Origin of the sequence: Chryseobacterium sp. S0630, from assembly GCF_024158915.1 — a bacterium.
Classification (GTDB): Bacteria; Bacteroidota; Bacteroidia; order Flavobacteriales; family Weeksellaceae; genus Chryseobacterium.
Genome location: NZ_JAMZGF010000029.1, coordinates 1 through 57,671, shown reverse-complemented (window position 1 = coordinate 57,671; position 57,671 = coordinate 1). Strand labels below are relative to the sequence as shown.

41 protein-coding genes (1 of these 41 running past the window's edge) are annotated in these 57,671 nt (G+C 35.9%); 20 read left to right on the top strand and 21 right to left on the bottom strand.

Annotation, left to right across the window (positions count from 1 at the left end; genetic code table 11):
- Window positions 1-517, top strand: partial view of a decarboxylase gene (locus tag NK356_RS13845; protein WP_034699213.1) — the final stretch only. Its footprint begins 878 nt before the window's first position; only the last 517 of its 1,395 coding nucleotides appear in the window; its start codon lies beyond the left edge, outside the window; its stop codon occupies window positions 515-517.
- A gap of 195 nt (window positions 518-712) precedes the next feature.
- Here NK356_RS13845 and NK356_RS13840 read toward each other — a convergent pair whose 3' ends face one another.
- Complete coding sequence (locus tag NK356_RS13840) at window positions 713-1,372, bottom strand: HAD family phosphatase (RefSeq protein ID WP_034699215.1); 660 nt, start codon at window positions 1,370-1,372, stop codon at window positions 713-715.
- A gap of 50 nt (window positions 1,373-1,422) precedes the next feature.
- Window positions 1,423-1,545 (bottom strand): hypothetical protein, encoded by a 123-nt coding sequence (locus NK356_RS24160; RefSeq protein ID WP_301287985.1) that lies wholly within the window; start codon window positions 1,543-1,545, stop codon window positions 1,423-1,425.
- Between the two features lie 38 nt (window positions 1,546-1,583).
- On the opposite strand from NK356_RS24160, the gene speB reads away from it, so the two are divergent.
- The 3 genes from speB (at window position 1,584) to NK356_RS13825 (ending at window position 4,755) form a co-directional block, all read left to right on the top strand.
- Window positions 1,584-2,441 carry an agmatinase gene (gene speB, locus NK356_RS13835; protein WP_034699217.1) on the top strand — a complete coding sequence of 286 codons (858 nt, stop codon included), beginning with the start codon at window positions 1,584-1,586 and terminating at the stop codon, window positions 2,439-2,441.
- Between the two features lie 70 nt (window positions 2,442-2,511).
- Complete coding sequence (locus NK356_RS13830) at window positions 2,512-3,354, top strand: methylated-DNA--[protein]-cysteine S-methyltransferase (protein WP_081906521.1); 843 nt, start codon at window positions 2,512-2,514, stop codon at window positions 3,352-3,354.
- A 792-nt stretch (window positions 3,355-4,146) separates the two neighbouring features.
- Window positions 4,147-4,755, top strand: a complete 609-nt coding sequence (locus NK356_RS13825; RefSeq protein ID WP_253317254.1) for an alpha-ketoglutarate-dependent dioxygenase AlkB — start codon at window positions 4,147-4,149, stop codon at window positions 4,753-4,755.
- Between the two features lie 229 nt (window positions 4,756-4,984).
- On the opposite strand, the gene NK356_RS13820 is transcribed toward NK356_RS13825, so the two are convergent.
- The 4 genes from NK356_RS13820 to NK356_RS13805 form a co-directional block, all read right to left on the bottom strand.
- A complete protein-coding gene (locus NK356_RS13820; RefSeq protein WP_034699224.1) occupies window positions 4,985-6,844 on the bottom strand; it encodes a CocE/NonD family hydrolase in 1,860 nt (619 codons plus the stop codon).
- A gap of 277 nt (window positions 6,845-7,121) precedes the next feature.
- A complete protein-coding gene (locus NK356_RS13815) occupies window positions 7,122-9,890 on the bottom strand; it encodes a TonB-dependent receptor (RefSeq protein ID WP_034699413.1) in 2,769 nt (922 codons plus the stop codon).
- Between the two features lie 96 nt (window positions 9,891-9,986).
- Complete coding sequence (locus tag NK356_RS13810) at window positions 9,987-10,406, bottom strand: SH3 domain-containing protein (protein ID WP_034699227.1); 420 nt, start codon at window positions 10,404-10,406, stop codon at window positions 9,987-9,989.
- A gap of 6 nt (window positions 10,407-10,412) precedes the next feature.
- A complete protein-coding gene (locus NK356_RS13805) occupies window positions 10,413-10,901 on the bottom strand; it encodes a BON domain-containing protein (RefSeq protein WP_034699230.1) in 489 nt (162 codons plus the stop codon).
- Window positions 10,902-11,121: 220 nt separating this feature from the next.
- Here NK356_RS13805 and NK356_RS13800 point away from each other — a divergent pair, with 220 nt between their 5' ends.
- Both NK356_RS13800 and NK356_RS13795 read left to right on the top strand, forming a co-directional pair.
- Window positions 11,122-12,372: a dicarboxylate/amino acid:cation symporter gene (locus tag NK356_RS13800; RefSeq protein WP_110367164.1), complete on the top strand. Its 1,251-nt coding sequence runs from the start codon at window positions 11,122-11,124 to the stop codon at window positions 12,370-12,372.
- Window positions 12,373-12,378: 6 nt separating this feature from the next.
- Window positions 12,379-13,101 (top strand): phytanoyl-CoA dioxygenase family protein, encoded by a 723-nt coding sequence (locus NK356_RS13795; protein WP_034699236.1) that lies wholly within the window; start codon window positions 12,379-12,381, stop codon window positions 13,099-13,101.
- A gap of 199 nt (window positions 13,102-13,300) precedes the next feature.
- Here NK356_RS13795 and NK356_RS13790 read toward each other — a convergent pair whose 3' ends face one another.
- Window positions 13,301-16,102 carry a GH92 family glycosyl hydrolase gene (locus tag NK356_RS13790; protein ID WP_253317252.1) on the bottom strand — a complete coding sequence of 934 codons (2,802 nt, stop codon included), beginning with the start codon at window positions 16,100-16,102 and terminating at the stop codon, window positions 13,301-13,303.
- 93 nt (window positions 16,103-16,195) lie between these two features.
- On the opposite strand from NK356_RS13790, the gene NK356_RS13785 reads away from it, so the two are divergent.
- Window positions 16,196-18,538: an outer membrane beta-barrel family protein gene (locus NK356_RS13785; protein ID WP_253317251.1), complete on the top strand. Its 2,343-nt coding sequence runs from the start codon at window positions 16,196-16,198 to the stop codon at window positions 18,536-18,538.
- Between the two features lie 122 nt (window positions 18,539-18,660).
- Here NK356_RS13785 and NK356_RS13780 read toward each other — a convergent pair whose 3' ends face one another.
- Complete coding sequence (locus tag NK356_RS13780; RefSeq protein WP_253317250.1) at window positions 18,661-19,116, bottom strand: hypothetical protein; 456 nt, start codon at window positions 19,114-19,116, stop codon at window positions 18,661-18,663.
- A gap of 151 nt (window positions 19,117-19,267) precedes the next feature.
- On the opposite strand from NK356_RS13780, the gene NK356_RS13775 reads away from it, so the two are divergent.
- Window positions 19,268-20,374 (top strand): Mrp/NBP35 family ATP-binding protein, encoded by a 1,107-nt coding sequence (locus tag NK356_RS13775; RefSeq protein ID WP_034699248.1) that lies wholly within the window; start codon window positions 19,268-19,270, stop codon window positions 20,372-20,374.
- A gap of 47 nt (window positions 20,375-20,421) precedes the next feature.
- A complete protein-coding gene (locus NK356_RS13770) occupies window positions 20,422-20,670 on the top strand; it encodes a NifU family protein (RefSeq protein ID WP_002977212.1) in 249 nt (82 codons plus the stop codon).
- A gap of 155 nt (window positions 20,671-20,825) precedes the next feature.
- Here NK356_RS13770 and NK356_RS13765 read toward each other — a convergent pair whose 3' ends face one another.
- The 13 genes from NK356_RS13765 to NK356_RS13705 all read right to left on the bottom strand — a co-directional run bounded on the left by NK356_RS13765 (window position 20,826) and on the right by NK356_RS13705 (window position 37,179).
- Complete coding sequence (locus NK356_RS13765) at window positions 20,826-21,260, bottom strand: hypothetical protein (RefSeq protein WP_034699251.1); 435 nt, start codon at window positions 21,258-21,260, stop codon at window positions 20,826-20,828.
- A gap of 7 nt (window positions 21,261-21,267) precedes the next feature.
- On the bottom strand, window positions 21,268-22,350 hold the full coding sequence (locus tag NK356_RS13760; RefSeq protein WP_034699253.1) for an efflux RND transporter periplasmic adaptor subunit: 1,083 nt from the start codon (window positions 22,348-22,350) through the stop codon (window positions 21,268-21,270).
- Between the two features lie 12 nt (window positions 22,351-22,362).
- Window positions 22,363-25,515 (bottom strand): efflux RND transporter permease subunit, encoded by a 3,153-nt coding sequence (locus NK356_RS13755; protein WP_253317249.1) that lies wholly within the window; start codon window positions 25,513-25,515, stop codon window positions 22,363-22,365.
- A 14-nt stretch (window positions 25,516-25,529) separates the two neighbouring features.
- Window positions 25,530-26,915 carry a TolC family protein gene (locus tag NK356_RS13750; protein ID WP_034699257.1) on the bottom strand — a complete coding sequence of 462 codons (1,386 nt, stop codon included), beginning with the start codon at window positions 26,913-26,915 and terminating at the stop codon, window positions 25,530-25,532.
- Between the two features lie 70 nt (window positions 26,916-26,985).
- Complete coding sequence (locus NK356_RS13745) at window positions 26,986-27,393, bottom strand: hypothetical protein (RefSeq protein ID WP_034699259.1); 408 nt, start codon at window positions 27,391-27,393, stop codon at window positions 26,986-26,988.
- A 94-nt stretch (window positions 27,394-27,487) separates the two neighbouring features.
- The gene (locus NK356_RS13740) at window positions 27,488-28,195 is read right to left on the bottom strand and encodes a barstar family protein (protein WP_253317248.1); all 708 of its coding nucleotides are present in this window, start codon (window positions 28,193-28,195) and stop codon (window positions 27,488-27,490) included.
- A gap of 24 nt (window positions 28,196-28,219) precedes the next feature.
- Window positions 28,220-28,612 (bottom strand): DUF3060 domain-containing protein, encoded by a 393-nt coding sequence (locus NK356_RS13735; protein WP_253317247.1) that lies wholly within the window; start codon window positions 28,610-28,612, stop codon window positions 28,220-28,222.
- A 142-nt stretch (window positions 28,613-28,754) separates the two neighbouring features.
- Window positions 28,755-31,793 (bottom strand): choice-of-anchor I family protein, encoded by a 3,039-nt coding sequence (locus NK356_RS13730; protein ID WP_253317246.1) that lies wholly within the window; start codon window positions 31,791-31,793, stop codon window positions 28,755-28,757.
- A gap of 141 nt (window positions 31,794-31,934) precedes the next feature.
- Window positions 31,935-32,084, bottom strand: a complete 150-nt coding sequence (locus NK356_RS13725; protein WP_156106575.1) for a hypothetical protein — start codon at window positions 32,082-32,084, stop codon at window positions 31,935-31,937.
- Window positions 32,081-32,734 carry an NAD-dependent epimerase/dehydratase family protein gene (locus NK356_RS13720; protein WP_253317245.1) on the bottom strand — a complete coding sequence of 218 codons (654 nt, stop codon included), beginning with the start codon at window positions 32,732-32,734 and terminating at the stop codon, window positions 32,081-32,083. Before NK356_RS13720 ends, NK356_RS13725 begins: the two co-directional genes overlap by 4 nt.
- Before the next feature lie 388 nt (window positions 32,735-33,122).
- On the bottom strand, window positions 33,123-34,007 hold the full coding sequence (locus NK356_RS13715; protein ID WP_034699268.1) for an exopolyphosphatase: 885 nt from the start codon (window positions 34,005-34,007) through the stop codon (window positions 33,123-33,125).
- Complete coding sequence (ppk1, locus tag NK356_RS13710; protein WP_034699272.1) at window positions 34,004-36,076, bottom strand: polyphosphate kinase 1; 2,073 nt, start codon at window positions 36,074-36,076, stop codon at window positions 34,004-34,006. The genes NK356_RS13715 and ppk1 overlap by 4 nt, the downstream gene beginning before the upstream one ends.
- Before the next feature lie 125 nt (window positions 36,077-36,201).
- On the bottom strand, window positions 36,202-37,179 hold the full coding sequence (locus NK356_RS13705; RefSeq protein WP_253317244.1) for a hypothetical protein: 978 nt from the start codon (window positions 37,177-37,179) through the stop codon (window positions 36,202-36,204).
- A 154-nt stretch (window positions 37,180-37,333) separates the two neighbouring features.
- Here NK356_RS13705 and NK356_RS13700 point away from each other — a divergent pair, with 154 nt between their 5' ends.
- The 11 genes from NK356_RS13700 (at window position 37,334) to NK356_RS13650 (ending at window position 57,564) form a co-directional block, all read left to right on the top strand.
- Entirely contained in the window at window positions 37,334-37,771 is a 438-nt protein-coding gene (locus NK356_RS13700; protein ID WP_253317243.1) for a T9SS type A sorting domain-containing protein, read from the top strand.
- Window positions 37,772-37,786: 15 nt separating this feature from the next.
- On the top strand, window positions 37,787-44,302 hold the full coding sequence (locus NK356_RS13695; protein WP_253317242.1) for a polymorphic toxin type 23 domain-containing protein: 6,516 nt from the start codon (window positions 37,787-37,789) through the stop codon (window positions 44,300-44,302).
- Window positions 44,296-44,763, top strand: coding sequence for a hypothetical protein (locus tag NK356_RS13690; protein WP_253317241.1), 468 nt, complete (start codon window positions 44,296-44,298; stop codon window positions 44,761-44,763). Before NK356_RS13695 ends, NK356_RS13690 begins: the two co-directional genes overlap by 7 nt.
- Before the next feature lie 39 nt (window positions 44,764-44,802).
- Window positions 44,803-45,447, top strand: coding sequence for a porin family protein (locus NK356_RS13685; protein WP_253317240.1), 645 nt, complete (start codon window positions 44,803-44,805; stop codon window positions 45,445-45,447).
- A gap of 191 nt (window positions 45,448-45,638) precedes the next feature.
- On the top strand, window positions 45,639-47,534 hold the full coding sequence (gene dnaK, locus NK356_RS13680; protein WP_034699275.1) for a molecular chaperone DnaK: 1,896 nt from the start codon (window positions 45,639-45,641) through the stop codon (window positions 47,532-47,534).
- 186 nt (window positions 47,535-47,720) lie between these two features.
- Window positions 47,721-48,950, top strand: coding sequence for an erythromycin esterase family protein (locus NK356_RS13675; RefSeq protein ID WP_253317239.1), 1,230 nt, complete (start codon window positions 47,721-47,723; stop codon window positions 48,948-48,950).
- 401 nt (window positions 48,951-49,351) lie between these two features.
- Complete coding sequence (locus tag NK356_RS13670; RefSeq protein ID WP_253317238.1) at window positions 49,352-52,072, top strand: TonB-dependent receptor; 2,721 nt, start codon at window positions 49,352-49,354, stop codon at window positions 52,070-52,072.
- A 27-nt stretch (window positions 52,073-52,099) separates the two neighbouring features.
- Entirely contained in the window at window positions 52,100-53,446 is a 1,347-nt protein-coding gene (locus NK356_RS13665) for a DUF4876 domain-containing protein (RefSeq protein WP_253317237.1), read from the top strand.
- Window positions 53,436-55,028: a DUF6850 family outer membrane beta-barrel protein gene (locus NK356_RS13660; RefSeq protein WP_253317236.1), complete on the top strand. Its 1,593-nt coding sequence runs from the start codon at window positions 53,436-53,438 to the stop codon at window positions 55,026-55,028. Before NK356_RS13665 ends, NK356_RS13660 begins: the two co-directional genes overlap by 11 nt.
- Before the next feature lie 5 nt (window positions 55,029-55,033).
- Window positions 55,034-56,176 carry a cytochrome-c peroxidase gene (locus tag NK356_RS13655; protein WP_034699287.1) on the top strand — a complete coding sequence of 381 codons (1,143 nt, stop codon included), beginning with the start codon at window positions 55,034-55,036 and terminating at the stop codon, window positions 56,174-56,176.
- Window positions 56,177-56,454: 278 nt separating this feature from the next.
- Entirely contained in the window at window positions 56,455-57,564 is a 1,110-nt protein-coding gene (locus NK356_RS13650) for a heparan-alpha-glucosaminide N-acetyltransferase domain-containing protein (RefSeq protein ID WP_051934603.1), read from the top strand.
- Window positions 57,565-57,671: the final 107 nt, after the last annotated feature.

Below are 57,671 nucleotides of genomic sequence, written 5' to 3'. Positions count from 1 at the left end.
AGAGGAAGGAGTAGAAGAACCTAATATCTATACTGAGTTCGGAAGCTTTACCGTAGGAGAAAGTGGAGCGAACCTTTACAAAATTATTTCTCAGAAACGTCAGAACGACAGAGAAAAATGGAATATGATTGATTCTTCTTTCATGACCACTCTTCCTGATACCTGGGCAATCTCAAGACACTTTATTATGCTTCCACTTAACCGTTGGGAAGATACGTATGAGAGAGTATTCCTTGGAGGACTGACTTGTGACTCGGATGATTATTATAATTCAGAACAGCATACCAACGCAATTTATTTACCGGTCTTCAGTGATACAAAACCTCTGTACATCGGATTTTTCCACACCGGAGCATATCAGGAAACTATCGGAGGATACGGTGGAGTACACCACTGTCTGATGCCTCAGCCGAGACACGTCCTGATTCAGAAAGATGAAAACGGTGAATTGCAATACGAAATTTTCCGTGAGAAACAGGAACCTGAAGATATCTTGAAACTTCTTGGTTATAAATAAGAGTCATTGCGAGGAACGAAAGTGACAAAGCAATCTCACCTTAATAATCTTAACCACTGAATGAATCTTAATGTTTTACAATTTAACCATTAAGTTTTTTGATTAAGAGTTAAGTCAAGTTAAGAATCTTCACTTCGTTCAGATGACAAAGTATATACAAAACAAAAGCTCTCAGATTCTGAGAGCTTTTCTATTTTAAAAATAGGTTGAAATTTTATCCAGTTCCAGATCTTCATAATCAGAAACCACAGTGTCTGCCAAAGTATAATCCTGATTTTTAGAATGTGGACTTCTGTATGCGGCACAGAAAATTTTTGCTCTGTGGGCTGCCAGAATTCCGTTGGTAGAATCCTCAATCACCATACAGTTTTCAACGGGTTCTCCTGACATTTCTGCCGCCAGTAAGAAAACTTCAGGATGAGGTTTTGATTCTTTTAAATCGGCGCCGCTGATTTTTCCACTGAAATATTGCTCCAGTCCGAATTTTTCAAAAACCATATTGATAGTTACCATTGTAGCAGAAGAAGCCAGAATCAGCTTGATTCCATTTTCGTGATAATGCTCGATCAGTTTTCTTACTCCGGGAATTAAGTCAAACTCATCATCATTATAAAAATAATCTTTGAAATGAGATCTTTTGATTCCTGCAATGTCTTCATAAGTCTGATTTAAATTAAATTCATTAATCAAAGTTTCAGAGACTCTTTTGGTTGATGCTCCGGTAAAAGAGGTGTACAGTTCTTCGGAAACGGCAATTTCCAATTCATCAAACGTTTTGAAATAAGCTTTTCTATGCAATGGTTCTGTATCTACAATTACACCATCCATATCGAAAAGAACAGCTTTTAAAGGCATATAATGAGTTTTGTACAAAAATAGCTATTTGAGTTGAGAGTGGAAAGGGATTAGATGATAGGTTGCAGGTGACAGGTAGCAGATAAAAGGTCGTAAAGAGAAAGTCTGATACCTATAAACTCTCCTACACTCTTACTCTCCAACTCATAAACTCTTCGTATCTTTGTGGTCAATATTTCAATTTTAAAACATTAAAATTTTTAAATAAAGCATGAGAACATACGCAGGAATTCCCGAGGAAAACGCAACGTTAGAGAATTCGAAAGTAATGTTGGTAACTGTTCCTTACGATGGAACTTCAACATGGGGTAAAGGAGCTGATAAAGGTCCGGAATTATTCTTAAACGCTTCTGAAAACATGGAGCTTTACGATATTGAAACTCAAACAGAACCTTATCTACAGGGAGTTTACTTAGCAGGAGAAGTTTCTGAAAATTCTTCACCGGAAGCAATGACAGAAGCAGTTTATCAGAAAACAAAAGAACTTTTGAATAATGATGGTAAATTATTTACTCTTTTTGGGGGAGAGCACTCTGTTTCTATCGGTTCTATCCGTGCGGTAGGAGAGAAGTTCGAAAACCTTACTGTTCTTCAGTTTGATGCTCACACAGACTTACGTCCTGAGTTCCACGGTTCTACTTCCAACCATGCATGTGCAGTTTTTGAGGCGAATCAGAAGCATAACTTAGTACAGGTGGGAATCCGTTCTATGGATGTTGAAGAAGTTGAATATTTACCGGAAGGAAGAGTATTTTTCGCTCACGAAATCGCAAACAATGAAAACTGGATCAATGATGTATTGGAAAAAGTATCAGGAAATGTGTATATCACAATTGATTTAGATGCTTTCGATCCTTCTATTGCACCATCTACAGGAACTCCTGAGCCAGGTGGGTTACAATGGTACCCAACGCTGGAATTACTAAGAAAAGTATTTGAAAAATGTAACGTAGTGGCATTTGATATTGTAGAATTAATGGATTCTCCAATGGCTAAGCCAACCGCTTTCTTATCTGCGAAGTTATATTACAAAATGCTTGCTTACTACGATATTTATAACAACAACTAATATTCCGCAAGAATCGGATTTTTTCTGCCGTATATTCTTTGGAAATTTGTGAGGTAAAAACAATAATATGATGTCCACACAAAGTCAGATAGATTATAACAGAATTGCCAAAGCGATAGAATATATCCAGAGCAATTTCAGGCTTCAGCCAAGTTTGGAGGAAGTGGCAGAGAATATTCACTTGAGCCCGGCTCATTTTCAGAAGATCTTTACAGATTGGGCAGGAACAAGTCCGAAAAAATTTTTACAGTTCATCAGTCTTGAACATGCTAAAAATTTATTGAAGGAAGAAAAAGCAAGTTTGTTTGATACTGCTTATGAGACAGGATTTTCCAGTACCAGCAGGCTTCATGACCTGTTTGTAAAGATTGAAGGAATGTCTCCGGCAGAATATAAAAACGGAGGAAAAAGCCTCAGTATTCATTACAGTTTTTCTGAAAGTCCTTTCGGAAATATCTTAGTAGCTTCTACAGAAAAAGGAATCTGCTATATGGCTTTTGAAGACGATAAAGAAAAAGCATTCGGGGAACTGAAACAAAAGTTCCCTAATGCTTCTTTTATTGAAAAACAAGATGCTCTTCAAAAGAATGCATTGTCTATATTCGATAAAGACTGGACAAAACTCAACACAATAAAATTACACTTAAAAGGTACCGATTTCCAGCTGAAAGTATGGGAAAGCCTATTGACTATTCCCATGGGAAAATTGTCTACTTATGGCAGCCTGGCAGAAAAAATTGGAAACCCTAAAGCATCCAGAGCTGTTGGAACGGCTATAGGAAGTAATCCGGTTGCATTTCTTATCCCATGTCACCGCGTGATTCAGTCTACAGGGCATCTCGGTGGCTATCGCTGGGGAAGTGATAGGAAACAGCTGATTGTTGGTTGGGAAGGATCGCATATTTACTCGTAAAATATTTTACCACAAAAGGATTCTACAATTATTAAGTTTTGGCTAAAGCCAATGGATTGTTGAAGCATTTTAATAAACGGACTAAAGTCCGTTCCTATTGATATAAAAATTCGTGTCATTAGTGAAAACATTGGTGCCATTTGTGTTTAATGAAAGTATCATTTGTGACTTTTGGAGTTGAAAAATATTAAATTTAAGTTTTTGACTAAAGTCCGTTTCTATTGATGGAGTTGTTTAAACTTATCAAAAAATATTGGATATTTCTTAAACCATTAAGAAGGATTTAAGCACTAAAGCATAATTAAGATAAATCATTCTGATTTTTAAGCTTAAAGCGAAGCTCATCTTAATACTCTAAACCCCTTAATGCAATCTTAATGTTTCAAAAAAGTTTAAACAAGTTCGATATAAAAATTTGTGTCAGTAGTGAAAAACATTGGTGCCATTTGTGTTTAATGAAAGTATCATTTGTGACTTTTGGGGTTGAAAAATATTAAATTTAAGTTTTTGACTAAAGTCCGTTTCTATTGATGGAGTTGTTTAAACTTATCAAAAAATATTGGATATTTCTTAAACCATTAAGAAGGATTTAAGCACTAAAGCATAATTAAGATAAATCATTCTGATTTTTAAGCTTAAAGCGAAGCTCATCTTAATACTCTAAACCCCTTAATGCAATCTTAATGTTTCAAAAAAGTTTAAACAAGTTCGATATAAAAATTTGTGTCAGTAGTGAAAAACATTGGTGTTATTTGTGTTTAAATATAAAAGCATTTAATTAAAAAAACTATGATGAGTCTCTTCGAAGAAATTTCCGATTATCCTCTCAATATCCTTCCTCACGGCGGAACCGTTCATTATTACGGAAAGGTTTTCTCAAAAGAAAAATCAGATTTTTACTATGACTATCTGCTCAACCAAATTCCGTGGGAAAATGATGAAGCACTGATCTTTGGAAAACTTATTTTAACCAAAAGGAAAGTAGCCTGGTTTGGAGAGAAAGCTTTTGAATATACCTATTCGAAACGAACAAAATATGCCAAATTCTGGACTCCGGAGCTATTGGAATTGAAGAAGAAATGTGAAGAAGTTTCGGGAGAAACCTACAATTCTTGTCTCCTCAATTTATACCACGACGGAAGTGAAGGAATGGCTTATCACAGCGATGGGGAAACGGATCTGAAGAAACACGGAGCTATTGCCTCTCTAACCTTTGGAGCGGAAAGAAAGTTTCTATTCAAACATAAAGCAACCAAAGAAAAGGCAGAAGTATTCCTCGAAAACGGAAGCTTATTAATTATGAAGGGAACCACTCAGGACAACTGGCTTCACAGGCTTCCGCCCACTACAAAAGTGAAAACACCAAGAGTAAATCTGACTTTCAGAACCATTGAAGAATAGAGAAATCTAGAACGTTAAGCCACTCATACTATCTTTACTCCAATCATCTGTGAAAATCTGTGTGATCAGTGGGAGATGAACTTTCTTTAACCAGATCATCTCCATCAATAGAAGTGGGCTTTAGTCCACTTAAAAAAGATAACAAAATCATCAGGCTTTAGCCAAAACCTAAAATAAACTTTAAGATCTCAAAAACAAAAAAGCTGTTCAAACGAACAGCTTTTTCAATTTATTTTAAAATTTCAGCTTCAATAGAGCTGTCATCATATACTTTGATAAATGCTTTGGTGTAATCCTCTTTATTGGCAAAATTCGGATTATCCATAAATTTCTGTGGGTTGATCGCAAAAAGCGGGAACCATGTACTGCTGATCTGAATCTGGATTTTGTGTCCTTTTTTGAACGTATGAACCACATCCTGAAGCCTGAAATTAACAGCTGTTTTCTGGTTAGGAACCAAAGCCTCACCCTTTTCTTTGGTATTTCTGAATCTTGCAGGCATGATCTCACTTCTTACCATCTGGTGGTAGTTGCCGTAGATTACTCCGTCTTTCTTTTCTGCAGGTTTGAAATCTTCAGGGTAAACATCAATTAATTTTACTGCAAAATCAGCATCTGTGGACGTGGATGCAATATTCAGTTTAGCCATGATCTCTCCGGCAAATGTAATATCATCAGTTAATACATCTGTCGTGAATGTTAAAACATCTGGTCTTCCTACTGCAAATCTCTGGTCTTCCGACATATAATTTTTTGGAGTGAAGCCATTGAAATCTTTTAAATGATCTGAGCTTAAAACAGGATTGTTTGGATCACTGTAGTATTCGGAATAGCCTTGTCCTGATGATTTTTTCAGGGTTTTATCAGCCAGATAGAAATTCACTTTCTGAGCATTTTTAGGTGGGTAAGAGGCGAATTCCTTCCATTCTTTAGCTCCGGTGTCATACATCAATGCTTCAGGAAGTCCTGCGTCTTCTTTGGTATTGCCTTTCAGATAATGATTAAAGAATCTGGTTTCAATATTTTTCTGGTAGTAAGTGGCAATACTATCTCCAAAATACGTTTCGCTGTGGAAATGTTTTCCCTGCTCCTGAGACCAGCCGCCATGGGAGAAAGGTCCCATTACGATGGTGTTTTTGGCTTTAGGGCTTGTCTTTTCAATGGTTTTATAAATGTTCAATGGTCCGGAAAGATCTTCTGCATCAAACCATCCACCCACTGTCATTACAGCATGGTTGATATTTTTTAAGTGAGGAAGAAGCCCTCTTTTCTGCCAGAATTCATCGTAGTTGGTATGATTCATAATTTCTGTCATGAAGAAATTATTTTTGTAATATTTTTCATATCCATCTTTCAGTGTTCCCATATCTCTGTAGAACTTCAGACCGTCTTCAGAAGTTTGCTTGATGAAAGAATCCATATACCATGCCTGTTTTTCCGGCTGTGTTTTTTGAACCCCAAAAACCGGAAATGTTCTGAAATAGCCCAGCATAAATCTTCCGTTGTGAAGGAAGTCGTCATTCCAGAAATCAGAAATAGGAGCCTGAGGTGAAGAAGCTACCAAAGCCGGATGCTGTGACAAAGTTCCTACAGCAGTATAAAATCCTGGGTATGATGTTCCGAATTGACCTACTTTACCATTGTTGTCTTTGATGTTTTTTAAAAGCCATTCGATGGTATCATAAGTATCCGTACTTTCATCCACATCTTTTTTGGTTTTGCGTTCTACCTGCGGAGTCATATTGGTAAAAGTACCTTCACTCATATATCTTCCGCGCACATCCTGATATACGAAAATATATTTGTCTTTCATAAGATAGGTATTGGGACCTACTTTAGTTTTATATTCATTTTCTCCGTAAGGAGCAATGCTGTAACAGGTTCTCTGCATCAGAAATGGATATTTGCTTTTGTTGGATATATCTTTCGGGATATATACAGCTGTGAAAAGCTTCACTCCATCACGCATGGGAATATAAAATTCTTTCTTGGTGAAATTGTCTTTAACGAAATTATCTTTCTGTTCCGTTTTCTGAGCTTTTCCAAGAATGAAAAAAAGAATACATAATACTGAAATATGGATTTTCATAAAAAAAATTTACCGCTAATTTAAAAATAAAAACAGGTTTATTAATAAATCTTGTTTAAAAGGTTGTTGTTGTCAGTATTTATCTGGATGAGTATGATAATATTTCGTTGTAAACCACCCCGTCAAAAATTCTTTGAATTTTCGCCACTCCTCCGGAGGAGGGGAATATTACGTCTTCAGTTGTAATGGAGTTCAGGGTTGAATCTCAGGTTACTCATAGAAATAGCCGGAAAGATCCGGCCATTATCAAAAATATATATAAAAGTATGGTGTTGCTTTATTGCATTTTTTTACCTGCAAACTTATTCAGTTTCATGCTGATGGAGAACATGATGTATCGTTTCAGGATAAGGTCTTCACGGTCTTCGAAGTAAGAATCTGTGATGGTTCTTCTCACACTTTGATTCTGATTTAAAACGTCATACACCTTTACTTTTGCTGTGAACTGTTTTTTGTAGAATGAATATCCAAGGCTGGTATTCCAGAAGTAGAAATCCTTTTTAAAGCCAGGAGCAATATTGGAATTGGTATTGTATTCAAAATCGTTTCCAAACACCAATCTGCCTTTAAGCATATAATTCGTCAGTTCAAGTTTTAATGACTGATTCGCTGTATTTACATTGGTAACATTGTAATTGGTATAATTGGAGAAGCTATATCCAAGTCTGTAAGAGGGCTTAATCGTCATTTTATCCTTAATTTCATAGGTAAGATTAAGACCTGGGTTTAGATTGTAAGAATTGCTGGTAAAAGATTGTCCATCAATGAAACCATTATTGTAAGCATAATTCATGGTTAATCTTGGATTGATAATAAGTTTATTGTTCTTCCATTTCAATACTTTACTGAAACCTCCGCCTGCATTGATGCTTTTATTTCCGCTTACGTTGTCATAAGTGATCACCTGTTTTCCTGCATTATCATAGGTGGAAAAATTGATGATATCATTATTTCTGTACGTAAAACCAATATTGAAATAGTAGCTTAACTCTTTCACTTTATTATAATTATTGAAATAGACATAAAAATTGTTGGTCCAGGTATTTTTCAAATTAGGATTTCCCTGATAGGTAATTAAAGGATTGGATTCATCTTTATAAGGAGTCAGTTGTTCTGCTGTCGGAATGGTGAAGTTGGAATAGTTGTAAAAGTTTAAAGTCTTTCCTTCTGACATTTGATAGTAAAGGTTCACATTATATTGGGGTAGTACAAAATTTTTCTGCAGGTCATATTGCTGACCGTTATAGATTGAATTTACTTTCATATCCGAAATGTCAAGATTCATGGAAGCCCAGAAATTCAGTTTCTTTTTGCTAAGCTGGTAAGTCAACTCAGGAGAGATCTGATTGATCCTTTGCTTCATATTGTTGGATAAAAGCTGATTGAATTTAGTATAATCTCCTGTCGTATTATCAAAATCATTTACATTTCTCAAATCTCTGGTAGATCGGGTTTCATATTTCACTTCAAAACTTACACTTGACGAATCTGAAATAGGTTCTGTATATCCGGCATTGAAATTGAAACTGCTGTTCTGATTTTTATTTTTGGCTAATTGATCCCTGTTGTCTGTTGTTGTTCCATTAGTTTGGTAGAACGTATTTTGAGACTGATTCAGATTATCTCTTCTGGATTCTGATATGGAACTGTTCATATTGGCGGAAACCGAACGGCCTTTTTTCTTGAATTTTCTTGAAAAATAGAGGTATGGATTAAATGAATTGCTTTCCGAATCATTACTTGAGTAAGCATTACTTTCATTTACAAGTTTACCATTATTTAAAGTAGATGAACGTGAATTATTAAAATTAAAACTGCTGTTTTTCGTAAACCTTGGAGAAAGGTAGATACTCGTCATAGAATCCAGTTTGATTTTAGCTGAAGTATCAAAGCTGTATTGTTTGGATTCATTTTCTCCATTGCTTTCAGAATTGGTCTGAAGCGTGTAAGTAGGGAGTAGAGTAGATCTTGAAACTTTAGACCTTGTCTCCATATTGGAATCAGAATGCATAAGACTGAAGGAATCCAGATCAGCATCTTTTCCCAGCTTGTCACTGTAGTTTAATCCAATTGTTGTAGACCTTTGAATTCCTTTCGTGCCACCTCCCTGGTTATAGTAAGTCACATTTCCTACTGTTGAGACAGATCCTCCCTGCATCATCCAGGCATTCCGGCCATTTCCCATACTATCAAAAACCTCATCTCTGGAAAATCCCTGTGAATTGATGTTATTCGAAGATGCCAATAAACTTATTTTCGTATCCCCTTTAAAATAACTCGCCAGTCCGCTTGCTTCATATCGCTTATCTGATCCATAGCCGACCGTAAGTCTGGTTAGCAAACCTTTATTTTTCTTTTCATCAATATTAAAGTTGATGGTGGTATTCTGAGATTTGGCTGTTTTTCCGCTAAGCTCTTCTTCTTTTGTTTTAGTGGTCGTAAACTGAATATTTTTGATAATATCTGCAGGTAAATTCTGAAGGGCAATTTTACCGTCTTTATCAAAGAAAGGTTTACCATTAATCATGATCTGGTCTACTTCTTTGCCATTCACGGTAATCTTTCCTTCATTGCTGATTTCTACACCAGGAATCTGCTTCAGAAGCTCTTCAATTTTACTGTCAGGTCGTACTTTGATAGCGGCTGCACTAAATTCAATAGTATCTTTTTTAATTTTTACCGGAGAAACGGTGATTTTTACTTCATCAATATTATTCACAATACCTTGTTTCTCAAGCTGGATATCTCCAAGAGACAGAGACTGATCTATTTTCTCAAATTTTTTCGAATAAGAAGTTAATTTATCAGCATCAATTTTCAGAAGGGAAGGTTCTTTCATATCATCAATCTTCAGCGAGAATTTCCCTTCTCTATTGGTTGCCGTATAATTGATAATGGATGAATCTTTTTGTTTCAAAAGATAGACGGTGGCATTTTCTATCGCTTTCTTTTCAGAATCGGATATTTTTCCGTCAATGTGTAGTTTTTGGGCGTGCAGAATAATGACTGTGAACATCAAAGTCAATAGCAACAGAGTTTTCTTCATTAGTTTTTTTTTCAGAGCCGTAAAAATATAAAAACATCCCAAAGTTGGGATGTTTCTATGCTTTTTTTGTGAAAATTTATTATTTTTTAATAAAAATTATGCTCTTAAATATCTTGAGTAAGCATATCCTTCCTGGCCGTCAGCATTTTTTACTTTCCACCAGTCATCAGAAGTTTGCTCAATAAGAGTTACAGAAGAACCTTTCGCAGCTTTACCTACAACGGCAGCTTCAGTAGATGGTTCCTGTCTGATGTTAAGATTAGATTCTTCAGTAGCCACTGTTAAAGAAGCACCTGAAGCCAGACCTGCAACCTGTACATCAATATTGATATCTGAAGCAGAATAAGTAGAATCAATAGCTCCTAAAGCATTCCATACAGCATCTTTAGCCGCAGTATTGGAAGCACTTCCGGAAACATAAAGAATTCCGTCCTGCTCCTGAACCTGAAGATTGGAGATCCCTGCAGACTGTGCCGCTGAAACTACGCTTGAATATTTATCTTGTAATTCGCTCATCTTAAATTATTTTACGATTAGGTTGTTGTTATACTTTCCGATTTTCAAAGCATCTACAGATTCTTTGATTTTTCTAGCCTGTAAGGCAGAAACATTTCCTGTAAGAGTAAGCTGTCCGTTTACAACTTCTACTTTTACAGAAGGGAAATCCTTCACCGCATCCTGAACTTTTTTCTGAACAGCAGGATCTACAGCAGAAGCCGTTTCCACTGGTGCTGCAGGTGCAGGAGCAGCTATAGTAGACATATCCATTACATCTTTTACTCCGCTGATTGCTTTTAATTTGGCAATCATTGCGTCTTTAGACTGTTGATCTGCGAAAGTACCGCTTAAGTGAGCTACACCTTCTTTTACTTCAACAGAAGCATTGGGATTAGAAGTTACTATAGTTGTAGCCTGAGTCTGAAGGTCGGCATCAGAAACTTTCTTTTTACAAGAAATAGCACCGAAAGATACAGCTACAGCTAATGCAGCCATTGCAATAGTTTTTTTCATATTGTATATTTATTAATGTTGTTATACACTCAAATGTAATAATAAAATTTGTACCAAAAGAATAAAAATTCAATAAATGTTTCTTAATTTTTTTACAATATTTTCTAAACCAGGGTTTTAATTTTTGGGGATTAAAAACTTAATGGAAAATTCATCTCTATAGAAGAAAATCTTCTGCCAATTGAAAAACCATTATATTTGCGCAAATTGAACTATATATATGAAAGGACAGAATAAACTTTTTATAGCAATTATCATTGCACTTCTTCTGGGAGTAGGAATTGGAGGTATTGTACACGTAAGCTATCCGGATAGTGCAGAACCATTTTCTAAAAACATAAAACTGTTGGGAACGGTTTTTATCAGATTGGTACAGATGATTATTGCTCCATTGGTTTTTACGACATTAGTAGTGGGAATTGCCAAAATGAGTGATATCAAAATGATCGGGAGAGTAGGAACAAAAGCAATGCTTTGGTTTATTTCCGCTTCTCTGATTTCCCTTTTTATCGGGTTGATCCTTGTTAACTGGCTGGAACCGGGACATGTTACAAAATTACCGATTCAGGACGTTGCTTCTGCTGATGAGCTTCTTAAAAGCAGCAAAAGTTTTTCCATGGAAGACTTCGTAAAGCATATGATTCCTAAAAGTTTATTTGAAGCCTTCGCTACCAATGAAGTATTGCAGATTGTTGTATTTGCGGTGATGTTTGGAGTTGCCTTGGCTAATCTGGGAGAAGAATATGCTAAACCAGTTGTGAAACTATTTGATATTATTGCTCATGCTATTCTTAAAATGGTAGGGTATATCATGTGGTTTGCTCCGCTGGGAGTACTGGGAGCTATTGCAGCGGTAGTGGCCACCAATGGTTTTGAAATCTTTAAAGTATATGCTATTTATTTGAGAGACTTCTTCTTTGCCATAGCAGTTCTTTGGCTGGTGCTTTTACTGGTAGGATATTTCATCTTAGGAAACCGTCTTTTTGATCTTTTAAAAAGAATTAAAGAACCTTTGCTGATCGCTTTCTCTACTACAAGTTCAGAAGCAGTATTCCCTAAATTGGTTGAAGAACTAGAAAAATTCGGGTGTAACAGCAGAGTAGTATCTTTTATTTTACCATTAGGATATTCATTCAACCTGGATGGAAGTATGATGTACATGACATTTGCTTCAATCTTTATTGCTCAGATCTACGGAATCGAAATGACTCTGGGGCAGCAGATCACCATGCTTTTGGTATTAATGCTTACTTCAAAAGGAATTGCAGGAGTTCCGAGAGCTTCTCTGGTAATTATTGTGGCAACATGTTCAATGTTTGGTATTCCGCCGGAAGGTATTGCTTTAATTTTACCAATTGACCATTTCTGTGATATGGGTAGAAGTATGACAAACGTACTTGGAAATACGCTGGCAACCACAGCAGTTTCAAAATGGGAAGGGCAGTTAACTGAACCATTAGACAAAATTTAAATATTGATGAGTTTACATAACTTAGAAAATCATAAAAGCCATATTGAAGAATATGGCTTTGCTGTTATCAATGATGTGTTTTCACAGAAAGAACTGGAAGACATCAACCTTGTTCTGCAAAATATAGACACTTCAAAAGAAAATTTTAGAAAGTCTGAAGACCTTTTTGCCATCAGACAGTTCTTAAAGGAAGTTCCGGAAATCAAAGATCTTGTGTTTAATGAAAACATCCGAAAAGTGGTGAAAGAGATCTTCGGAGAAAAATATTTTGTAGTTAAAAGTATCTATTTTGATAAGCCTGAAACCTCCAACTGGTATGTAGCATATCATCAGGATCTGACAATTTCTGTAGATAAAAAGCTGGAATTGGAAAATTTCGGACCGTGGACCACCAAACAAAATCAGTTCGCAGTTCAGCCTCCACTCAATGTTTTGGAAAATATTTATACCATCAGAATCCATCTGGATGATACCGATGAAAATAACGGAGCGCTGAAAGTAGTTCCCAAATCTCATGCAAAAGGTATCTACAGACCGGAAACCATCGACTGGACAGTGGAAACCGAAGAAATATGCAACGTTGAAAAAGGTGGAATTATGCTGATGAAACCTTTAACGCTTCACGGCTCCAACCGAACCACCAACGGAAAGAAAAGAAGAGTAATTCACATCGAATTTTCTGATATCGAACTTCCGGAAGTCCTGCAATGGTCTGAAAGAATGAATTGATAAAAAATGTGCCCTTCGAAATTTCGAAGGGCACATTTTTTATGGTTGAAAGCTGGGCGCTGGAGGAAGGATGTTTCTGAAAGTCCAAGGATTAATCTATGTTTATTTTATCGAATTTTTGAAAATTAAAATCACTAACAAACAGACTTCAGGAAGTAATTTGTCAAATAGAAACTTCCCTCTTCCAGCATCCCTCTTCTTACTTCACAGCAATCTCATCAATAAAGATATAAGCATCACCGCCCGCTCCCTGGTGCCATTCCGGAAGTTTTCCGAAGTAATAAGCTTTTACTTTAATATATCGGGCTTCGGTAGGAAGAATTTCTGTAGAAAAGTCTTTGATCTGTACTTTTTCGTCCTTAGGATCAATATCATTGTCAACGGTTTTCAGAAGGACAAAATCTTTTCCATTCATGGATGCATAATATTCTACTTTTTTAGGCATCAGAATCCAGGCTCTGCTGTCCTGAAGGTAAGTGGAAGATAATGATTTTATGTTCCGAGGGGATTTAAAATCAACGACAGCTTCAAAATTTTGTCCCTGATATCCATGCCATTCACCCTTTCTCCAATTCACATCTCCTCTGATTCCGTCGATAAGAGCCAGGTTTCCGGTAGCACTGTACTGTGGAGTAACTTTTGACAGAATATTAATATCCCAGTAATTAGGTCTTCTGTTGAAATGAGCGGTGGTTACAGAACTTTTTTCTCCGTTTCTTTCAGCGTAAGCCATTACCTGAGTGGTTTTGGTGATGGAGAATGGTCCTTTATAAGTTGAGAACGTTTTTCTTTTATTGTTGTCACTGTCATCCATTGTCATGTAGTACACTTTGTCATTGGCATTCAGTGGAGTGATTTCTACTTTGGTAGAAAAATCAAAAATTCTGTCAGCAGCAATTACAGGGGAAGCGGTTTGTTCAGAATATTTAAAATCTTTAACAGGTTTTACCTTTTCGAATCCCAGTTTTTTAAGTTCAGCTCTGCCGGTAGTTTTGGTAATCGTTCTTGTAGTACCGTCTTCAAGATGAATTTTAATTTCATCAAAATAAGGCGTTGTGGTTTCCCATTCCGGTAATCCCGGAGTTACAGAATAAATTCCCATGGAGCTTAAAACATACCATGCACTCATCTGGCCACAATCTTCATTTCCGATCAATCCGTCAGGAGTATTTTTATAGAAGTTATCAAGGATGTATTTGATTTTGACATCTGTTTTTTCTGGTTTATCAACAAAATTGTACAGATAGGCAATATGATGGCTTGGTTCATTTCCCTGGGCGTATTGTCCCATCAATCCTGTGATGTCCACTTGTTCTCTTCCTGTTGTTTTATCAGGAGCGGTAAAAATAGCATCAATGAACTGTTCAAATTTTTCTTTCCCTCCATGCGCTGCAATAAGCCCCGGAATGTCCTGCTGTACAGAATAAGAATAATGCCATGAGTTTCCTTCCGTATAATTGTTATTGACTTCTCTCGGATCAAAAGGTTCATACCAGTTTCCGTTTTTTCTCGGCTGCATAAACCCTGTTTTAGGATTGTACAGGTTTTTCCAGTTTTGAGAACGTTTCATGAAATACTGATACTCTTCTTTTTTGTCTAAAATTTTGGCCATTTGAGCAATGCACCAGTCGTCATAGGCATATTCTACAGTTTTGGAAACACTTTCATGCTCATCGTCTATACTGATGTAATTATTCTGTTTATAAGCATTCAATCCAAAAATATCCTGCATGGCAGAACCTTTTGCAGCCTGAAATGCCTTTTCATAATCAAACCCCTGGATTCCTTTCGCCATGGCATCTGCAATCACAGAAACAGAGTGGTAACCAATCATACATTCTGTTTCATTGGAAGCCAGTTCCCATACCGGAAGTTTTCCTCCCTGTTCGTATTGTTTGATGAAGGTATTGATAAAATCAGAAGTTCTTTTTCTGTCAATTAAAGTCATCAGCGGATGAGCTCCTCTGAAGGTGTCCCAAAGTGAGAATACGGTGTAATAATCAAAACCATTGGCAGTATACAGTTTATTGTCCCTGCCTCTATATTTTCCGTCAACATCCATATTGGTATTCGGTTGTGTGAAAACATGGTAGAGTGCAGTATAAAAAACCGCTAATTTATTTTTATCGTCAGATTTTACCTCAATTTTCGAAAGCTCTTTGTCCCAATCAGTTTCTGCCTGTTTTTTTACTGTTTCAAAATCCTTCAATTGGCCTTCTGCCAGCATATTCTTTCCTGCTCCTTCATAGCCAGTAGGAGAAATAGAAACCTTTACATTGATCTTTTCTCCTTTTTTAACGTTAGCTGAAAATGCCAGTGCAAGTTTTGTCCCCGTAAAAAGATTGTTTTCCTGTTTCCCGTTGACCTCTTTTTTTGAAATTTTCATAGGTTTTGAAAACTCAATTCTCGCGTAGATGTATTGGTTGGTTGCCCATGCTTCACTTCTTCTGAACACTTCAATGGTTTTATCATCAATAATTTTCACTTCACCCTCCAGAAGCTTATCTCTGTGGTTGAGGTCTAAAATGATATTGGCATTTCCTGCATTGTTGAAGGTGTATTCATGATAACCGACTCTTTTTGTCGTTGTAAGGCGAACATCAATATTATTTTTATCTAATTTGACAGCATAGAATCCTGCGGTTGCTTTTTCATTTTTATGCGAAAATTTTGAAGAATAGTCTTTGCTGTTCAGGCTTGGATTTCCCATGGTGGGCATCAGCATAATATCTCCATAATCAGAAACTCCTGTACCGTTTAAATGGGTATGAGAAAAACCGTAGATGACAGAATCCGAATAATGGTATCCGCTGCATCCGTCCCAGCTACCGTCAATTCTGGTATCGGGAGAAAGCTGTACCATTCCAAAAGGGACAATTGCTCCTGGAAAAGTGTGGCCATGGCCTCCGGTTCCTATCATTGGATTAACATATTGAGAGTAATTCTGTGCAGAAATGATCTGAGTAATATAGATGGAAAATGCAATAAGCCCTTTTTTCATGTTTTGATTTTAAAGGACGAAGATATTGAAAAACAGTAAAAGAGATGTAATAAAAGAACATTACGGCTTGTCTTATTAAAAACGATATAATTCATGAAGAAGATAGTTCTAGCCGTGATCATGCTGTTGCCCACTGTAGTATTGGCTCAAAGTATAGCAGGAAAGATCATTCAAACCGGAAATACAACTGCTTACGTTGAGGTGATCGCAGTAAAAGATCAGAAGAAGCACACTGCTATTTCAGATGAAAAAGGAAATTACTCACTGAAAGTTTCAGAAAATGGAAATTATACTATTACACTTATACAGGATGGTATTGAAATATCCAATAAAAATATGGCCATCAACGGCGATGTAAAACAGGATTTTTTTATTGAAAAAAAGAAAGAAAAACAAATTGAAGGAGTAACGCTCACTGCCAGAAAAAAACTGATTGAGAGAAAAGCAGACAGACTTGTGTTTAATGTTTCCAATTCTGTAGCCTCACAGGGAATGGATGGAGCGGATGCTCTTGCCACAACACCATTGGTAAAAGTAGATGATAATACAGGAGTTTCCATTGTTGGAAAAAGTGGAGTGGCAGTAATGATCAATGACAGGATTCTGAATTTATCTGATGCAGAACTTGTTACCTACCTGAAAAGTCTCAGATCCGAAAATATAGAAAAAATTGAAGTTATTACCTCACCACCTGCTAAATATGAAGCGCAGGGAAATAGTGGACTGATCAATATTGTTTTAAAGAAAAATCAGAATCTGGGATGGAGTGGAAGTCTGACTTCCAGCCTTCAGCAGCAGACGTATACCGGGAATTCCAACAGTGTAAAGGTCAACTATCAGAATGAAAAACTGCGTTCCTCGTTAAAGCTGAGACAAAATAAAAATGAAAAACATTCCTATGAAAACTATTGGATAGAAGGAGCAGACGGTCTTAAAAGTAATGATAACAGAAGAGATTTTGGAGACGGGCTTGGAGCTAATTTAAGTCTGGATTATCAAGTGAGTAAGAAGTCCAATATCGGGTTTATTTATGATTTCGGATTCGGACATTCCAATATGGACATCAGGAATACTTCAAACTATTTCCAGAATGGAATTTATACCAATACACTTCTCACCGATGCAGAACATAGAGCTACAGGAAGACAACACACAGCCAGTGCTTATTATGATCTGAAATTCGGGCAACAGGATAATAAGCTGAGTATCACAGGAAATTATTTTTCCAATACTCCGGAAACAACGATTGATTTTACCACTACAGAGAGCTCGGGAGACAGGTTTGTAGTAAAATCACCCTCTATGGTAGATTATAAAATTTATTCCGGGCAGGCAGATCTTACTTTGCCTTATCAGTTTGCAAAGACAGAAGCTGGGGTTAAATTCACGAATTTTGATAATAATTCCAGTATATTTTATCAGAACCTGACAAATGGAGAATATATTACAGATCCTCTGAAAAGCAATGAATTTGAGTATAATGAGAAAAATTATGCAGCGTATATCAGTTTTGAAAAAGCATTCAATGAAAAATGGTCGGCAAAAGCAGGTTTACGTTACGAATATTCGGTGGTCAACGGAAATTCTTTAACTTCCGGACAGCAGACCGAAAATTCTTATGGGAAATTTTTTCCTACAGCTTATATCACTTACAAAAGCAATGAAAATAATACTTTCAATCTGAGTTATTCCAAAAGAATCAACCGACCGGGATTCCGGGCGATCAATCCCTACCGCTGGTATATCAATATCAATTCTTATTTTACCGGAAATCCTTTCCTGAAGCCATCTATCAATCATAATTTTGAACTTTCCTACGTGTATAAAGGAAAATTATCGGCGTCAGCTTATTTTCAGAGAACTGTGGAAGCATTTAGTCAGTTGGCAACTCTGAAAGGAGAAAACAGAGTAAGTACTTTCGAAAATTATTACAACCAGAACAGTATGGGAGTTTCGCTTAATTACTCTGATACTTTTTTCAAAAAATGGGAAGCCAATTACTCGGCCAATTATTCTTATATGAATACGGATGTTTTTGCAACCGATGCTCTTGCCAGAAAAGGAAATAGTTATGATTTCGATTTTCAGAATAATATATCACTCAACCCAAGTAAAACAGTGCAGCTGATTCTGAATTACTGGTTCCGTCTGCCTTCCAATTCCGGAAATTCTTATATGAAGTTTGCAGGAAATCTTACCTCAGGGGTGAAACTGAATCTGATGGAAAAGAGCCTTCAGCTGAATATATTTGTTTCAGATATCTTAAAGCAAGGTAAAAGTCTGGGAGAAATCTATTATACTACAGGAACACATTCTTATAATAATTACTACGATGCCCGAAGACTTACTGTATCAGCAACCTATACTTTTGGAAATAAAAAAGTAAAAGGAACAGACCGTAATGTGAAATTTGATGAAAAAAACAGAGCCAATTAATACTCTGGATTTAAATTGTTTTTTGATGCATGTCATTCTGAATGAAACGGAGTGGAATGAAGAATCTCTTTCTTCGTCAGAAACCGGAAATTCAGCATGGGCAATGACAATACAGAAAATTTCTACACTTCTCCCTCAAAGAAATCATTGAGATATACCTCCTTGTCCTTTTCTTCTCTTCCGGAACCGAGAAATTTTTTCCAGGACTGAGATTCATGATAGACAATGCCCATTTCCCAGACACAGTAAGTCGGAAGATGGGTTTTGTTTCTGTCCCAAATTTCGAATTTTCCTGAACCATCATAATACACGCTTTCCCACAGTTCGTTTTCACTTCGCCATGTACAGACGAGCAGAAGATAATTTTCTCCGCAACGGTGCATGATGACGAATCCCAGATCATCAATGTTTTTAAAGTTTTCCTCAGCATTTTCAATACACAATTGTGCATTATCAATATCCTGCTGGGAAACTTCTGAAGGATCAATGGCGAGGTCATACCATTTGAATTTTGTTTTTCCAACGGTAAAGATTCCTTTTGGCTGTGAGTATTTGGAAGGATAGGAAGTCGTTTTCATATCAATTGCTTTCGGGGATTGGTTGTGGTATCAGAATGAAAAAAAAGAAATAAGAAATTTTTAACGATCTGATTTATCACCTGATATTATAGATTTTATTGATTCTAAATTACCGAAAAAATCCGTAAATTTGTAAACAATTTATATTTATATGTTGACGAAAGAAAAGGTTCAGGAATTCCTTAAAGAAATAGAAGTAGACGATTTGGTGAATAATCTTCAGATTATGGGTAACGATGTTTATATTGACATGACTGCTCATTCGCCTGCAATGCACGAAAAGAAAAAACTGGAGGCTGCTATGAAACAGGCTTTTGCCAGTGAGTTTGGAGAAGACATTCATTTAAAACTTAAAATCGTTTCTCCGGAGCCTAGTGAAATTCAGCAAAGTCAGATCAAAGGAAAACAAATTCCGGGAATTCAAAATATTATTGCTATTGCTTCCGGTAAAGGAGGAGTAGGAAAATCTACCGTTTCTGCAAATATGGCAGTAACGTTAGCAAAGATGGGCTTTAAAGTAGGATTATTGGATGCTGATATCTATGGTCCTTCAGTTCCTACCATGTTTGATACAGAAGGGCAAAAACCAATTTCTGTGGAAGTGAATGGTAAGAATCTTATGAAGCCTATCGAGAACTATGGTGTAAAAATGCTTTCAATAGGATACTTCTCAGGAGCTAATCAGGCTGTAGTGTGGAGAGGTCCTATGGCTTCAAAAGCTTTGAACCAGATGATCAGAGATGCTGCATGGGGAGAACTGGATTTCTTATTAATTGACCTTCCTCCGGGAACAGGTGATATTCACTTATCTATTATCCAGGAAGTACCGGTAACGGGTGCAGTAATTGTAAGTACACCTCAGCATGTTGCATTGGCAGATGTAAGAAAAGGGATTGCAATGTTCCAGATGGAAAGTATTAACATTCCGGTTCTTGGATTGATTGAAAATATGGCGTATTTTACACCGGAAGAACTTCCTGACAATAAATATTATATCTTTGGAAACCAGGGAGCGCAATATTTAGCTGAAGATCTTGGAATTCCTGTATTGGGAGAAATTCCTTTGATCCAAAGCATCAGAGAGGCAGGAGATGTTGGAAGACCGGCTGCGCTTCAGGAAGGATCTAAAATTGCAGATATCTACACAGAAACTGCCAGAAAAATGGTGGAAAGCTTAGTGGAAAGAAATAAAAGTCTTCCTCCTACTGAAGCGGTGAAGATCTCTACAATGGCAGGATGTTCGCCAAAAGCAAAATAATAATAATTTCAATAAAATTTGAAAAAACCGAATTGAACTGAAAAAATATGGAAACAAACATAACGCACGAAGATACAGTAACAAGAGTAATGGAAGCTCTGGAAAGCATCAGACCGTTTTTGAATAAAGACGGAGGTGATATTGAGCTTATTGATGTGAAAGATAATCAGGTGTTTGTGAAACTTTTAGGTAACTGTTCCGGATGTTCATTGAATTTTTCAACCTTAAAATTAGGGGTTGAAAATACAATCAAACAACATGCTCCGGAAATCGAAAAGGTAATCAACGTAGAGTAAAATTATATCTGAGATATTTTTAAAAGACAGGCTTTTTTAAGGCCTGTCTTTTTTTGTTTACCATAAATGAGAGAATATAAAAATCCAATAAACCTTACAGGTTTTCAAAATCTGTGAGGTTTCTGATCATAAAAAGATCTATCAGAACATGATCATTATGAATGCTGTGCTAAGAATCTTTTATAATTTTCCTCATTTTCAAAATAAGCCACTTCACCCTCATCACTGATCATGACAATATAAGCATCTGCTTTATCTATTGTTTTTCCGGTAAATGGATCTATGGCTTCTCTTGCCGTCTTATCCTTTGGAATTCTTTCTACACACATTTCGCAGCAGCCGTAGTAGATTTTGCCATCATGAGGAACTTCTATTTGTTTTTTACCCATGTAGGCATTATTGACCATGCATACCGTTTCATTGGGAACTCTGTCCCCTTTTGCAAACTTTCCGCAAGCTGCAGGTTTCATTTGCTCTGCCATGGTTGGTTTTTCCGTAACGGTTTTCTTAGACTTTTCCTGGGTGCATGCAGACAAAGCCGCTGCACTGAAGATAATAATGAATGTGTTTCTGATGAATATTGTTATCATTGTAATATTATTTAATTATACTTCCTTCTAAAATTTCCTCATTTCCTTTCTTAATAATGGAATCTCCTTCCGACAGCTCACCGAAGACTTCAATCGTTTCATTGAAGATTCTTCCTTTTTTTACGGGAATAAACCTGGCTTTTCCATTTTCTTTTTTAATGATATAAATACCCATATTACTTTCTACCAAAGCGGATCTTGGAATAAAAAATGTAGGTTCATTATTCTGTAAAGGAATCATGGATTCTGCGATCATGAAAGGCTTTAATTCTTTGGAGTGATTGATAAAATCAGCCTCTATTTTCTCCGAACGAAGCTTCAGATCTAAAGAACCGGACTTTCTGGATATTCTGGCTTTAAAACTTTTCTCAGGAAGAGCATTGATCCTGAATGAAATAGTATCTCCAATATTCATATAAGGAACATTAGCCTCAGGAATCGATAAGCTGAGACGGAGTTTGGTGGTATTCTGTATAACCATCAGTGGTGTTCCACCCATAGGTCCTACATAAGCACCGAGATCTACATTTCTCTCTGTAATCACTCCACTGAAAGGCGCACGGATCACCAGATAGCGGTTGATATCCTGAATCTCGTGATAAGCAGATTTTGCTGCATTGAGCTGTGCCTGGTCAGAAAGTTTTCTGGCGGTGATCTGATCCAGGGCATCTTTAGCTATAGCGCCTTTGGTTTCGTTGGCTCTGTAGGTTCTGTCATAGTTGGATTTTGTAGCAGCATATATTGCTTCCTGTGCCTGCCATTTTGCTTTTGCATTGGCTGCCTGGGACTGTATTTCAGGAGCTTCAAGAATCATTAGAACTTGTCCGGCACTTACATAAGAACCTATATCCACATTGATTTTCTTAACGTAGCTCTGTACTTTAGCAAATAATGCTGTTTCCTGATCCGGAATCAGTTCCCCTGGAAGTTTCAGATCCACTTTGGGATTGCTTTTTTTAATGATTACAGTTTCCATACTGTTCATCATCATAGGTTTCATTTCCTGTTTAGGAGTTTCTTTTTCCTGATTGCAGGAAATCTGAATAGCAAGAAGACTTACAATAGCGGCTGTATATAATATATTTTTCATTGAATGTAAAAATTAAGGGTTGGGATTAGAATAATGAATACTTTCCTCATCTTCAGGATCTAACGAAGGAGAAATAATGCTGGCTTTGTTTTGCATCCATCCAAAAACAAGAGGAAGAATGACCAGAACAGAAAATGTGGAGAAAACAAGTCCTCCGATTACTGCCCTGCCGAGAGGGGAAACCTGATCTCCACCTTCCCCAAAACCTATTGCCATAGGAAGCATTCCGGCAGCCATGGCCAATGTGGTCATAATGATAGGACGGATACGCAACCTTGCAGCTTCAATACCTGCTTCCGCGGCATTTCCAGTAGATTTTCTGATGGTTTCTGCATTACTGATCAATAGAACAGCATTAGCGATTGAAACTCCTACAGACATGATCAGTCCCATATACGACTGAAGATTTAAAGTAGAACCCGTAATTTTTAGCAGCGTTAAAGATCCTACAATCACAAACGGAACTGTGGTTAAAATAACCATTGAAACTCTGAAGGACTGGAAAGTTGCAGCCAGCATGAGAAAAATAACAGCTGCAGCAATAAGCAATCCTGATGAAAGACTGTTCATCGTTTCATCCAATACAGGAGACATTCCGGAAACTTCAATATTAATTCCTTTTGGAAGTTCACCCAATGACTCAATTGCTTTTTTTACATCTTTAGAAGCCTGTTCAAGATCAGTTTTATGGATATTGGCAGTTACGGTAGTGTAGCCCATTGTTCCAAGGTTATAACTTTCTCCCAATTCTTTTGTAGGGGTAATGGTGGCAACATCTCCTAAAACAGGTCTGTCAGAATTTTTAGACAAAGGAAGACTTGCTAGTTCTTCTTTGCTGTTCAGAATATTTTGAGGAGTCTGTACCTGTACATCGTAGGCAATTCCCATCATTCCTCCTACCCAGAAATTTTTGTTAGTGTAGCGGGTAGAAGCAGTAGCGGTTACCAGTGATTTGGCAATATCCTGGGCATCCAGTCCCAATTGGGCGGCCCTTGTTCTGTCTATATTAATCTGTAGGGCAGGATAGCTCATCGATTGAGGAATCTGTTGATCACGCATATATTCAATTTCTTTCAGCTTGGTTAAAAGCTTTTCTGCATACATACGGTTCATTTTTTTCATCATCCCCGAAACTCTTATTTCTACCGGATTATTTGTTCCCTGGCTTAGAATTTTCTCCGTGAGTTCGATAGGTTCAAAAGAGATCTGAAGATCCGGCATCTTTTCTTTATAATACTTTCGCAGTTCCTCTTTAAGTTCGTCAGAATTACCATTAAATTTTTTTAAAGCAACCTGCATCAAAGCTTCATGAGGACCTGCATTGTACAGATAAATAGGACTCACCGCGAATGTAGAAGGGTGTTGTCCGATAAACACTGATGAAATAGCAATATTATCTTTCCCTACTTTTTCTTTCAGATGTTCCAGAAATTTTTTGACTTTTATTTCGGTAACTTCAATTCGTGTTCCTTCTGCCGCTTTTATACGAACCTGAAACTGTCGTGAATTAACCGCAGGCAGAACATCTTTTCCCGTGATCTGATAAAGTCCTGCACCAATACATAAAACGGATGCGAGACTCAGGCTGACAATTATTTTTCTACGTTGCATCAATGAAGATAAAAATCCGGTGAAACGGTCACGGAAGCTGGTAAACCAATTGGGTTTATGGTTTTCACAGGTTTTAGGATCATGTTTCATCATCCAGTTGGCCATTACCGGAACAAAAGTCTGTGAGAGGATAAAAGAAACAATCATAGAAAAACCGATGGCCATAGCCAGAGGCATAAATAACGATCCCGGAATACCGCTCATCATAAAGGCTGGTGCAAATACTGCCAGAATACAAAGCATAATCAGAAGTTTAGGGAGTGCGATCTCCTGACAGGCATCCCATATCGCCTGTGCCCGTGTTTTACCCATAGCAAAATGCTGATGGATGTTTTCAATAGTCACCGTACTTTCATCTACCAGAATTCCAATGGCCAGAGCAAGTCCTGATAAAGACATAATATTAATAGACTGTCCGAATAATTTCAGAAATAATACCCCTGAAATAATAGAAATAGGAATGGTCATAATAACAATCAAAGCTGCCCGGCGATCGTTCAGGAAAAGCATTACCATAAGTCCGGTAAGTAAAGCCCCAAGAATTCCTTCAACAGCCAAGCTTTTTAAAGCATTTGAAATATAAACCGATTGGTCAAATTCATAGGAAATCTGTACATCATCCGGCATGTTTCGCTGGATTTTCGGTAATGATTTTTTCAGCTTATTCACCACTTCCAGAGTGGAGGCGTTACTGGCCTTGGCAATATTAATATAAACAGACCGCTTGCCGTCTATCAGTGCATATCCGGTTGCAATATCTGCTCCGTCTTTTACTGTTGCTACATCCCGGATATAGACATTATCCGCTGTTCCTTTGAAAAGAGGAATATCTCCGAGTTCTTCTACTTTTTTTACTGTATTGTTGGTAGGAGTAAGATAGTTGGTTTCTCCAATATATACGTTTCCTGAAGGTGAGGTAATATTATTTCGGCTTATAGCTTCCACTACCTGTTCCGGAGACATATTATGAGCACGGAGTTTAACAGGATCTACATTAATTTCTATCGTACGCGGGCTTCCTCCAAACGGTGGAGCAGTGGTAAGCCCCGGAATAGCGATCAGGAAAGGACGCGCATTGAAATTGGCAATATCCTGAAGCTCATTATTGGTTTTTGAACTACTTCTGAAAACCAGTTGTCCTACGGGTTGTGAAGAAGAATCAAAACGGATAATAAACGGAGGAGGAGCTCCGGGAGGTAAAAATACCTGTGAGCGGGTAGAAAGTGCATTGATCTGTGCAATGGCTTCTCCCATATTGGTTCCTTCGTAGAAATTCACTTTCATCAGGGTCAGTCCCTGAGTATTTTTAGATTCAATACTTTTAATACCATTGGTAAACAAAAGCATATTCACATACATTTTCGTAAAATAGCCTTCCATCTGCTGAGGAGTATATCCATTGAAAGAATGGGCAACATATACTACAGGAAGATTCATTTCGGGAAGAATATCTACTTTGACATCTTTGGCTGCTTTGATTCCGAAAAACAACAACCCCAATACCAATACCATTACAGATATCGGTCTGCGCAATGCAAACTTTATAAGATTCATGTTTAAATTTTTGGTTAGTGGGTAATGGCTTTGGTAATCATTGAAATATCTCCTTTGGAGGCAGCAATGAGTACGACTGCCTGCCAGGAGTTATTTTGTGCAATCTCATAATTGATTTCTGCACGGTTCAGCAGATAGAGTGCCTGAGTGAAATCTACAATCGTTGTCAACCCATTTTCATACAACGCTTTCTGTTGATTAAAAGCTTCGGTGGCTGCATCCATCTGGATTTTAGACTCAGAGACTTTTGTCAATGCATTTTTATACTTCAGCTCAGAAAAACTCTGTTGATTATAAAGTTCCTGCTGCAGTTGCTGGTAATCAAAATCCAATGCTTTTGTCATGAGTTTCTGCTCATTGACTTTGGATTGGCTTCTATAAAAATCGGTAAGATTCCAGCTGAGATTAAAGCCTACAATATAATTCATCCTGTCTACTCCAATTCCTTTTGTATAAGATTGTGAAAAAGCAGAATTGTCCTGAACATAATTCCATCCAAAACCGGATCCACGTCCCTGAAATACTCCGAAAAGAGAAAGAGAAGGAAGTCCTGTTGTATGTAAATATGCTTCCTGCAGTTTACTCTTGTTAATTTTCTCTGTTATAAAAAGAGTATTGGGATGATTTTCAAAAGATGAGGTTTCTGTACTTAAAGAAGGTTGGTTTTTACTGAAATAATGATCCAGTTGATATTCTGTAAAATTTTCGACCAAAAGATCAGATAGATTTTTATTGTATTCCAGGACATGATCATTGGCATTAATGATGGCAGTCTGCGCACTGGACATTTCTGCTTTTGCCAGGGAAGCATCTACTTCAGGGATTAAACCGCTTTCTGCCCTTGCTTTGGCAATGGTATAGATGACTTCGGAACGTTTGTGATTTTCATGCTGTACATTTTCAAGCCGCTGGCTTACCAGAAGATTGAAATAAGCGGCGGCTGTTTTGATCTGATGCTGAAAAATCTCCTGATTCAGATCAGCCTTTTGAATTTCTACATCAGCTGATTCTACATTTTCTTTGGTTTTAAGTTTTCCGAAAGTGTAGACATTCCAGTTGACGTTAGCAAGATATAAACTTCCAAACGCTGCATTCCAGTTTTGTTCTGCCAGCGGCATAGAAGTAGAGGCTACTCCAAGTCCGCCCTGACTGTACATCGGACCGTTTTGTGCATTAATGGTTCCGAAATTTTGCTGAGCCATCACGGTAACTTCCGGAAGATAATACGTCTTTTGAAGCTGAAGCCTTTCCTGTGATGCTTTGATATTGATTTCCTTTTTTTTGATGGACTGGTAATTTTTTTCCGCCCTTAGCAATACCTCTTCTAAACCCGTGATCTGGGCAAAAGATAGAGCAGGGCAGCCCAGCCATAAGATGAGTGCTCTGAATGATAAATTCATAGAATATATTTAGAATTAAAAATTGAAAAATAATTGTCCCGATCGGGATCATCGTATGATTCAATCTATTCTAAATTCTATAAACGCAATGAAGAATGAAAAGGGAAGGGTAATTGAGATGGTATTTTGAAGGATCAAAATAGAAGGTATGGTTTTCAGGGTCAAGAATGGTTGCCTGCTCAAAGACCGTTCCTAAATTGTAATACGGAATGGAAGCTGATAAAAACTTGACCGGAGAATTTTTATAAGAATGCGGAAGATTGTCTTCTTTGCAGATTTTTTTAACTTCCAGTTTACAACATCCGTTGTGGTTTTTCTGTTTATTGGTTTTGCATTTCGGGCAATCAAGATCAGAGAGTTTTTTCAGCCCTACATGAATCTCACTGGAATTTTCTTTACACACGTGTCTGCTGGTCGTAAACCCTGAGGAAACTACGATGTATAGGAGGATAAACAGTATGTGAAAGATTTTTTTCATTTCGCGGGATAAAATTAAAATGAATATCATCCGCAGTGTTATATAATTATGGAGGAAGTTTATATTTTAAAGGAAAATTTAAATTTTTATGAAATCAATTCAGTAAAACTTTAACATTGTAATCCTTAAAAACTTTCAGTATTTCTGTGAATTTAGTTTTCAATAATTTTTTACTCCTTTCATGATTAAGCCAATTTAGCTCTGAGATAGACTTTACCCCGAAATCTCCACGGAGACAATCATCCAAAGAGTATATATTACGTCCGAAATATCCTGAAATACCATGTATTTCCTCACCCAATGTACAGAAAAAGCCATCTAAGCTGTGAAATTCGTTTCCATCAATCTGAATCTGAATGTTTTCTCTGATTATTTCAGGTTTACAAAAATGTAAAGCATACACAAGCCATCCCTGAAGTTCGTCTTTTCTAAAACTTTTCCAGATATTTTTTTCAATCATTTCATTATTGAGTTTCATATCCATGGTTTTTTGATATCCTTTAGGGCTGGTCCATGCAAAACCAGTTAGAATGATGTTTTTTTTGGATTTGCTTATTTTTATATTACTGATAAAAGTACCTGATATAATATTATTTTCCTGATCAAGGTTGTAAATGAAACCATTATTCTGATAAATTTTAGTGGCATTTTTTATAGCAGAAATAAGGCCGGGAATGTTATGAACATGTACCAGCCTTATTTTTTTATAAGTAATAGGATTAGATCCTTCAATATTTTTTACCTGATCTATTAATGTAATGATTTCAGGATCATCTCCTGTATCTAATGCAAATCCAAACATGCAATTAGTCTTTTTAAAATATTTTTATTGTTTTACAACTTTATTTCCTACTCCCGTAATAGAAACATCAGGTTTACCGGATTTTGTTCCGGAAGTTCGGTAGTAGACTATATTATCACCACCTTCCATTGAGATTTTGTCTACTTTATCAACGTATACTTTATTACCAGTTCCTGAGACCTCAATCTTTTTTGCACTTCCTTTGATCGTTAATGTATTATCACCACCCTCTACCTCAACAGTTCCTCCATTGAGAGCATAGTTGAGCGTATGGCCTACGCCTTCTACATGTACCATCTTATTCCCGTCTGTTTTTTCTACGCCTTTTGCAGATTCTGTTTTTCTGGATTGTGAGAAAGCGGTCCCTGTTCCTAATAACAGGATCGTAAGAATTCCTGCAGCTTTAATATTTTTCATTGTGAATTTGGTTTTGTTCAGGGTAAATATAGATATAAAATGCTTTTTCCAAGAATTTTAAAAGTTAAATCATCTTAATTTTCCCGGTAACAAAAAAGCCCCGGAAAATCCGAAGCCTTTTCAATCAACTAAATATTATATTTTATCTTACAATGACTCTTTTGATCTGTCCTTCCGACGTTTTTACAAGATAAACTCCTGTAGAAAGATTAGCAGTGCTTATGGTTAAAGCATTCTTTTCTTTCCCGATCAATTTTCCGGACATATCGTACAATTCATAATCCTGTTTTCTGTTGAAATAAAGAGTATTTCCTTTGTTGACAGGATTTGGGAATATAGTAAAGGTGGCCTGTTCAGTTTTTACTTCACCTGTTCCAAGCGTTGCAGGCGTTGCTACTTCATACATGGATAAAGTTCCGCTGATCTCATTGGCGATAATCACATACCCTTTATTGGTTGTTGTGTTTTCAGGAGCGATGTAAATAATTCCTTCAGGACCATTATCACCTCCGTATGCTGAAGTAGAACGGGAATGTTTGTAATCTGTAAACGTTGGGTTATTAGGATCTGTGATATTGTAAGCCATGACCCCACCAGTTCTTTCCAAGGTAATGAAAGCATATGTCTGCCCGTTGATCTTTCCTAATGCTACCCCTTCCGGTTCGGGTCCTTTAGCACGGCTTCTGTTTTTAACACCGTTGGATTCATTATCTGCATTGAAAATTAATGGATGATTAGCGGCAATATATCGTTCAAACTGATCTCCGCTGTCATATACAATCTGTTTAGTATCAGCATTGAAGATAGAGAATGAACGGGCTCCTAAAGCTGCCATTTCTTCAAATTCTGTATCACCATCCGTATTTCCTGTGGCAGATGAAACCCTGAATCTTCCAAGATTATAAGAAGCCTTTAAAATATTGGCATTCGGGAACAATACAGGATCTAAAATATAAGTGTTTGCTCCCACAGTCGTTCTTTCGCTAAATCCTGAAAGATCTTTTTCGTCACCTTCATTAGCAGTTACAATATAGTTGGTGTTTCCTACTTTGTAATTTTGTACTGCATCCGGAACGTAATAGGCTTTTACCGGCCAGTTGGCGATTAGAACCTCTCCATTATTGTCTGAAGCATCAAATCCGTTGCCCGGAAGGCTCATGTCTTTTTTGCCCAATCCCCAGATACCTGTGATGGTTTTGGTAGCTAGATTAATTTCAGCAATGGCATTGTTTTCCTGAAGCGTTACCCATGCTTTCTGACTGTCGGCACTGATGGTCACATATTCCGGTTCCAGATCCTGAGAAAGGGTATTGTTCGTTCTTACTTTTCGTAAACCGCTTGCTGTTAACGCTGCTACCTGAGAATCAAAACTGTTGAAATTAAGAGTCGTTACATTACTTTGGGTAAGATTTCCGATACCTCCGGAAATATCTATAATACTGATGGTTCCTTCAGGATCGATAGTGTAAGCATCATTAGGTTCGCCTTCATTGGCAGTCACTACTTTCGTTCCATCAGGAGAGAATGTTACCATGTCTGGTAAAGCTCCTACTGTTACCTGTTTCAGGAAATTTCCGTTGATATCAAAAAATACTACAGATCCATTTTGCTGAGGATCAGTATTGGGAGATGCAGCTGCAATGATTCCGTTTTTCACAGCGATACTTGTGATACCACCATAAGGAGCCATATTCACTGTTTTTATGACAGAAGGTATTGAAGGATTACTAAAATCAATAATATCAAAAACATCCGTAATCGAACTGATTGTAAATAAACGTTGTGTTGACGGATCATGAACTACAATTTCCGTAGAACTGTTATTATTTCCTGAAGGATCAAAACTTAGGAGATAATTCAGCTGGATCTGATTGGAAGGAACCGGAGCTGGTTTATCATTATCTACAATATAAACCGTTGCAGAATTGTCTCCTGAAATAGTTGCTCCAACAGGATTTTCAAGACTTACCACAAAATATTCTGCCTGCTGTTCTGCCACTGTGTCATCAATAATCGGAATATTGACGGTGTAACTCGTTGTAGATGGAGTAATATTAATAGTTTGATTGGCTAAAGTAAAATCATTACTGTCAGCTGTACTGAATGGTGCTGGCTTTACAACCAGATTCACAGTAGATGTTGATGGATTGGTGATATTGATTTTAAATGCAAGATTTCCGGCATTTTCATTGACTTTGATGAAATTCTTTTCTAAAGAAATTGCTGTTCCGGCAGTGGAAAAAGTACTGGAGGTAACAGCAGTAACTCCATTATCACTGAAATCTTCAACCATATTGGGTTTAAGGGCCAGATAATAGGTCTGTCCCGGCACAAGTCCGGAAGTTGGGATTACAGTGATGGTATTGTTAGTGAAAGTCGTAGTGAAAGGAACTTGTGTACCTGTAGCATTTCCCAGACGGAGATCTATAAGATTCTGTGCATTAGAATTATTGATCGCAGAATTATCTGTTAATCTTACATTTTCATTGAAAGATAATGTTGGATTTACAGTCGTTGAAGCGTTATTGGTATTATTGGCAGGCAGATAAGTGACTGTTGGTGGAGTAGTATCAACATTTCCTGCAGGAGTGGCGTCTACCGTAAAGTTATCAAAACGGTTATTTCCTCCTGTTCCGCCTCCCGTTGCAGAAAATTCTACTTTTAATTTAAAGTTAGGGTTGTTATTGGCTCCCTGTATAGCTGAAAAATCTAATGTAACCAATTGCGGATCGGCATCCTGAGGATTCACAGTCTGGAACTGCATAAAAGTAGTTCCATCGGTGGAATAAGACCATGTCTGTGTTCCTGCTCCCTGACCGGATCTTCTGGTGGTGAATTTAACAATGACATTATTATACCCTGTTGTAGGAAGGTTAAACTGTAAAGCTCCCCCAATCGGATTATTGAATCTTAAATGGGTTCCGGAACCATCTCCGTTTCTTGCATTTAAATTTTGCAGACTAAAATTCTGTCCGGTACCTCCGGCAAAATCAATAACACTTGTTCCTCCGGCTATCGCGGCAAGAGAACCGTTCACCATCGTAGAAGAAGGTGTAGTAACTGTGGCTGCAGAAGTATTATCGTTAAAATTCCAGTAATGAATCAGTGTCTGTCCGAAAAGTCCGCTCTGAAAAAAGAATGCGGCAATCACAGACCCTTTTAATAGGTAGTTGTTGATCATTTTTTGCTTCAATTAAATAAATACAAAAATGAACTTTATGTTTCGCAACTATTTTAATGGAATTTTAAGAAATGTTTAAAAAATAGGGTTATTTCCGATAAGAAGTAAAATTATATCCGAATGAGAAACTTTAGAATGAAATTATTTTCCTGATTTTCCAGAAAAATTTAAAATCGTTCCTGATTTATTTCCTTCCAAAGGATGTTTCTGCATATAAAAATATCCTGAAACAGCAGTCACAAGCAAGAGTACAAAAATAACCAGAACAATTCTTTTTAACATGTCTCTCATATCGCTAAATTTTTAATATCTCTAATTTCTAAAGTAGATGTAGGGTACCCTTTTTGTGTCACATTGATCATTGCTCTACCCACTTCATGTAAAGTTAATGATTTTGATTGAAAAAATACAGGAAAAATCCAAATAATAGGTTTAAAAAACCATTTTACATGTATTTGACCTTCAACGGGTTTCATGAATCCGGGACGAAAATTATACGCTCCTCTGAAATTCATTCTTTTCAAATCATTCTCAGTTCTGCCTTTTACACGTGCCCACATCAGTTTTCCACTCTCTGTACTGTCTGTACTTGCTCCGGAAACATAGTTGAATACCATTTCAGGATTTTGATTCAAAACAGCTTTTGCAAAGTGAAGGGTTGTATCGTAAGTAATTTTGGTATACTCTTCCTCATTCATCCCTACACTGCTTATTCCTGCACAGAAAAAACAGGCATCATATCCTTTTAGCTTTTCGTCATTCAGATTTATTGACAAAAAGTCAGGAATAAAGTATTCTTTAAGCTTGGGATGTGTTTTTCCAGATGGTTTTCGGCTTATACTCAGGATTTCAGAGACATTTGGATTTTCAAGACATTCCATTAAAACACCTTCGCCTACCATTCCTGTAGCTCCTGTAAGAATTATTTTGATTGGGTTCATTGCTTTGCTATTGATATGGGTAAGACGGATGAGGATGAGGTTTTACTTTAAAATTAGGATTTTTTTTTAATTAAAAGTAAAAAGTAAAAAGTAAAAAGTAAAAAGTAAAAAGTAAAAAGTAAAAAGTAAAAAGTAAAAAGTAAAAAGTAAAAAGATGTTGTCTTAAATGTCTGGATTCAATAATTCAATAGGGGTGGGTTATGATTCTTAGCGGGGTCGAAGAAAGCCCAGCCAGCTTAAAAAATGAGCCAACTCGCTATTGGTTTTAACCAAAACTTAATGCAAGAGATTGCTTCGTCGCTTTGCTCCTCGCAATGACATTGCGGAAATGGATGACAAAATAAAAAGCCAGCTCAAAATGGCCGGCTTTCAATCGTATTGTTTGTTGTTACTTTTTATGTTGCAGCTGACTATAAATATTATGGATCAATCCGTCTGCCACGGAAATTTTTGGAACAAAAATCCTGTTAATATCAGACCATGACATCACATTGTTGAAAATACCGAGAGCATATACCAGTACATCGGCACGGTCTTCTCGCAGGTTGTAGTTGGTCATTCTTTCTTCTACGGAAAGCTCATTGAATTCTTTGTACACCTTTTTCAGATGAGACAAAGACATAGGTTTCCCATCTTTGGTTTTGCTCATAGAGAATACTTTGTTGATGTTTCCTCCTGACCCGATGGCAACAATGGGTTTTTTGCTGACAATATTTTTTTTGATCTCATCCTTCATTTCTTTCCAGTTGTCCATCGTCACAAGATTATTGAGAAGACGGATGGTTCCGATATTGAAAGATTTTTCATAGACCATTTTACCATTTTCGTAAAAGGTAAGCTCTGTAGAACCTCCACCAACGTCAATATATAGATAGGCAAATTCTTTGTCAAGACCTTCTGCTACGTGGTTCTCATAAATCAGGGTAGCTTCTTCATCACCGGAAATAATTTCAATATTGATTCCTGATGTATCTTTTACCAGATTGATGATATCATTACCGTTGGCAGCATCACGCATAGCACTGGTAGCACAGGCTCTGTAATGATCTACTTTGTATATTTTCATCAGGTCACTGAAGATTTTCATGGAATCAATAACCATTTTTTCTCTTTCCGGACCTATTTTTCCGATGGTGAAAACATCCATTCCCAGTCTCAGAGGAATTCTGAGAAGGTTGAGCTTGATGAATTCAGGCTTTCTGTTATTAATCTTTACTTCATTGATAAGAAGGCGGGCTGCATTACTCCCTATGTCTATCGCTGCTATCTTCATTTTTTGTTTGTTTTAGCTTTTAAATATTTATAGGTTTCTATTTGTGATCGGCATTCGTTTTTATCATTTCTTACGTATTCATTGCTCAGCTTTTTGTCTAAAATCCTTGCCTTTACGTTATCTTTAAGTTGGATGTCCAGAATATCTTTTAATTCCTTCTTAAGGTTCTTATCAGTAATTTTAGCGGCTGCTTCAATTCTGTAATCCAGGTTTCTGGTCATCCAGTCTGCGGAAGAAATGTACATATCTTCAGCCCCTTTATTGTAAAAATACATAACTCTGGCATGTTCCAGGTATTCATCTACAATGCTGATGGCTTTTATTTTTTCTTTGAATTCCTTTTGATTGACGGCACAATAGATTCCTCTTACGATCATTCTGGTCACCACTCCGGCTTTGGCAGCTTCATATATTTTTTCAATCAAAGCTCGATCACTCATTGAGTTGACTTTAACAATGATCTCTGCTCTTCTTCCTGCCTTGGCTTCTTCGATTTCTTTATCGATATGGTGAACAATCTTTTCACGCATAAACTGAGGGCAAACTAATAAATTTTTACAAGTTTTCAAAATAGGAATAAAGTCATCTTTTGGTTTTTTTAAAACATTGAAGACTTTATTGATATCCGCCATGATACCACGGTCCGCAGTCAGCAGCAGGTGATCACCATATATTCTGGCCGTTTTTTCATTGAAATTCCCGGTACTTACAAAGCCATACTGAATAGTTTTATTGTGTGCTCTCTTTTTGATGACACAAAGTTTGGCGTGTACTTTTTTGTTAGGAATTCCTACAAGAACAGTAATTCCTTCAGGCTCCAGCATGTCTTTCCATTCAAGATTGGATTCTTCATCAAATCTTGCCTGGAGCTCAAGCATTACAGTCACTTCTTTACCATTTCTGGCCGCATAGATCAGGGCATTAATGATTTTTGAACTGCTTGCCAGACGGTATGCTGTAATCTGTATTGATTTTACATCCGGATCCATAGCGGCTTCACGAAGAAGATCAATCACCGGATTGTATTTATGGTAAGGGAAGGTAAGAAGGACATCTTCTTTTAAAATAACATCAGTTACTCTTTCTCCATGCTCAAACGCCTGATGCGTAAAAGAAGTTCTTTCTACAGGTCTTTCATACTTTTCAAAAACATCAGGGAAATCCATGAAATGTTTGAAATTATGAATTTTTCCTCCGGGAATGATGCTGTCTTTTTTCGTTAAGTTTAGTTTTCTGATAAGGAGTTCCAACAGAGCTTTATCCATATCTTTATCAAAAACAAAACGGGTAGGCTTCCCTTTTCTTCTGTTTTTAAGTCCTTTTTCTATTTTTTCTGCAAAGTTGGTTCTGATATCATTATCCAGATCCAGTTCGGCATCTTTTGTTACTTTAAATGCATTGGCTGCAAATTCATCATACCCGAAATAAGAGAAAATGTGCGGAAGGTTAAAGGTAATCACATCTTCCAGTAACATGACATTTTTTTCTTCGGGATCTTCAGTTGGCAGCAATACGAATCTTCCCACAAAACGGGAAGGAATTTCAATAATGGCATAATTGCTGGAATATTGCCAGTCCTTTTTTCTCATGGCCACTCCCAAATAAAGACTCTTATCTCTCAGGTAAGGCATAGGCGTATTTTCATGAAGAAGAATCGGAATCACATTGGATTCTACCACTTCATCGAAATATTGTCTGACAAATTCTTTTTGTTTTGCAGTCAGGTTTTTGGCATTTTTAATGAAAACTTTATGATCAGCCATTTCGGTCTGGATTTTTTTCCAGGTTTTATCGAAATTCAGCTGTTGTCTCATGACAATCTCATTGATTCGCTGAAGGATTTTGGTAGGAGGTTGGTAGAAAGATTCAGCAATCACTTTTTCCTTAAAATCCATGGCACGCTTTAATCCGGCAACACGTACTCTGAAAAATTCATCTAAATTGTTGGAGAAAATTCCAAGAAAACGTATTCTTAAATGTAAGGGAACTTTTTCATCCATGGCTTCCTGCAAAACTCTCTCATTAAAGGCAAGCCATGTGATATCTCGTGGATTAAAGTGTATTGACATTCTAAATGTGTATATTTTATCAAAAATAATCATTCGTAAAGACTCTTCCTCTATTTCTTAGGTTAAACTTTGATTAATTTTGGCTTGTCTGAGTTGTATATTCTTTTAATGCATAGCAAGTTTGTTTATTGATCATTGATCGGCAATATTTTTTTTATTTCTTCGATTTTTTTATACATTTTGTTGAAAAATATATTTCTAGCTTTGTTATTTGAAGAAAGTAACTCAGAGTTTTTCAGAATTAGTTCGAGGCTTTTTTCGTAATTATTACAGACCCTTTCATCCAAAGTATAATAATAGCTTAGGATATTATATGGCAAAAAAAGCATTTTTTGATCCAAAAATTTTATAAAAACGGTATTATTCATAATCAAAAGGTCATTTTGATACAATTTGAAATACACATGTTTTCCATCTTTCCTCTCATTTACAGCTTCATTTTCTATCTGTTTCAGAACTTTTATCACTTCAACACATATCTTCAACACACTTTGGGTGCTAATCATTTCCAATTGGTGAAAATAAATAAGCTGTTCAAGCATGGCATAAATAGTAACATTACTCCATATTTCTGTAGAGCTTACATCATGGTATACTTGAGAGAGTAAAAGTCCTTTCTGTTTAATCTTTTCAGGTACTTCAAATTCTTCAAAACTTATTCTTTTTGAAAAGAATTCAGCATCCATCAGCTTCAGCCATGTGTAGATTTTGAATTTTCGCAAATTTTCAAACTTCATTAAATAAAAAAGAGGAATATCTTTTGCCGCATACACAAACTCAACATGTTTAGCATTTTTTACCTTCTGTAAATTATAAATAGAAGATTCAAAATATTTTTCCAAATCATCTATATTATAAATATCATGTACTTTGCTAACTACAGCATTATTAAGATTGGAGTCATGTATTGAATCTAAAGAAATACCGAAATGGGAAGCAAGGGAAATACCTTCATTAAGTGTGATGTGGCTTTTTCCACTGATTCTTCTGTAGGCTGTATCATTTGAGAGTGCTAATTTATCAATCATAATGTCAACCAACTCCTTTTTTCCTCCAGATTCTTTTAATAACAGGTCAAAAAGATTTTTTTGATAATTTTTCATGGATCATTGTGCTTTATTAGCAAATATATCTAAAAAAGGGTAATGGTATATTGTTTTTTAGATAATTTGTCTATTTAGTAACGTAGTTAAGATGCATTGTCCTTTCATAAGCTATTTAATTTAATGATTTTTGTAGATATATAAAATCAATAACATGGGAAAAAAGTTATTTTTAGTTTTTCTCCTATTAATATCAATAGGAGGATTGAAAGCACAGACACTCATATTTGAGTATGAGATTGGAGGGAATCAGATTATCAGACAATACTGTGCCGCCTGCTCTCCAACGAGTAAATCTGTTAATAAAACAATAACAGATAAAGAAGAATTTCCCCCATCAGCTTATCAGGTCAAAATATATCCTAATCCAACAAAGGATAAAGCCAACCTTGTATGGTCTCCTGAACTGGGAGAAATGATTCAAAAAGTTGAATATGTGGCTTATAACTTTACTCAATACAGGGAAATTCCTTTTGACAAAAGAGAAAATAAGGTCACATTAGATTTATCCGATCAACCTATAGGAATGTATGTGGTTATTTTTCATTTGAAAACAGGGGAAAAGTTAACCTATAAAGTTTTAAAACAATAATTTAAATTCATGAAAATGAAAAAAAATATATACTTTTTACTAGCATTTTTCTTTCTGGCAAAACTATTGAATGCACAAGCTGTCGGGCAGACAACAGGTGATTTCTCTGTGTCTTCCACAGGGGGAGCCAACTATACTATACCTATTGCCAATCTTCCAGGTATAAAAAATGCTGTACCTAATATCACTTTAAACTACTCCAGTCAGAGTAAAAATGGAATTGCTGGCTGGGGTTGGAATGTTTCGGGAGCATCCTCTATCACACGAATTTCGGCAACAAAGTTTCATGACGGAGTAATTGATGCAGTTAATTATAATGATAAAGACAGATTTGCATTAGATGGTCAGAGATTAATATTGAAGTCTGGAACATATGGCGGAGACGGAGCAGAATATCAAACCGAAAATTATTCTAATATTAAGGTAATATCTTATGGTGTTTCTTCTTACGGAGCAAATTACGGTCCTTCTTATTTTATAGTGTATTATCCCAATGGAAATACTGCTATTTATGGTAATAATCCAAATTCCCAAAGTCAGCTTGAATGGAAAGTCAATCACATTGATGATGTAAAGTACAACAGAATAGAATTTTCCTACTTCAAAGACAATGATAATATTTATCTATCTTCTGTTAAATATGGCGGAAATCCATCTGTTGGATCTTATACTCCTGTGAACACTGTAAATCTTGTCTATAAAAATAGAACAAGAAACGAGCAAATGTATGTGTATGGAAATACCAGTTATGTTATTACCAAAGAATTGGATAAGGTTGAAGTTTTAGGAAATGGACAGCTTTTCAGAAAATACCAGCTTACTTATGATACAACCTCATTGGGCTACGAAAGATTAACCCAAGTACAAGAGTTTAATGGAAATGGGGAATCTGTAAAACCAATAATCTTTGAATATGATACTACTGAAAACGGAGTTATTAATAATCCTAATGCTGTTATCAGTAATGTTACTCCTGCTTATGATTCCAATAACTGGAAATATCTGGCAGGATACTTTGATAATGATGCTTCAATAGACTTCTTTACCTACCCTAATTCAAAGGATAAACTATATAGATTTAACTCAAGCCAATTATTAACAACCAATTCTAACGTTGCAGGAAACCTGATCAATATAGAAAAGTTTTCTGATATATTTTCAACAAAACTACTGTTAACCAATAATAAATTTAACAATCTTGATGCTGTTACTACGATTGGAACAGGAAGCATTGTTAGTAATCAGGAAGTCATAAAAGTTAATAATTATGTTTCTAATTCGAGTTATAGCTCTTTAGATTTAGTCTATACTAAAACCTATTCTTTTCCTGTTGCTCAAAATCAAAGTTGTGTAATTATAGGAGGAAATGATACGAGGTATGCAAAAATTCCTAAAAAATTCTTTACAGGAGATTTTAATGGAGACGGCTTATCAGATGTTATAGCACTTACGTTGCCATATAGTCAAACTTATACTTATTACTGTGGTAGCACTAAACTAGATCCTAATGGACGTCCCTCTCCCAATTGCTGTGAAGGGGATTCCACAATGGAGTATTCACAAGCGTATTTATTAGATTTAAATCCAAATTCTCCACAAACCCCTATAAACATTGGGGGAAACTATGTTGTGAAATCTTCTTCCAGAATTTATGTAGGTGATCTTGAAGGGGATGGAAAAGCAGATCTGTTTATTCTAAATGGAGGGCAGATAACAGTATATGGTGTAGAAAATAATGCACTTGTTCAAAAAACGGTAGTCAATAATTCTGTTATCAACTTTGATTATCCATCTTATTTAACTGATTTAAATGGAGATGGAAAGACAGATATTGTGATTCCTACTGCTGAAGGTAGCAGTAATTGGTTTCATTTAATATCCAATGGACAGTCTTTTACCCAAGCTACAAAGGATATTTCAATGGTTTTTAGAAAATCTTATGTTAAAAATACTTGTTATAATGCAGCTAATGGTAATCTGGACTGTGGTTATGTCCAACAGGTCATTTACTACAATTTTGCTGATGTCAATGGTGATGGTAAGGCAGATTTATTCTATCATTCTATTTTTGCTCCTTACAATTATGATGTTCCGGGAGGAGCTCAGTGGAATTATCCATATAATACGTATGGAGCTAACTACGCTATCAAAGAATTTGGAAGTGTAAAATACAACATGAGTAATGATCCGGATGGTACAGCTAATTTTTCAGGAGAGAATATGATGTGGAATAATATGTACACTTATAATGGCTGTACAGCTAATGGAACTCCTATGTTTTTATCCAATCAGAATATTGTAAACCAAAACTTAGATTATGCCTTTTTTGGCGGAGATAAAATAAAATATATTTCCTTTAAGAAAGACAACAGAGTAGATACTTCTTTAAAAAGAATAAAGGAGAATGACCTCGTAACAAATATTACGTATGATGCTGTTATGGATAATGGTGGTTCTTCCGGTACTTATGTTTCCGATAATTCCGAGCAATATCCAAATGTCAGCCTTAATCTTGCTCCATCCATAAAGCTGGTAAAGAAAATAGAAAAAAGTTTTAATGGAGAAATGAAGATACAGGAATACAGATATAAAGGAGCTGTAGTCAATATGGAAGGTTTAGGTTTTATAGGTTTCAAAGGACTTGCCAGATCATCAGTATATGGAGGAAGTGTTCAGCCATTTTGGACAATCTCTTTACAAGATCCTCAAAAAAGAGGAGCTGTATCGGAAAGTTATGTACTAAAATCTGTTGTTGATTTTAACTCACCAACCTCATTTATATCAAAAACCATTAATAGCTATAATACATCTTTATCACCAAATAAAGTTTTTACCAATCTGCCAACACAGGTACAGCAGATAGACAATTTATCAGGTGTTACAACTAATCACTATTATGATATTTACGATACTTATAATAATCCTAAAAAATCAAGAATTGTAGTTACGGGAGGTGAGAAAACGACATTGATTGATTATGAAGATAACCCTTCGGGAGTTAGTAATCAATATTATATTGGAAGACCCACTAAGAAAACAGAAACTCAAACTTTAGGAAATGATATTTTTTCTACGGAAGAACTCTTTTCTTACACGAATGGTTTACTAGCTCAAAGTAAGAAAAAGGGCAATAATACAGATTATATCACCGAAGATTTTGTATATGATGCTTTTGGTAATAATATAGAGAAAACATTATCTGCTACTGGTGTTTCTCCAAGGACGGAAAAAAATCAATACGATCCTTCTGGTAGATTTGCCATTAAAACAACTAATATTCAGGGAATTTCTACTTCATATAATTACGATAGTGCATTTGGGTTACTGCTTTCAACAACCAATCATCTAAATCAAACATTATCATACACTTATGATGACTGGCAGAGAAAAGTACAGGATAAAGACATTTATAATAATATTACACAATATTCTTATGAGTGGATTACTTCAGGAGATTTTTCGGGTGGAATCAAATTAAAAGTAACTGAAGCAACAGGAGCGACTAAAGAAACGTTATCTGACAACTGGGGCAGAATACGTATAGAAAGAGGATTGTCACTCAATAATAAGTGGATAGAGAAAAGAACAGATTATGATATTCTGGACAAACCTTTTAAAGTAAGTGAACCATATTTTTCCACTTCCTCTCCTAACAAATGGACTATTACAGAGTATGATGATTATGGAAGAATCGTAAAAACCATATATCCAACAGGGAAAATCATTACTTCTTCTTATAATGGGCTATCTGCTACTGTAGTTGATGGGCAAAAAACACAAACCATAACAAAAGATGCTTGGGGAAATAAGATAAAAATGTCTGATAATGGTGGAGATATTAATTATACCTATTTTGCCAATGGAAGTTTAAAATCTTCAAACTATGCAGGGCACGTTGTAAGTATTGAGCAGGATGGATGGGGTAGAAAAATAAAACTGTCAGACGCCTCTGTAGGAGGAGATTATACCTATTTATATGATAATTTAGGACAAATCCTGAAAGAAGAAAACCCTAAAGGCAAAACAGAATATACCTATGACCAGTATGGAAGAGTGAGCAAGAAAAATGTTACTGGTGACAATACAGATATAAAAATCAATTATAGTTATAATGCCCAAGGGTTGATAGATTCAGAAACAGGAACATCCAATGGGGTAAATGACTCATATACTTATAAATACGACAATTTCTATCGTTTATCTGAAAGAGAAGAAAACAATGGATTTGCCATTTTCAAAAAACGTTATACTTATGATAATTTTGGAAGAGTAAAGAAAGAAATCAAAGAAACTCTTTATGGCTCTGCTTCCAGTATTGTTGAAGTTGAAAATAATTATGCTTCCTGTGGAATGCTGGAAAGTATTACTGACAGCAATGGAAAATTAATTTGGAAGCTGAACAATATTAATGAAAAAGTACAGGTATTATCTGCTAATTTTGGAAATGGAACAGAAATTAGTAATACTTATGATGGAAATAATTTTTTAAGTTCTGTAAGGCACAAAAATAATGTAAGTGGTATTGTCTTGGGGAATGATTATACTTTTGAAGCAGCTACGGGACTCTTGAAAAACAGAAATAGTGTTGCTGTTCAGAGCGGATGGTATGAAAGTTTTGAATATGATAGTTTACAACGATTAATATCATGGACTGATCCTAATGGCACACAATCTCAAACTTATGACAATTACGGAAGAATTGACAACAATAGTGATATTGGAGATTATAAATATGTAGATGGGAACAGATACAGAAAAAAAGAAATCAATTTAAATCCTTCTGGAAATGCTTATTACAGCGTAAACCAGTTACAAAAGATTTTTTATAATTCTTATAAAAGCCCTGTGAGTATTATACAAGATGGTTATGAGATGGTGAAGTTTGGTTATAACATGCATCAAACAAGATCATCTTCACAATATAATTATGATAAAAAGTTTTTGAAGTATGGAAAAAATAAAATTTACTCTGATGATAATACCGTTGAGATTGTAGGGTATAATTATGTAGGTAAAGTAAATGGAAGTGCTCTCAAAACAAGAATTATCACTTATATAGCAGGTAATCCTTATTCAGCCCCAGCTATGTACATCAAAGATTTTAATGGTTTTGGAGAAGTGATGAGTGAGGGAACACATTACCTGCACAGAGATTACCAAGGAACTATTTCTGCTATTTCAGATCAGGCAGGAAAAGTTGAAGAAAGAAGGCAGTTTGATGCTTGGGGCAATTTAGTGTATTTTGAAAAAGATGGAGTAAAGGTTGACCCTAAGAAAGCTGATTTACTAATTGAAAGAGGCTATACAGGTCATGAACATTTCTTTCAGGTAGGATTAATTCATATGAATGGCAGAATGTATGATCCTAAATTGCATACTTTCCTGTCAGTTGATAATTATATTCAGGATCCGTTTAATACACAAAGCTATAATAGATTTGGATATGTACTGAATAACCCTCTGATGTATACAGATCCCAGTGGAGAGGTTTTTGTTTGGGCTGTAGTATATGTAGCAGCTATTGTAGGTGCGATTATGGGAGCCACTAGCTATGTAGGTCAAGCAATACAAACAGGAGATTGGAGCTGGGGTAAATTTGGAATGTCTATTTTAGGAGGCGCTGTTTCAGGAGCTATTATGGGAACGCTAACCGCAGCAACTGGAGGAGCCGCAGCCGCGCTATCATGGGGAGCCATTGCGGGATATGCAGCAACAGGATTTGTAGGTTCTTTTATGAGCTTTAACTTAGACTTAGGAGGAGGTTTTAGCATAGGAATTTCACCAGCCATTGCTTTTGGAAATAGCTTTAGTGTTGGAGCAAGTCTTAGTGTAAGCTATAGAAAAGGAAATTTAAGCTTCTCAGCAGCCATTGCAGGTACTTATTACAATAAACATGCAGGAAGTGGTGTTTCAGGATGGGGATATAGATATTCTGCAATGATAGGGTATGACAGCAAAGATTTCAGCATTGGAGTTGGTACAAATGTTTGGAAAGGTGTTCATGCACAACAGACAGGAATTTTTAGAGCCGGAAGTGGAGATTTTTCTTTAACTTATGAAAATGACGGAAGTCCCTTTGATAAAGTGGGGGCAGGCATTTTAGGAGATGGACACGATAGATGGAGAACAGCAGCCATGACATTTAATTATAGAGATTTTCATGCTGGATTTAATTTATTTACTGGTGAAAGAAGAAGTGAGAGCTATTCGTATGATGAACAACATACAATGCCTGAACTTTTACATGATGATTATTATGGAAATCCAGATGGAAAAATAGGAATTGGCTTTGGAGCAAGAAATAAATATGGAGCAGTCCAAGAAATAGGACCAAGATATAGACTTGGAGCTGCTTACATTGGTTGGGGTAATTATAGAATAGGGATTGATTCTGATAGACATATAAGACATCCTATACAAAATATAGGTGCGCATTCTATAATATCTCCTCAGCCTGGTTTTGAAGTATTATCTGGTGGTGTGAAGCCATATTTTCAATATCAAACAATAAACCCTTTTACATCATGGTAAACAATAATATAATTAAGATGCTATTGGTACTTTCATTTATGATTTTTGGAAGTGGTGCTATAAATGCACAAAAATTAAAAAATATTAAATATTTTAATAAATCAGAGCTAATAGCTTTTCCGTTTAACAAAACATTTATCTGTTCAACTATTTATGAAGCTAATAAAGACTTAAAAAAAACAAGACAGATTGAATTAAACTATGATATGTCCATCCTCTTCAAAGAGGATGGCTATATTGAAGCTACCAACTTTGGAACAAGTAATAAAGATGGACAAACAGGTATAATTTATTCAAAAAAAGGAAAAATAAAAGTGGATGTAATAACCCTGCTATCAGACAGAAGCCACACAATTAGAACGTATAATTTAAAGATTATTGATGGGAATATACATCTGATAGAAGATAGATGGATTGGAGGAGATAACCTTAGTTACTTAATTTTTAAAACTGATAAATAACTTCTTATAAACATGAACAAACAATTTTAAAATTAAATTATGAAAAAAATAATATTAATAAGCTTTTTAGCATTAGCAACCTCTATCTCTGCACAAATAAAACCTAAGTATGGGTTTTCTGCCGGATTGAACATTAGTAGTTTTTCTGGTTCAGATAAACCTGATGGATTTTCTTCTAAAGCAGGATTTCATGTAGGAGGTTTTTTATGGAACTATCTGTCCGATAAAATCTCAGTAGATGCAGAACTGTATTATTCTCAAATGGGGAGTAAGTTTGAAACTACTGTTCCAACTATAGATAATACTACATTTACTCTTACTGGAAAAGTAAAGAATGATTACATTAGGCTTCCCATCCTTTTTGATTACCACCCAACAGAAGAATTTTCTATTGCATTAGGTCCTGAAATTGGGGTTTTATTAAAAAATAAAGTTGAATATGACAAGGTTATTAATAGATCAACCACGAGTAATCCTAAAAATGTGCAGCAGTTTGATGCAGGTTTGAAAGCAAAAGTTCAATATATTTTCGCAAAACATTATCTGGCTTCGGTGGGATATTATTTTGGAATGACAAAAGTTTATAAAAATACAGCAGTTTATCAGCAAAATTCAATCCTGATACAGGAAGCTCCTAAGATTTATAATTCTAATTTAGGTATTTCAGTGGGATATATTTTCTAGCATATATTTTAAGCAGCATTGATCCTGCCAATATCTGTTGTGAAAAAATTTCCACATTAAATCATACAAAACCCCGTTTTATCGGGGTTTTTATTTTTATTGTGTCATTTTGTCATAATTCTTCGAATGGTACAGATATTGAGAAATTGAGAGTGTAAATTAAATTAAAAATAGAAAAAATATAAAATATTATGAGTAAAATAATTGGAATTGACTTAGGAACAACCAACTCTTGTGTTGCTGTAATGGAGGGTAAAGACCCTGTTGTTATTCCTAACGCAGAAGGTAAGAGAACTACTCCTTCTATCGTAGCTTTTACAGAAGACGGAGAGAGAAAAGTAGGTGATCCTGCAAAAAGACAGGCTGTAACGAATCCAACAAAAACTGTTTACTCTATCAAAAGATTTATCGGAACTCACTTTAAAGATGATGCTTCTGAAATCACAAGAGTACCTTATAAAGTAGTTGCTGGACCGAATGATACAGTAAAAGTAAAAATTGACGATAGAGAATATACTCCACAGGAAATTTCTGCAATGACTCTTCAGAAAATGAAGAAAACTGCTGAAGATTATCTTGGACAGGAAGTAACAAGAGCGGTAATTACTGTTCCTGCATACTTCAACGATGCACAAAGACAAGCTACTAAAGAAGCTGGAGAAATTGCAGGTCTTAAAGTAGAAAGAATTATCAACGAGCCTACAGCTGCAGCGTTAGCTTACGGTCTTGATAAAAACCATAAAGATCAGAAAATCGCAGTATATGACCTTGGTGGTGGTACTTTCGATATCTCTATCCTTGATTTAGGAGACGGTGTATTCGAAGTATTATCTACAAATGGTGATACGCACTTAGGAGGTGATGACTTTGATGATGTGATCATCAACTGGATGGCTGACGAGTTCAAAGCTGAAGAAGGTGTAGATTTAAAAGCTGATGCAATTGCTCTTCAAAGATTGAAAGAAGCTGCTGAAAAAGCTAAAATTGAATTATCTTCTTCTCCTCAGACTGAGATCAACTTACCATATATCACAGCTACTGCTACAGGTCCTAAACACTTAGTGAAGACTTTAACAAAAGCTAAATTCGAGCAATTATCTGCTGATCTTGTAAGAAGATCTATGGAGCCTGTTGCTAAAGCGTTAAAAGATGCTGGTTTATCCACTTCTGATATCGACGAAGTAATCTTGGTAGGTGGTTCTACAAGAATCCCAATCATTCAGGAAGAAGTAGAAAAATTCTTCGGTAAAAAACCATCTAAAGGAGTAAACCCGGATGAGGTTGTAGCTATTGGTGCAGCAATCCAGGGAGGTGTATTAACAGGTGATGTAAAAGATGTATTACTACTTGACGTTACTCCACTTTCTTTAGGTATCGAAACGATGGGTTCTGTATTCACGAAATTAATTGAAGCGAACACTACGATCCCAACTAAAAAATCTGAAGTATTCTCTACAGCTTCTGACAACCAGCCGGCTGTAAGCATCAGAGTAGGACAAGGGGAAAGATCAATGTTCAACGATAACAAAGAAATCGGTAGATTCGATCTTCAGGATATCCCACCAGCACCAAGAGGAGTTCCTCAAATTGAAGTAACATTCGATATTGATGCTAACGGTATCCTAAGTGTATCTGCTAAAGATAAAGGAACTGGTAAAGAGCAGTCTATCAAAATCCAGGCTTCTTCAGGTCTTTCTGACGAAGAAATCGAAAGAATGAAGAAAGAAGCTCAGGAAAACTCTGCAGCGGACGCTAAGAGAAAAGAAGAAGTTGAAATCTTCAACAAAGCTGATGGATTAATCTTCCAGACTGAAAAGCAATTGAAAGAATTCGGTGAGAAACTTTCTGCTGACAAAAAAGCAGCAATCGAAGCAGCTCATGCAGAATTAAAAACAGCTTTCGAAGCTAAAAATGCTGATGACGTAAAAGCTAAAACTGAAGCGTTAGATGCAGCTTGGATGGCCGCTTCTGAAGAATTATATGCAGCTGGTCAACAGCCGGGTGCTGATGCAGCAGGTGCTCAGAATGCAGGTGGAAACGCCGGAGCTGAAGATGTACAGGATGCAGACTTCGAAGAAGTAAAATAATTATTGATTTAATAATAAATAAATAATCTAAAACCTCATAAACAAAAGTTTATGAGGTTTTTTTGTATTTTTTTAATCCGTGACTAAAAAACGATATACTGATAACGAGAGAGATTTAAATTGAGACCGAAGTTTTTAAACGATATTTTTGTAAAATTGTAATCTAATTATAAATAGTAAATAAGTTTGAAACTATCCTTTATTTTGGTTCTGTTTTTTGTAACCGTCAGTGCACAATCAAAAAATGATTTAAATTCTGAAGAGAAAGAATATATTTCAAAGTTTATATACCCAATAAAAACTATTAATCCGGACGAAAGAGACAATAGTGACTTGCTAATCTTAAACAAACTCATTGGAAATTCCAAAATAGTTGGATTAGGAGAATCTACTCACGGTTCAAGTGAAATATATCAACTGAAATATAGAATAAGTGAGTATTTGATAACTCATAAAAATTTCAACATCTTTTCGCTCGAAGCCAATATGCCTGAAAGCTTTTTGATGAATCAATATATTCAGGAAAAAAAAGGAGATCCCAGAAGTATTTTAAAGGGTATGTATTTTTGGCTGTGGCAAACCGAAGAAACTTTGCATTTTGTTGAATGGTTAAAAAAATATAATGAAAATTATAATTCAAAAGTTTTTTTTGAAGGTTTCGACATGCAATATGCAAAAGGAGCGGTAGATCAAATAAGAAAAGTATATCAGGAAAATAACTTCCCCGAACAAGAGATTAATAACTTAGAAATAGCTCTAAAGGAAAATAACAGAGGCTTCAGAACGTATTCTAAAAAAGGTCAGAAAGCGATATCTGAGTATCTGCTTTTGCTAAAACAAAAAGCTGCCTCAATAAAAAATCAGGAAGAAAAAGCACGCTTCCTACAAAATGTAGACATTATTAGACAATATATCCAGCTCAATTTTATTAGAAGGGACAAGTTCATGGCGGAGAATATTAAATGGTTAAAAGAAAACCATTTGAATTCTAAAGTAATTGTCTCAGCTCATAATTACCACATTGCAAAATTAAATTCAGATAGAATGGGGTATTGGATCAATGAAATTGATGATACAGATTTTGTAAACTTTGGATTTGCTTTTTATGAAGGTACTTATTCTGCAAGCATTGATGGGAAAATCGGAACCTATAATTCAGAAACAGCTCGTCCGGGAACATTAGAATATAAGCTGAATTCACTCAATATTCCAATTTTTATTTTGGATTTAAAAGCAATTAGAAAAGATGGCAACAAACTTGGCCATTGGATATTGGAAGATATACTATTTCGCAAAACAGGGTCTGGTACGGATAAAAATGAATTTTTAAAAACCAATGTAGCGAAGTCTTTTGATTATTTGATATTCATAAATATGTCAACAAATTCAAATCTTTTAAATGGGATTTCAAAATAAAGAAATTACAATAGACAGGACATGGGCGCAAAATCTTTTGAAAACATATGATTTACATTTGATCTTAATATATAAAACGATTACTGAAGAAAATTTCCAAAGAAAAATCAATATAGAAGATCCTGCTTGTTGCAGGATTTCTTTTTTTAGATCATCACAGTTTATTTGTGATGATTCCTTTTTTCTTAGAATATATTTTAAACTGAAAAATTGAATTTATTATTTATAGAATACGATAGAAGTAACTGTTAGTAGTTGTTTTGATTATTATTTTATTCTTTATATAGAGAATTATATATGTATATTGTTTTATTTTAAGTTAAAATAACTTAAATTATTCTAAAAACTTTCTTTTTATTTAGAATAATTATAATTAATTTTACAGCCTAAATATTTTAAGGGTGAAATTATCGTTATTAGCAGGTGCTGTTTTTCTGACAGCAGGCGGATTCTTGTCTGCTCAAAAAGTAGAGTTTTTTCATAATGGGCAACTCAAAAAGGGAGAACTCGTTAATGGTGGTTTGAGAGAGTGTAAAGAATTGCATAAGAAAGATAATTCTATGGTTCTTAAAGGAAAATGCCAAATCGTCTTCCTGAATGCCGACAATAAAGAAGAAACTATTATCATAAATGAAGGAGATGAGCTACAGCTTCAGATCCTATCTCCTAAAAACTCCTCCCGAGAAAGATCAGAAATCCGAATTGAAGGCGTACAGCTTACTGCAAAAAAGAAGCAGTTTTCCGAGATTTCAATCCAGCAAGAAGCCCTTCAAAACTTACAGTCTTTTTCTATTGGAGATGTTTTACAGCAGTTACCAGGTCAATATGTACAGCAGTTTGACAATACCCAGTTTAAAAATATCGTGTTCAGAACAGCCAGTGGAGCTTCAGTAACAGGTTCCGGAAATATTCCCGGAGGTGATGATTTTGGGAACAGAGCATTTGGAGTACAGCTGATGGTCAACGATATTGCTTTATCCAATAACGAAAATATGCAGAGCTATGATTCTGCCAACAGTGGGCCTTTTGGGATCAGTTTTAATACGACGACCAATGGAGGAAACCTGACACCAAGCCAGCCCAATTATGGGGTCGATTTAAGAGAAATTTCAACAGAAAATATTGAAAGTATTGAAGTAATACAGGGAGTTCCGGATGCTAAATATGGAGATTTAACTTCAGGACTTATTAAGGTAACAACTATTGCCAAAGCATCGCCACTTCGTTTGGATGCAGCACTTAGAGATGGAACCTATCAGGTAGGGGTAACAAAAGGGTTTAAGCTTAAAAATAACAATGCATTGAATGTATCTGTGGGCTATATGAACTCGCTGTCAGATCCACGAACCAGTTTGGTAGGATACGACAGAACAAATGCCAACCTCCTTTGGTCATCAAGAAGTAAAAGCGGATTTAGTAATAAATTTTCAGCTTCATTTTCTACCAATACCAGTAAAGGAAAAAGGGATCCGGATGATCTTGATGGAATGATCATTAATGTAGATAACAAGAGTTTTTCATTAGGAAATAATATCAGTTATAATTTTAACCGAAACGGAAGCAAACCATTTTTCAGAACGATAAGCGCAGACGTAGGGATTAGCTATTCAACACAGCTTACAGAGCGTAGATATTGGCTGAACCAAGGAGCCCGACCTTATGGAAATGCCACAGCAGATGGTGTTTATTATGCTCCTTATACACCGCCAAGTTACGAAAATCAAGCCTTTTCGGATGGAAAACCGCTTAATATTTTCACTGATTTAAGTGTAAACGGAAGTAAAATGACTGCCTCCAAATGGGTTCATATGTACAGTATAGGAGCGAATTTTAGATATGGAAACAACTTTGGGAAAGGGCGTTATGGAACAGCAGGACAGTTCACTACATTTAATTCGGCTGGGCAGGGATCCAATGGAATGAGAGATTTTAATTATCGTGATCATGTTTTTGCCACCAAACAATATGCATTTTATATTCAGGATAATATTACGAAAGCTTTTGCCAACAAACATATCTTAAGAACCAATCTGGGGCTTCGTTATGATTTGCAAAATTCATTTTCTACTTATTCACCAAGGGTGAATACCTCATACCAAATGGGGAAATTCTCTGTGAGAGGAGGTTTTGGATTGACTTCAAAAGCACCTTCATTGAATCAGATCTATACGGCACCACGATATTTTGATTTCCTTCTTGGGGATTACCGTTTACCAGGCTATTATTCAGCGGCCATCATGCAGACAGTAGTGACCCCTGGAGATAATGCCAATCTGAAACCTTCAAGAAGCTGGAAAACCGAAGTAGGACTTGATTACAGATTCCCTTTTGCAACAGTTAACCTTACTGCTTATTACAATCGATTATTTGATGGATTTACCACGGCAAGTGTTCATAAAATCATGGACAAAGCGAAAGTGAATGTCAATATTTCAGGAACAGAAGTGCCTACTTTCGAAGTCGTAGGAATAGAAAAATTTAATTACCTCCAGAATCGTATTGTCAATGGATACTCATCAGTAGATAAAGGACTGGAATTGATGGCCAGTTTTAAAAAGATAGAAGCCTTAAACCTTGTTATTGGTTTCAATGCCAGTTATGTAGAAACTTCCGGTCATAAAGACGAAGGCCTTTACAAGATCACTGCTCCAAAGATTGCAGATAAAGACTACGAGTATGGGATTTATAACGATACCAGAAACAAAAGTTCTATGGCCAGAGCAAGTTTCAGTTTTGACTACCACTTGGCTTCATCAGGTTTGATCATAGGTTTGAGAACAGATCATTTCCTTTCAGACAGAACACTGAATGGAGCTAATGATATTTATCCGATAGGCTATATCAAACATGATGGAACGTCAGAAATGATTCCGGAAAATGACCGTACCAATCCAAAATATCAGGGACTTTTCCTAAAGCCTTCCGACGAGAAACTTTCAGGTCTGTATAACAAAACCCTTCATAATGTTCATTTAAGGGTAACTAAAGATTTTCTGAGCGGTTTCAGATTATCAATATATGTAAGTAATGTTTTCAACCTGAAAGCATATGACGAAAGAGGAGCCGTATATGGCAACTTTACCTCCACTTCGTTTGGGGGAAATATTTCATACAGATTTTAATACTACTAAAAAATAAACATGAACATCATGAAACAATCAATACTATTGCTCATACTTCCTGTCCTTGTTTTGATAGGCTGTAACAGAGATGATGACTTTGGAAAGAATGAAATTAAACCTGTTCCGTTTACTGTAAATATCAAATATGATGCTTCAAAATATCCTTCCGTTGCAGATAAAGGAGTAGCGAATGTAACCGTTATTCTGAAAAATTCTGCCACAGAAGATCAGATTATAGGAAAAACAAATGCAAACGGGGATCTGGTACTGGATGCTGTCCTGCCGGGAACTTATAGTGTTCAGGCTGAACTGCAGCTGAAGCAGAATGAATATGAACAACAAATTGGGGAGGAAACCAGCTATGAAATTGTACATTTTGGAGGCTTCGATGAGAAAGTAACCATTAATGCCAATACTTCTTCAAAATTGGTAAGAATCACCAGTGGAAATCTTGGAGATCTGGTAATCAAACAATATTATTATGCAGGTTCAGATACTAAATTAGGAGCCAATTTCAGAGACCAGTTTATTGAGATTCACAACAATTCTGATCAGACTATCTATGCGGACGGTTTATACCTTGTATTTCTGGAAGGGAATACGAATAACAATCCAACTACTTATACGTTGCCCAATGGACAGTATGACTGGAGTAAAACTGCCGGCGGCGGATCTGCTGCCAATACAGATTATGTGTATTCCAATATATTCATTAAAATACCTGGAAACGGAAGCCAATATCCTATTTTACCAGGGAAAAGTATTGTTATAGCCCAAACAGCTATCAACCATAAAATGCCTTTTGACGATATCAATGGTACGGGTGTCGCTATACAGGAACCTGACAGAACGGTAGACCTTAGCCATGCAGATTTTGAAACCTATATGGGGGATTATAATACAAGCATTGGTAAGAAACCTTTTGCATGGGACATCCAGAATATTATGGTGCCGGATATGCTGGTGTCATACTGGAGTATTGCATCGAATGATTTAATTCTTAACGTCACTTCAATGCTCGGGCTGGGGATTCTGAGAGCAACTGATGCAGAAGTGGCAAGCTGGCAAAAAGTGGCATCGCCTAAAGCACCCACAGGAACTTTATTTCTTCAGATTCCTAAAAACTATATCATAGATGGCATTGATATTACAGACAAAGAACAAAAAGCCCCTAAAGATTTTCCGGCAGATATAGACGCTTCAAGAACTTTTATTGTTAACGCAGCGGGGCAGGCTGAAGCTACTTTTACCGGCTTTTCTGTAATCCGTAAAACAAAGGAAATGATCAATGGACGTGTAGTATTGCAGGATACGAATAATTCTGCTAATGATTTTGTAACGATTAAAGCAAACCCTCGAGGATATGCACAATAATAAAAATAAGACGATTAAAGTTGTTCAATATAGTGTGTTGGGATTGGCTATATTGGGCAGTCAGTTCATCTATGCTCAGGGAACTCAGCTAGACAGTATTAATATCAGTTCTGTAGAGAAGAATATTAGGATCAATGATCCCTATATTGCATTTTTCCAGCCGATGGATTTCTCCAGAACAACTTTTCAATATTCTTCAACAAAACAAAATTTTAAAAGAGTTCAGACTCCTGAAGAAATTGGAAGTTTTACCTTTCAGTCTGAGGGAGTATATAAGCTTAATGATAAGATTGCTTTATCAGGAAGGCTTAAAGCAGACAAGACAACTGAAGACAATGTTCCTTACATCCTCAGTGATGAAAGAACTCTCAACTCTTCTTTTATTTACAACCCTTCTTATTATTGGGTTTCCCGCTCTGCAAAATGGCAGAAGCAAAGTTATCATATCAACGGGCAGTTTGCCTATAATCCTGTAAAACCGGTGATTCTTCAGTTGGGAGGAGAAGGTATTTATGCCAAATCTTACCGCCAGAATGCAGATCCAAGACCGAAAGTAGATGATTATAAATACAAAGCTTTTACAAAATTAGGATTGAAGTGGAAACAGCATGCAATTTTTGGAAAACTGAGCTATGTGCATCATTACAAAGGAAATGACATCATGTTTGTGAATATGAAAGGAAATGTACCTGCTAACGACAGCATTTATATCCGTTATAATGAAGGGTATGGTAATCAGTACATCGGCATCACCCAGTATAAAACTTCAGAATATAAAATGGGAGGATACATGTGGGGAGGAGAATATGCCTATAACACTGCCGACACTCATTTCTCTGCAGGTTATGATTATAAAAACCTGATTGAACGTTTCTACAGAGTTTTTGAATATCAGGATGCAAGCTATAACTGGCAAAAAGATTATACAAAATATTCCGGTTTAAAAACAAAACTGCACAACTTCTATCTTAATTTTTTAGGGAATTATAATGGGAAAAAATGGGCTTCTATGGTAACATACCAGGATCAGGTGGATACCAACTATAATTATCCTTTGGATTACACCTCGTACCGTCTTGAGAAGAAAAATCTTTTCTGGCAGAATAGTGTAGTTTGGTTCAATCATAAAAATGAAGCATTCAAGATTCTTTTTGATGCGGCCTACGGAAAAAACAGGGTAAAGGATTTATCTGTAGTAATGGATAGAAAATTGTCTTTCTTCAATTACCGTTTTGGTGCAGAAAAGGAATTTGCTTTACAGCCTTCTCATAAACTGGCAGTCGGTCTTTCGCAAAATCTTTATGTACCTTTGCAAAAAGAGTTCGGTTATCAGCCCTACCAAAGTACAAAAGAGAATATCTTTGCAACCAAAATCGCTCAGCCGGATTTTGCCTATGATGCAACACCTAAAATAGGGCTTAATGTTAACGCAAGTTATATTTTTGATCAGAATAAAATCAGGTATGAACTGTTTGGTAGTTTTTCTCAAATGTGGCTGATGAACAGTACCTATAAAAATCAAGTAGACTACAATGGCAGAGCTAATCACGTTGCTCTGGTAGGATTGAATGTGTATTATTAAAAATAATGAAAGACAGATATATTGCTTTTCTGGCAATAGCCGGAATAATATGTTTACTGAGTTATACCTCTAATGACCCTACAGGATATACTGTGGAGGAGCTTCGTATGTTATATAGTAGCGGAGATCAGAGCAAGTGGCCGGCTCCTCATTTATTTGATGAAGCTAAAGAGGGCTTTAAGGATATCGGACCTTTGTCTGCAGTGAATTTCCCTGAAGATAATCCTTATTCCGAAGATAAAATGGAACTGGGAAAAATGTTATTCTTTGATCCCAGACTGTCCAAAAGCGGGCAGATTTCCTGTGCCAACTGCCACAATCCAGAAATAGGATGGTCAGACGGAAGCCGAGTTTCGTTTGGTCATGACAGGCAGACAGGAAACAGAAATGCACCCACGCTGGTGAATATTGGATATGCTAAAACATTCTTCTGGGACGGCCGTTCAGCAACTTTAGAAGAGCAGGTAAAAGCGCCTATCGAAAATCCGGTAGAAATGAATCTACATATGTCAATGGCGACCAAAAATATCAGAAAAATTAAAGATTATAAGCCTTTCTTTGTCAAAGCATTTGGAAATGGGGAAGTAACAGAAGAGAAAATAGCAAAAGCTGTTGCTACATTTGAGCGTTCTCTAATCAGTCCACCGTCAAAATTTGATAAATTCGTTTCCGGTAAAAAAGATGCTTTAACAGACTCTGAGATCAATGGTCTTCATTTATTCCGAACTAAAGCGAATTGTATTAACTGTCATAATACGCCTTATTTCTCTGACCAAAAGTTTCATAATTTGGGATTGACTTATTATGGAAGGAAATATGAAGATCTGGGAAGATATATCGTCACGAAAAAGAATGAAGATGTAGGAAAGTTTAAAACTCCTACACTGAGAGAAGTTTCTGAGAACAAACCTTATATGCATAATGGACTTTTCCCGGAACTGGCCAATATTGTTATGATGTACAATGCAGGCATGGGTAGAGAAATTCCGAAAGGAGATCAGGTCAATGATCCAAAATTTCCTCATAAATCAGGAATGGTAGAAAAACTGAATCTGACAGACGACGAAGTTTTCGATATTGTAGCATTTTTGAAAACACTCAATAGTTACAAATATAAAATGCGTCCTCCCGAATTACCTAAATCATAATCTTATAGTAAAACTCTTCCAATCGGGAGAGTTTTTTATTGGTAGAATGTATAGGAGAAATATGTGATGGAATAAAAGGAATTATTTTATTTAAATTATTCTCTAATGCTAAAATAAATATTTAATTATTAATATTTTATGAAAATTGATCAATGGATGAGGAGAAGTAGTTTTAATTTGTATATTTGATTTTTATTTAGAATAAATAAAAATATTGTTTTGAAAATAATTAATGAATACAGCTTTATCCATCTAATCCACAATTTCCACTAAAAACTATGGAACAACAAAACAAAAGAATCCTTACTCTGGATTTAATAAAAGGTATAAGTGTCATCGGAATGATCATTATCCATACCTTATTGGTGTATGCCAATGTCAAATCACAATATGAAACAGCCCTCGGTAGTTTTATTGTCTTTCTCGGAAGAGGAACTTCTATTTTCCTGATCTGTATGGGAATCACTTTCATGACTTCCAGCCATCAAAGTCTGAAAAGTGCTTTAAAACGAGGTGTTTTATTGGTGTTTGCAGGTCTGTTTATGAATTTTATGAAGTTTATGATCCCTGTGATTTTTAATTTTGCTCCCGATAATTTTATTCAGAAATACGGATGGCATGCCCCTATAGAACAGCAGTATGTATATCTTGTACAGTTAGGGGATATTTTACAGCTTGCAGGGATGTCTTTATTGTTCGTCGGGTTTATCAGAGAATATGTGAAAAATAAATATATCATGCTGGCTATAGGTTTATTCGTTGCATTGATATCCCGAGAGGTAAGCGGACTTAATCTTGATTATCCTGTGATCAATTATGTTCTGGATCTTCTTTTCAATACCGATTATCCTGCCTATGTCTATTTTCCTGTTTTTCCATGGATGGCTTTTATCATCATCGGAATGTTTTTTGGGAAATGGTTTCAGGAACTGAACTACGATACCAAGCAAATATTTAGAAATATGCTCTATGTAGGGTTGTTGTTCATTGCCATAGGAGCACCATTAGTTTTTCTGTATGGAGATTATAATTACAATGGTTTTTATCATATGGGGCCTGGAGGTGTTATTTATTTTGCGGGCTGGACTTTACTGTTTTTATGGTTAATCAACACTATTACTGCCAACGTTAAAGAAAATGGTTTTATGCGTGTCTTAAAATACTGCAGTAAAAATTTAACTTCAATGTACATGATCCAATGGATTCTGATCTCATGGGGAAAAGGAATTTTCGGATACAGACAACATGAAATTGGATACGTATCAGTGCTTATCGTATTATATATTATTCTCACCTTTTCAGTTCAGACTTTGGTGGATATAGTGAGAAAGAAAAAAACATTAATTGATTTCGGTTCGATATCACCGGACAAAACAGTTTTAAAATAAAAATTCCGATCCTATTTTTTTTTGAATTATAAGAAGAAGCCGTCTCATTTTCCTTGAGGCGGTTTTTGTTTATAAACTACCCATATTATTTTTTTAGGATGATTTTT

Bases quoted from the DNA above. Each gene is read 5' to 3' on its own strand.
- NK356_RS13800 (WP_110367164.1), top strand. From the start codon at position 11,122: ATGAAAGGACAGAATAAACTTTTTATAGCAATTATCATTGCACTTCTT.
- NK356_RS13725 (WP_156106575.1), bottom strand. From the start codon at position 32,084: ATGAGAGACATGTTAAAAAGAATTGTTCTGGTTATTTTTGTACTCTTG.
- NK356_RS13840 (WP_034699215.1), bottom strand. From the start codon at position 1,372: ATGCCTTTAAAAGCTGTTCTTTTCGATATGGATGGTGTAATTGTAGAT.
- ppk1 (WP_034699272.1), bottom strand. From the start codon at position 36,076: ATGTCAATACACTTTAATCCACGAGATATCACATGGCTTGCCTTTAAT.
- NK356_RS13700 (WP_253317243.1), top strand. From the start codon at position 37,334: ATGGGAAAAAAGTTATTTTTAGTTTTTCTCCTATTAATATCAATAGGA.
- NK356_RS13790 (WP_253317252.1), bottom strand. From the start codon at position 16,102: ATGAAAAAAGGGCTTATTGCATTTTCCATCTATATTACTCAGATCATT.
- NK356_RS13690 (WP_253317241.1), top strand. From the start codon at position 44,296: ATGGTAAACAATAATATAATTAAGATGCTATTGGTACTTTCATTTATG.
- NK356_RS13735 (WP_253317247.1), bottom strand. From the start codon at position 28,612: ATGAAAAATATTAAAGCTGCAGGAATTCTTACGATCCTGTTATTAGGA.
- NK356_RS13750 (WP_034699257.1), bottom strand. From the start codon at position 26,915: ATGAATTTATCATTCAGAGCACTCATCTTATGGCTGGGCTGCCCTGCT.
- NK356_RS13720 (WP_253317245.1), bottom strand. From the start codon at position 32,734: ATGAACCCAATCAAAATAATTCTTACAGGAGCTACAGGAATGGTAGGC.
- NK356_RS13810 (WP_034699227.1), bottom strand. From the start codon at position 10,406: ATGAGCGAATTACAAGATAAATATTCAAGCGTAGTTTCAGCGGCACAG.
- NK356_RS13760 (WP_034699253.1), bottom strand. From the start codon at position 22,350: ATGAAAAATATATTATATACAGCCGCTATTGTAAGTCTTCTTGCTATT.
- NK356_RS13655 (WP_034699287.1), top strand. From the start codon at position 55,034: ATGAAAGACAGATATATTGCTTTTCTGGCAATAGCCGGAATAATATGT.
- NK356_RS13785 (WP_253317251.1), top strand. From the start codon at position 16,196: ATGAAGAAGATAGTTCTAGCCGTGATCATGCTGTTGCCCACTGTAGTA.
- NK356_RS13805 (WP_034699230.1), bottom strand. From the start codon at position 10,901: ATGAAAAAAACTATTGCAATGGCTGCATTAGCTGTAGCTGTATCTTTC.
- NK356_RS13775 (WP_034699248.1), top strand. From the start codon at position 19,268: ATGTTGACGAAAGAAAAGGTTCAGGAATTCCTTAAAGAAATAGAAGTA.
- NK356_RS13740 (WP_253317248.1), bottom strand. From the start codon at position 28,195: ATGTTTGGATTTGCATTAGATACAGGAGATGATCCTGAAATCATTACA.
- NK356_RS13765 (WP_034699251.1), bottom strand. From the start codon at position 21,260: ATGATAACAATATTCATCAGAAACACATTCATTATTATCTTCAGTGCA.
- NK356_RS13820 (WP_034699224.1), bottom strand. From the start codon at position 6,844: ATGAAAATCCATATTTCAGTATTATGTATTCTTTTTTTCATTCTTGGA.
- NK356_RS13830 (WP_081906521.1), top strand. From the start codon at position 2,512: ATGTCCACACAAAGTCAGATAGATTATAACAGAATTGCCAAAGCGATA.
- NK356_RS13685 (WP_253317240.1), top strand. From the start codon at position 44,803: ATGAAAAAAATAATATTAATAAGCTTTTTAGCATTAGCAACCTCTATC.
- speB (WP_034699217.1), top strand. From the start codon at position 1,584: ATGAGAACATACGCAGGAATTCCCGAGGAAAACGCAACGTTAGAGAAT.
- NK356_RS13825 (WP_253317254.1), top strand. From the start codon at position 4,147: ATGAGTCTCTTCGAAGAAATTTCCGATTATCCTCTCAATATCCTTCCT.
- NK356_RS13795 (WP_034699236.1), top strand. From the start codon at position 12,379: ATGAGTTTACATAACTTAGAAAATCATAAAAGCCATATTGAAGAATAT.
- NK356_RS13730 (WP_253317246.1), bottom strand. From the start codon at position 31,793: ATGATCAACAACTACCTATTAAAAGGGTCTGTGATTGCCGCATTCTTT.
- NK356_RS13650 (WP_051934603.1), top strand. From the start codon at position 56,455: ATGGAACAACAAAACAAAAGAATCCTTACTCTGGATTTAATAAAAGGT.
- dnaK (WP_034699275.1), top strand. From the start codon at position 45,639: ATGAGTAAAATAATTGGAATTGACTTAGGAACAACCAACTCTTGTGTT.
- NK356_RS13665 (WP_253317237.1), top strand. From the start codon at position 52,100: ATGAAACAATCAATACTATTGCTCATACTTCCTGTCCTTGTTTTGATA.
- NK356_RS13745 (WP_034699259.1), bottom strand. From the start codon at position 27,393: ATGAAAAAAATCTTTCACATACTGTTTATCCTCCTATACATCGTAGTT.
- NK356_RS13780 (WP_253317250.1), bottom strand. From the start codon at position 19,116: ATGAAAACGACTTCCTATCCTTCCAAATACTCACAGCCAAAAGGAATC.
- NK356_RS13770 (WP_002977212.1), top strand. From the start codon at position 20,422: ATGGAAACAAACATAACGCACGAAGATACAGTAACAAGAGTAATGGAA.
- NK356_RS13705 (WP_253317244.1), bottom strand. From the start codon at position 37,179: ATGAAAAATTATCAAAAAAATCTTTTTGACCTGTTATTAAAAGAATCT.
- NK356_RS13755 (WP_253317249.1), bottom strand. From the start codon at position 25,515: ATGAATCTTATAAAGTTTGCATTGCGCAGACCGATATCTGTAATGGTA.
- NK356_RS13695 (WP_253317242.1), top strand. From the start codon at position 37,787: ATGAAAAAAAATATATACTTTTTACTAGCATTTTTCTTTCTGGCAAAA.
- NK356_RS13815 (WP_034699413.1), bottom strand. From the start codon at position 9,890: ATGAAGAAAACTCTGTTGCTATTGACTTTGATGTTCACAGTCATTATT.
- NK356_RS13660 (WP_253317236.1), top strand. From the start codon at position 53,436: ATGCACAATAATAAAAATAAGACGATTAAAGTTGTTCAATATAGTGTG.
- NK356_RS13715 (WP_034699268.1), bottom strand. From the start codon at position 34,007: ATGAAGATAGCAGCGATAGACATAGGGAGTAATGCAGCCCGCCTTCTT.